The sequence below is a fragment of the Nocardia puris genome (genome assembly GCF_003315035.1).
Lineage (GTDB): Bacteria > Actinomycetota > Actinomycetes > Mycobacteriales > Mycobacteriaceae > Nocardia > Nocardia puris.
Map to the genome: position 1 here is coordinate 903,635 of NZ_QNRE01000001.1, position 55,266 is coordinate 958,900.

58 protein-coding genes, 2 tRNA genes and 2 pseudogenes (2 of these 62 only partly in view) are annotated in these 55,266 nt (G+C 70.0%); 25 read left to right on the forward strand and 37 right to left on the reverse strand.

Going from position 1 to position 55,266, the window contains the following annotated elements; all coding sequences use genetic code 11:
* The 6 genes and pseudogenes from DFR74_RS04115 to DFR74_RS04140 all read left to right on the forward strand — a co-directional run.
* A protein-coding gene (locus DFR74_RS04115; protein ID WP_067508953.1) for a pyridoxal phosphate-dependent aminotransferase crosses the window boundary here: on the forward strand, positions 1-405 show its final stretch. Its footprint begins 780 nt before the window's first position; the window shows 405 of its 1,185 coding nt (coding positions 781-1,185); its start codon lies beyond the left edge, outside the window; the stop codon is at positions 403-405.
* Positions 406-416: 11 nt separating this feature from the next.
* Positions 417-572: pseudogene (locus DFR74_RS37910) on the forward strand (LysE family translocator); the annotation flags it as partial.
* Between the two features lie 79 nt (positions 573-651).
* Entirely contained in the window at positions 652-981 is a 330-nt protein-coding gene (locus tag DFR74_RS37575) for a LysE family translocator (RefSeq protein WP_170160696.1), read from the forward strand.
* Positions 982-1,162: 181 nt separating this feature from the next.
* A complete protein-coding gene (locus DFR74_RS04130) occupies positions 1,163-2,641 on the forward strand; it encodes a tetratricopeptide repeat protein (RefSeq protein WP_067508951.1) in 1,479 nt (492 codons plus the stop codon).
* Positions 2,642-2,676: 35 nt separating this feature from the next.
* Positions 2,677-3,027, forward strand: a pseudogene (locus DFR74_RS04135) (ATP-binding cassette domain-containing protein); the annotation flags it as partial.
* 65 nt (positions 3,028-3,092) lie between these two features.
* Positions 3,093-3,362, forward strand: coding sequence for a hypothetical protein (locus tag DFR74_RS04140; protein WP_067508948.1), 270 nt, complete (start codon positions 3,093-3,095; stop codon positions 3,360-3,362).
* Between the two features lie 95 nt (positions 3,363-3,457).
* On the opposite strand, the gene DFR74_RS04145 is transcribed toward DFR74_RS04140, so the two are convergent.
* Positions 3,458-3,838 carry a hypothetical protein gene (locus DFR74_RS04145; RefSeq protein ID WP_232331739.1) on the reverse strand — a complete coding sequence of 127 codons (381 nt, stop codon included), beginning with the start codon at positions 3,836-3,838 and terminating at the stop codon, positions 3,458-3,460.
* Positions 3,839-3,955: 117 nt separating this feature from the next.
* On the opposite strand from DFR74_RS04145, the gene DFR74_RS04150 reads away from it, so the two are divergent.
* From DFR74_RS04150 to DFR74_RS04170, 5 genes are all read left to right on the forward strand, one after another.
* Positions 3,956-4,453 (forward strand): MarR family winged helix-turn-helix transcriptional regulator, encoded by a 498-nt coding sequence (locus tag DFR74_RS04150; protein WP_084537575.1) that lies wholly within the window; start codon positions 3,956-3,958, stop codon positions 4,451-4,453.
* Positions 4,450-4,965, forward strand: a complete 516-nt coding sequence (locus DFR74_RS04155) for a GNAT family N-acetyltransferase (protein WP_067508941.1) — start codon at positions 4,450-4,452, stop codon at positions 4,963-4,965. Before DFR74_RS04150 ends, DFR74_RS04155 begins: the two co-directional genes overlap by 4 nt.
* Positions 4,966-4,975: 10 nt before the next feature.
* Positions 4,976-5,764: an enoyl-CoA hydratase/isomerase family protein gene (locus tag DFR74_RS04160; protein ID WP_067509015.1), complete on the forward strand. Its 789-nt coding sequence runs from the start codon at positions 4,976-4,978 to the stop codon at positions 5,762-5,764.
* Positions 5,765-5,971: 207 nt separating this feature from the next.
* On the forward strand, positions 5,972-6,154 hold the full coding sequence (locus DFR74_RS37915) for a type II toxin-antitoxin system RelE/ParE family toxin (RefSeq protein ID WP_232331742.1): 183 nt from the start codon (positions 5,972-5,974) through the stop codon (positions 6,152-6,154).
* A gap of 82 nt (positions 6,155-6,236) precedes the next feature.
* Positions 6,237-6,566 carry a helix-turn-helix domain-containing protein gene (locus DFR74_RS04170; protein ID WP_067508939.1) on the forward strand — a complete coding sequence of 110 codons (330 nt, stop codon included), beginning with the start codon at positions 6,237-6,239 and terminating at the stop codon, positions 6,564-6,566.
* Between the two features lie 60 nt (positions 6,567-6,626).
* On the opposite strand, the gene DFR74_RS04175 is transcribed toward DFR74_RS04170, so the two are convergent.
* Genes DFR74_RS04175 through DFR74_RS04190 form a run of 4 tightly spaced genes read right to left on the reverse strand, consistent with a single transcriptional unit; the run spans position 6,627 to position 9,544 of the window.
* Complete coding sequence (locus DFR74_RS04175; RefSeq protein WP_067508937.1) at positions 6,627-7,505, reverse strand: alpha/beta fold hydrolase; 879 nt, start codon at positions 7,503-7,505, stop codon at positions 6,627-6,629.
* Positions 7,506-7,557: 52 nt separating this feature from the next.
* Positions 7,558-7,800, reverse strand: coding sequence for a hypothetical protein (locus tag DFR74_RS04180; RefSeq protein ID WP_067508935.1), 243 nt, complete (start codon positions 7,798-7,800; stop codon positions 7,558-7,560).
* Positions 7,801-7,853: 53 nt separating this feature from the next.
* Positions 7,854-8,537 carry a uracil-DNA glycosylase gene (locus DFR74_RS04185; RefSeq protein WP_067508933.1) on the reverse strand — a complete coding sequence of 228 codons (684 nt, stop codon included), beginning with the start codon at positions 8,535-8,537 and terminating at the stop codon, positions 7,854-7,856.
* Between the two features lie 11 nt (positions 8,538-8,548).
* Entirely contained in the window at positions 8,549-9,544 is a 996-nt protein-coding gene (locus DFR74_RS04190) for a thiamine-phosphate kinase (RefSeq protein WP_084537586.1), read from the reverse strand.
* 350 nt (positions 9,545-9,894) lie between these two features.
* Here DFR74_RS04190 and DFR74_RS04195 point away from each other — a divergent pair, with 350 nt between their 5' ends.
* Positions 9,895-10,506 carry a DUF3515 domain-containing protein gene (locus DFR74_RS04195; protein ID WP_113974969.1) on the forward strand — a complete coding sequence of 204 codons (612 nt, stop codon included), beginning with the start codon at positions 9,895-9,897 and terminating at the stop codon, positions 10,504-10,506.
* A 15-nt stretch (positions 10,507-10,521) separates the two neighbouring features.
* On the opposite strand, the gene DFR74_RS04200 is transcribed toward DFR74_RS04195, so the two are convergent.
* The 3 genes from DFR74_RS04200 to DFR74_RS04210 are packed head-to-tail and all read right to left on the reverse strand — an operon-like array spanning position 10,522 to position 13,015.
* Positions 10,522-10,830, reverse strand: coding sequence for a DUF6191 domain-containing protein (locus DFR74_RS04200; protein WP_067508929.1), 309 nt, complete (start codon positions 10,828-10,830; stop codon positions 10,522-10,524).
* 30 nt (positions 10,831-10,860) lie between these two features.
* Positions 10,861-11,952 carry a D-alanine--D-alanine ligase family protein gene (locus DFR74_RS04205; RefSeq protein ID WP_067508928.1) on the reverse strand — a complete coding sequence of 364 codons (1,092 nt, stop codon included), beginning with the start codon at positions 11,950-11,952 and terminating at the stop codon, positions 10,861-10,863.
* Positions 11,953-12,004: 52 nt separating this feature from the next.
* On the reverse strand, positions 12,005-13,015 hold the full coding sequence (locus DFR74_RS04210; protein ID WP_067508926.1) for an NAD(P)H-dependent glycerol-3-phosphate dehydrogenase: 1,011 nt from the start codon (positions 13,013-13,015) through the stop codon (positions 12,005-12,007).
* Positions 13,016-13,065: 50 nt separating this feature from the next.
* Between DFR74_RS04210 and cofC the strand changes: the two genes are divergently transcribed.
* The 3 genes from cofC (at position 13,066) to DFR74_RS04225 (ending at position 16,961) form a co-directional block, all read left to right on the forward strand.
* Positions 13,066-13,749 (forward strand): 2-phospho-L-lactate guanylyltransferase, encoded by a 684-nt coding sequence (cofC, locus tag DFR74_RS04215; RefSeq protein ID WP_084537573.1) that lies wholly within the window; start codon positions 13,066-13,068, stop codon positions 13,747-13,749.
* Between the two features lie 72 nt (positions 13,750-13,821).
* Positions 13,822-15,993, forward strand: a complete 2,172-nt coding sequence (locus DFR74_RS04220) for an RNA degradosome polyphosphate kinase (RefSeq protein WP_067508922.1) — start codon at positions 13,822-13,824, stop codon at positions 15,991-15,993.
* Between the two features lie 20 nt (positions 15,994-16,013).
* Positions 16,014-16,961, forward strand: coding sequence for an NUDIX hydrolase (locus DFR74_RS04225; RefSeq protein ID WP_067508919.1), 948 nt, complete (start codon positions 16,014-16,016; stop codon positions 16,959-16,961).
* 136 nt (positions 16,962-17,097) lie between these two features.
* On the opposite strand, the gene DFR74_RS04230 is transcribed toward DFR74_RS04225, so the two are convergent.
* The 3 genes from DFR74_RS04230 to leuC all read right to left on the reverse strand — a co-directional run bounded on the left by DFR74_RS04230 (position 17,098) and on the right by leuC (position 19,973).
* Entirely contained in the window at positions 17,098-17,745 is a 648-nt protein-coding gene (locus DFR74_RS04230) for an HU family DNA-binding protein (protein ID WP_067508917.1), read from the reverse strand.
* A gap of 157 nt (positions 17,746-17,902) precedes the next feature.
* Entirely contained in the window at positions 17,903-18,511 is a 609-nt protein-coding gene (gene leuD / locus DFR74_RS04235; protein WP_067508915.1) for a 3-isopropylmalate dehydratase small subunit, read from the reverse strand.
* 37 nt (positions 18,512-18,548) lie between these two features.
* Positions 18,549-19,973, reverse strand: coding sequence for a 3-isopropylmalate dehydratase large subunit (gene leuC, locus DFR74_RS04240; protein ID WP_067508914.1), 1,425 nt, complete (start codon positions 19,971-19,973; stop codon positions 18,549-18,551).
* Positions 19,974-20,151: 178 nt separating this feature from the next.
* Between leuC and DFR74_RS04245 the strand changes: the two genes are divergently transcribed.
* The 3 genes from DFR74_RS04245 (at position 20,152) to DFR74_RS04255 (ending at position 22,102) form a co-directional block, all read left to right on the forward strand.
* Entirely contained in the window at positions 20,152-20,853 is a 702-nt protein-coding gene (locus DFR74_RS04245) for an IclR family transcriptional regulator (RefSeq protein WP_067508912.1), read from the forward strand.
* A 32-nt stretch (positions 20,854-20,885) separates the two neighbouring features.
* Positions 20,886-21,386: a pyridoxamine 5'-phosphate oxidase family protein gene (locus tag DFR74_RS04250; RefSeq protein WP_067508910.1), complete on the forward strand. Its 501-nt coding sequence runs from the start codon at positions 20,886-20,888 to the stop codon at positions 21,384-21,386.
* Between the two features lie 530 nt (positions 21,387-21,916).
* Complete coding sequence (locus DFR74_RS04255; protein WP_067508908.1) at positions 21,917-22,102, forward strand: DUF5302 domain-containing protein; 186 nt, start codon at positions 21,917-21,919, stop codon at positions 22,100-22,102.
* Positions 22,103-22,661: 559 nt separating this feature from the next.
* Here DFR74_RS04255 and DFR74_RS04260 read toward each other — a convergent pair.
* The 4 genes from DFR74_RS04260 to DFR74_RS04275 all read right to left on the reverse strand — a co-directional run bounded on the left by DFR74_RS04260 (position 22,662) and on the right by DFR74_RS04275 (position 25,441).
* Positions 22,662-22,734 (reverse strand) — tRNA-Glu (locus DFR74_RS04260).
* Positions 22,735-22,888: 154 nt separating this feature from the next.
* Positions 22,889-22,960, reverse strand: a tRNA-Gln gene (locus DFR74_RS04265).
* A gap of 202 nt (positions 22,961-23,162) precedes the next feature.
* Positions 23,163-24,638 (reverse strand): glutamate--tRNA ligase, encoded by a 1,476-nt coding sequence (gene gltX / locus DFR74_RS04270; protein ID WP_067508906.1) that lies wholly within the window; start codon positions 24,636-24,638, stop codon positions 23,163-23,165.
* 14 nt (positions 24,639-24,652) lie between these two features.
* Entirely contained in the window at positions 24,653-25,441 is a 789-nt protein-coding gene (locus tag DFR74_RS04275; RefSeq protein WP_067508904.1) for a fumarylacetoacetate hydrolase family protein, read from the reverse strand.
* Positions 25,442-25,612: 171 nt separating this feature from the next.
* Here DFR74_RS04275 and DFR74_RS04280 point away from each other — a divergent pair, with 171 nt between their 5' ends.
* Entirely contained in the window at positions 25,613-26,791 is a 1,179-nt protein-coding gene (locus tag DFR74_RS04280) for an MFS transporter (protein WP_067508901.1), read from the forward strand.
* A gap of 381 nt (positions 26,792-27,172) precedes the next feature.
* Here the strand turns inward: DFR74_RS04280 and DFR74_RS04285 are convergent, their stop codons facing one another.
* The 4 genes from DFR74_RS04285 to DFR74_RS04300 form a co-directional block, all read right to left on the reverse strand.
* Positions 27,173-27,760 (reverse strand): Uma2 family endonuclease, encoded by a 588-nt coding sequence (locus DFR74_RS04285; RefSeq protein ID WP_067508899.1) that lies wholly within the window; start codon positions 27,758-27,760, stop codon positions 27,173-27,175.
* A 104-nt stretch (positions 27,761-27,864) separates the two neighbouring features.
* Complete coding sequence (locus DFR74_RS04290; RefSeq protein ID WP_067508897.1) at positions 27,865-28,872, reverse strand: 3-isopropylmalate dehydrogenase; 1,008 nt, start codon at positions 28,870-28,872, stop codon at positions 27,865-27,867.
* A gap of 269 nt (positions 28,873-29,141) precedes the next feature.
* The gene (gene serA, locus DFR74_RS04295; RefSeq protein ID WP_113974944.1) at positions 29,142-30,761 is read right to left on the reverse strand and encodes a phosphoglycerate dehydrogenase; all 1,620 of its coding nucleotides are present in this window, start codon (positions 30,759-30,761) and stop codon (positions 29,142-29,144) included.
* 1,270 nt (positions 30,762-32,031) lie between these two features.
* Positions 32,032-33,009, reverse strand: a complete 978-nt coding sequence (locus DFR74_RS04300) for a LysR family transcriptional regulator (protein ID WP_232331737.1) — start codon at positions 33,007-33,009, stop codon at positions 32,032-32,034.
* Between the two features lie 57 nt (positions 33,010-33,066).
* Between DFR74_RS04300 and DFR74_RS04305 the strand changes: the two genes are divergently transcribed.
* Together DFR74_RS04305 and DFR74_RS04310 are read left to right on the forward strand one after the other, a co-directional pair.
* Positions 33,067-34,287: an MFS transporter gene (locus DFR74_RS04305; protein WP_067508879.1), complete on the forward strand. Its 1,221-nt coding sequence runs from the start codon at positions 33,067-33,069 to the stop codon at positions 34,285-34,287.
* Positions 34,288-34,297: 10 nt separating this feature from the next.
* A complete protein-coding gene (locus DFR74_RS04310) occupies positions 34,298-35,110 on the forward strand; it encodes a nucleotidyltransferase domain-containing protein (protein WP_067508877.1) in 813 nt (270 codons plus the stop codon).
* On the opposite strand, the gene DFR74_RS04315 is transcribed toward DFR74_RS04310, so the two are convergent.
* The 10 genes from DFR74_RS04315 to DFR74_RS04360 all read right to left on the reverse strand — a co-directional run bounded on the left by DFR74_RS04315 (position 35,100) and on the right by DFR74_RS04360 (position 44,491).
* Positions 35,100-35,306 carry a cold-shock protein gene (locus DFR74_RS04315; protein WP_067508875.1) on the reverse strand — a complete coding sequence of 69 codons (207 nt, stop codon included), beginning with the start codon at positions 35,304-35,306 and terminating at the stop codon, positions 35,100-35,102. The genes DFR74_RS04310 and DFR74_RS04315 overlap by 11 nt on opposite strands.
* A gap of 149 nt (positions 35,307-35,455) precedes the next feature.
* The gene (locus DFR74_RS04320) at positions 35,456-35,662 is read right to left on the reverse strand and encodes a cold-shock protein (RefSeq protein WP_067508873.1); all 207 of its coding nucleotides are present in this window, start codon (positions 35,660-35,662) and stop codon (positions 35,456-35,458) included.
* Between the two features lie 478 nt (positions 35,663-36,140).
* Positions 36,141-38,000 (reverse strand): 3D-(3,5/4)-trihydroxycyclohexane-1,2-dione acylhydrolase (decyclizing), encoded by a 1,860-nt coding sequence (gene iolD / locus DFR74_RS04325; protein ID WP_067508871.1) that lies wholly within the window; start codon positions 37,998-38,000, stop codon positions 36,141-36,143.
* A complete protein-coding gene (iolB, locus tag DFR74_RS04330) occupies positions 37,997-38,887 on the reverse strand; it encodes a 5-deoxy-glucuronate isomerase (protein ID WP_067508869.1) in 891 nt (296 codons plus the stop codon). The genes iolD and iolB overlap by 4 nt, the downstream gene beginning before the upstream one ends.
* Positions 38,884-39,792, reverse strand: a complete 909-nt coding sequence (locus tag DFR74_RS04335) for a Cgl0159 family (beta/alpha)8-fold protein (protein WP_198161732.1) — start codon at positions 39,790-39,792, stop codon at positions 38,884-38,886. Before DFR74_RS04335 ends, iolB begins: the two co-directional genes overlap by 4 nt.
* Complete coding sequence (iolC, locus tag DFR74_RS04340; protein WP_067508867.1) at positions 39,789-40,727, reverse strand: 5-dehydro-2-deoxygluconokinase; 939 nt, start codon at positions 40,725-40,727, stop codon at positions 39,789-39,791. Before iolC ends, DFR74_RS04335 begins: the two co-directional genes overlap by 4 nt.
* Entirely contained in the window at positions 40,724-41,506 is a 783-nt protein-coding gene (locus DFR74_RS04345) for an ATP-binding cassette domain-containing protein (protein WP_067508865.1), read from the reverse strand. The genes iolC and DFR74_RS04345 overlap by 4 nt, the downstream gene beginning before the upstream one ends.
* Entirely contained in the window at positions 41,503-42,555 is a 1,053-nt protein-coding gene (locus DFR74_RS04350) for an ABC transporter permease (protein WP_067508862.1), read from the reverse strand. Before DFR74_RS04350 ends, DFR74_RS04345 begins: the two co-directional genes overlap by 4 nt.
* An 18-nt stretch (positions 42,556-42,573) precedes the next feature.
* Positions 42,574-43,527, reverse strand: a complete 954-nt coding sequence (locus DFR74_RS04355) for a sugar ABC transporter substrate-binding protein (protein ID WP_232331736.1) — start codon at positions 43,525-43,527, stop codon at positions 42,574-42,576.
* A gap of 61 nt (positions 43,528-43,588) precedes the next feature.
* The gene (locus DFR74_RS04360) at positions 43,589-44,491 is read right to left on the reverse strand and encodes a TIM barrel protein (RefSeq protein ID WP_067508859.1); all 903 of its coding nucleotides are present in this window, start codon (positions 44,489-44,491) and stop codon (positions 43,589-43,591) included.
* A 259-nt stretch (positions 44,492-44,750) separates the two neighbouring features.
* Between DFR74_RS04360 and DFR74_RS04365 the strand changes: the two genes are divergently transcribed.
* Positions 44,751-45,755: a LacI family DNA-binding transcriptional regulator gene (locus DFR74_RS04365; RefSeq protein WP_067508857.1), complete on the forward strand. Its 1,005-nt coding sequence runs from the start codon at positions 44,751-44,753 to the stop codon at positions 45,753-45,755.
* 25 nt (positions 45,756-45,780) lie between these two features.
* Positions 45,781-46,803 (forward strand): Gfo/Idh/MocA family protein, encoded by a 1,023-nt coding sequence (locus tag DFR74_RS04370; protein ID WP_198161730.1) that lies wholly within the window; start codon positions 45,781-45,783, stop codon positions 46,801-46,803.
* Positions 46,804-46,841: 38 nt separating this feature from the next.
* On the opposite strand, the gene DFR74_RS04375 is transcribed toward DFR74_RS04370, so the two are convergent.
* The 4 genes from DFR74_RS04375 to DFR74_RS04390 all read right to left on the reverse strand — a co-directional run bounded on the left by DFR74_RS04375 (position 46,842) and on the right by DFR74_RS04390 (position 51,908).
* Positions 46,842-47,606 (reverse strand): HNH endonuclease, encoded by a 765-nt coding sequence (locus DFR74_RS04375; RefSeq protein ID WP_113974945.1) that lies wholly within the window; start codon positions 47,604-47,606, stop codon positions 46,842-46,844.
* 84 nt (positions 47,607-47,690) lie between these two features.
* A complete protein-coding gene (locus DFR74_RS04380) occupies positions 47,691-49,106 on the reverse strand; it encodes a vWA domain-containing protein (protein WP_067508853.1) in 1,416 nt (471 codons plus the stop codon).
* On the reverse strand, positions 49,103-49,978 hold the full coding sequence (locus tag DFR74_RS04385; RefSeq protein ID WP_067508851.1) for an AAA family ATPase: 876 nt from the start codon (positions 49,976-49,978) through the stop codon (positions 49,103-49,105). The genes DFR74_RS04380 and DFR74_RS04385 overlap by 4 nt, the downstream gene beginning before the upstream one ends.
* 442 nt (positions 49,979-50,420) lie before the next feature.
* Entirely contained in the window at positions 50,421-51,908 is a 1,488-nt protein-coding gene (locus DFR74_RS04390) for a DUF2252 domain-containing protein (RefSeq protein ID WP_232331735.1), read from the reverse strand.
* A 300-nt stretch (positions 51,909-52,208) separates the two neighbouring features.
* Between DFR74_RS04390 and DFR74_RS04395 the strand changes: the two genes are divergently transcribed.
* Together DFR74_RS04395 and DFR74_RS04400 are read left to right on the forward strand one after the other, a co-directional pair.
* On the forward strand, positions 52,209-52,517 hold the full coding sequence (locus DFR74_RS04395; RefSeq protein WP_147265732.1) for a hypothetical protein: 309 nt from the start codon (positions 52,209-52,211) through the stop codon (positions 52,515-52,517).
* Between the two features lie 99 nt (positions 52,518-52,616).
* Complete coding sequence (locus DFR74_RS04400; protein WP_067508847.1) at positions 52,617-52,865, forward strand: hypothetical protein; 249 nt, start codon at positions 52,617-52,619, stop codon at positions 52,863-52,865.
* A gap of 57 nt (positions 52,866-52,922) precedes the next feature.
* Here DFR74_RS04400 and DFR74_RS04405 read toward each other — a convergent pair whose 3' ends face one another.
* The 4 genes from DFR74_RS04405 to ilvN all read right to left on the reverse strand — a co-directional run.
* The gene (locus DFR74_RS04405; RefSeq protein ID WP_067508845.1) at positions 52,923-53,519 is read right to left on the reverse strand and encodes a nucleotidyl transferase AbiEii/AbiGii toxin family protein; all 597 of its coding nucleotides are present in this window, start codon (positions 53,517-53,519) and stop codon (positions 52,923-52,925) included.
* On the reverse strand, positions 53,516-53,722 hold the full coding sequence (locus DFR74_RS35285; RefSeq protein WP_147265733.1) for a hypothetical protein: 207 nt from the start codon (positions 53,720-53,722) through the stop codon (positions 53,516-53,518). Before DFR74_RS35285 ends, DFR74_RS04405 begins: the two co-directional genes overlap by 4 nt.
* A 76-nt stretch (positions 53,723-53,798) precedes the next feature.
* Positions 53,799-54,800 carry a ketol-acid reductoisomerase gene (ilvC, locus tag DFR74_RS04410; protein ID WP_195126343.1) on the reverse strand — a complete coding sequence of 334 codons (1,002 nt, stop codon included), beginning with the start codon at positions 54,798-54,800 and terminating at the stop codon, positions 53,799-53,801.
* 130 nt (positions 54,801-54,930) lie between these two features.
* Positions 54,931-55,266: the 3' portion of an acetolactate synthase small subunit gene (gene ilvN / locus DFR74_RS04415; protein WP_067508841.1), read on the reverse strand. The gene runs 168 nt beyond the window's last position; only the last 336 of its 504 coding nucleotides appear in the window; the start codon falls outside the window, past its right edge; it ends in the stop codon at positions 54,931-54,933.

Here is a 55,266-nt window from a genome sequence, read left to right on the forward strand (position 1 = left end):
ACCGTTTGCGCGCCGACACCGCTGCAAGAAGTGGCGGTGGCCGCGCTGCGCCTGCCCTCCGGCTATTACGAGTCGATGCGCGCAGATCTGCGCCGCCGCAAGGACGTGGTGGCCGCCGCGTTCACCGCGCTCGGCCTGCGCCCGAACTCGCCCGTCGGCGCGTACTACCTGCTCGTCGACTGCACCGAGATGGGCGTGGCCACCGGCTGGGACGCCGCGGAGGTGCTGCTGAGCGACTACGGGCTGGCCACCATTCCCGGTGACGCGTTCCACGACCGCGCGCCGTTGCGCCCGTACGTACGGGCGTGCTTCGGTATCGATGACAGTGATGTTCGCGCGCTGACCGCGTTCGCGGAGGAGGTGCCGCGCTCTCCCAGCTACTCGGCTTCGTCGCCGTCTCGCTGATCATCATCGTGGTGCCGGGGCCCGACCTCACGCTCCTGCTGCGCAACGCGGCCTACGGCGGGCGGCCCGGCGCGGCGGCGACCGCGGCGGGGATCATGACCGGCAACGCGGTGCTGGCGGTGGGCCTGACCGCGATCCTCGCCGCATCCGAACCGGTGTACCTGGCCCTGCGGGTGGCGGGCGCGGCCTACCTGCTCTACCTGGGGATCGGCGCGCTGCGCGCTGTCCCGTCGCGGGCGGGAACCGGTGACGGCGGAACCGGCGCCGCGCCGCACCGCCACCCGCGCGGCGGGCTTCCGGCAGGGACTGTTCAGCAACCTGTTGAACCCGAAGGTCGCCGCCTTCCACCTCTCCTTGTTCCCCCAGTTCGATCTGCACCCGCTCACCGGGCTGGCCCAGCACGCGGTGCTGGCCGCCACCTTCCGGGTCCTCGCCCTGGCCTGGTACTGCGCGGTGGTCGCCCTGCTCGGGAAGGCAGAGGAGCTGTTGCGTCGCAACACCGTTCGCCGCCGCATCTCCGCGCTGTCGGGGGTGGCGCTGGTCGGACTCGGTGGCGCGCTGCTCGCCAAAGGCTGATCGCCCCGGGTTTTCACCCGGCGTTTCCCCCGACTTGCCCGTCCGGCGCTCGGCAATCGGCGGGCGGTGTGGTGTGGTGGTGTCGGCGCGTCCGGAACGGCTCTGACAGGCCGAAATCCCGGACGTTCGACCAAACCGGAGCCGTTTCACCCCGACCACCGCCTACCCTTCGGAGTTCGCCTTGACCTTCGATCCGCTCGGCGCCCACGACCGCGAGAACGGGCGCGACCCCGCAGTGACCGCCGCCGAACGGGCCGTCGCCCGGCAGCGGTCGCTCGCCGCCGACCCGGACGCCTTGGCGGAGGCGTTGACGAGCCTCGGCGCCGCACTCGGGCAGGCCGGCCGCACCGACGGCGCGATCACCGCCGTCGAGGAGGCACGCGGTCTCTACCGGCACCTGGCCGGCGACGATCCGGACCACCTCCCCGATCTGCTCGCCACACTCGGCACGCTGGCCGATCTCTACGACCTTGGGGAACGGTTCGACGACACCGTCACCGCCTACGAGGAGATGGTGGACATCTACCGCCACCTCTCCCCTACGGACCGGTCCTGCGTCACCGGCCTCGCGCAGGCCCTGCACGCGCTGGAACTCGCCCTCGCCCAGGTGGGCAGGCGCGACGAGGCCGAGGACGCGTGGCAGCGCGCCATCGCGCACCTGGACACCGAACCGTCGCAGTTCCTGCGACTGGCCCGCGCGCGCGGGAAACACCCGGGCAGCAGGCGCGCCCTGGAATGGCTGGCGCAATTGCAGTCCGAGGTGACCGACCGCGGACTGCTGGCGATTCTCCATCACGCGGTGCGCTGGCACCGCCGCAACGATCCGCTCACCTGGGACGCGTGGTGGGCCGAGCGCACCGGCACGCAACCCGCGCCGTGGATGACGGTCGACGCACGGCTGGTCGAGACGGCCATGCGATGGGTGGAGTGCGAGACCTTCGACCAGGAACGCGACGTCCTGCTCGACCATCCCGAACTGCTGCGACCGCACGCGGATGTCGCTGTGGCGGAAGCGTTTCTGATCGTCGACGAGTTCCACGCCGCCCGGCTCGCCGCGACCCGCGACCACGCCAAGGACCACGGTGTCGAGGACGCCTACGAACCCCTCCTGCGCCTGGGCGCGTGGCGGGACTTCCTGTCCGCTCCCGCCGCGACGCAGCGCGAGACCCTGCGCGGCGATCTCGGTGACCTCGCCGAGGAGGGCACCTTGGCCGCCATCATGGAGCAGGTCCGGGCCGATCCCGCCGACGTCCGGCTCCGGCGCGCCGCGGGCCTGGTCGCCCTCGCCGTCGAGGAGCGCGATCAGGACTTGCTGGACGAGGTCTTCGCGGCCGTCGAGAACCCCACCCGCTTCCCGCCCCTGCTCGACGCCACCATTCGCGACCTCCACCGCGCCCCGGCTCTCCAACTGCTGGTCGAGGTCGCCCTCACCACCGCCCGCGACCACGACGCCCTCGCCGTCATCGGCTTCTACGACGCCTGTTCGGCCGCGATCGACGAAAACCCCAACGCCGCCACCAGCTTGCGCCAAGCCCTCGCCCTGTCCCCGCACCGCCGCCCGGGGTGGGCGAAGGCACTCACCGAACTCGCCGAGCTGCACCCGGCTCTCGAGACGCTGATTCCCGTTGTCACAGAGGATGTTTCCCCGGGGACGAACTGAATGTCCGCCGCGGCCAGCACAACTACACTGAACTCCTCAGACAAGTAGAGAGGTTCGCCGATGTCCGCGCCCGCGCCCTGATCGACGACCCCGACGTGCTGCTGCTCGACGAACCCGCCACGGGTCTCGACCTGGCCGCCCGCGAACAGCTCCTCACCACCATCGACGACCTCGACCGCAGCCACCCCGGCGTGGCATCGGTGCTGGTCACCCACCATCTCGAGGAGTTGCCGAGCAGCACCACGCACGCGCTGCTCATCGCAGGCGGCCGGACGGTCGCCTCCGGCACCGCGACCGAGGTGATCACCACCGAGCACGTCTCGACGGCGTTCGAGCACCCGATCGAGGTGCGCTACGACGGCCGCTGGAGCGCTCGCGCACGCTGACCGGGGGCTCGTTCCCGCGGGCGTACGATCGCAGGCATTCATGTCAGCGTGGACGGGAGGATGTCGTGGGAATCGTGCACCGGATCATCGCCACCACCAGTGTCGCGGCGGGCTTGACGCTGGCCGTCGCGGGCGTCGCGAACGCCCAACCGCAGGAGCCCGAGGAGCGGCCGACCTGCCCGCTCGCCCAGTGGATCGAGACGTGGCCGCCCGCCCCCGAGGGCTGCGCCGCCGCGTGGGACCCCATCGAAGACGCGATCGAGGACTCGATCCCCGAGCCCGCCCAGCAGGCGTTCGACGCCTTCGACGACTGGTGCGAGGGCGACCAGGACTGACCGCGCGGCCCTCGCGCTTCGGCGCCCCCGCTCGGCGGCGGCACGGTGGCGAGGTTCGCCACACATGACCGGAAAGCGTTGTCCGCGTTTGCGTTCTACGCCGGCAGCGCGCGTGCGGCGAACTGAGGGTACAGCTGCCGGACCGCGATCGCCGTCAGCACCACGACGCAGAACAGGTCGAAGATAACGCTGAACAGCGCCAGATCACCGCGGATCGCGGCGTTCGGCAGAATCAATGCGAGGAACACCGTTTTCGTCGCGACCGCCCCCAGCGCCGCGGCCGGGCGGGCGGGCCGGAACCACGCCGCCCACACCAGAGCCGCGCCCAGCACGAATTGCAGCATGCCGCGATGTTGCAGCAGCGCGAGGGTCATCGCGTCGGGATTCGTCACGCCGTAGGTCCATTCCAGCGCGTACGGGTCGAGCAGGGCCAAAGCCGGCGTCGCGGTGACCACCCCCGTCGTCACCAGCAGCACTCGAACCGTTCGCTCACCACGTCCTGTGGTCATGTCGAATCTCCAATTCATCAGTAGCACTGATTATCAGGCTATATGACCATCACAGGTGTTGACAATGATCGGTAGGGTGAACACATGGGTCGCCTTCCCCCGGTGCAGCCGGAACTCGTCACGTCCTCGACCGGGTATCTCGTGGTGCGGCTCGGCGAGGTCATGCGGGAACGCACCGAATCACTGCTGACCCGGTGGCAGCTGACCGCCCGGGACGTGCGCGTGCTCGGATTCGCCGCCGCGCGGCCGCTCTCGCAGCGGGAACTGGCCGAGGTGGCAGGGCTGGATCGCACGACGATGGTCGGCGTGGTCGACAAGCTGGAATCCCTCGGCTACGCGCGCCGGGAGCGCGACGCGACCGACCGCAGGCGCTTCCTCGTCACCGTCACCGAGTCCGGGCAGCGGTCGCTCGGCGAGGCCCTGGCCCTGCTCGCCGCCGCCCAGGACGAATTCCTCGCGCCGCTCAGCGCGGACGAGCGCGGGTCGTTCCACGCCGCGCTAGAACGCCTCTTCCTCGCCCACGACCCCAGTTGCCGTCCGGCACAAGAGGATTCCCCGCCCGCGAACGGCGCCTCGGCGTGAGCGAGTGGCGGATCGAGGAGTTGGAGGCCCGGCACGTGCGGGGGCTGGCCGAGTGCCATATCGCCTGCTGGCGGGAGGCGTATCGGGGGATCGTGCCCGACCACGTGCTCGACGCGTTCGATGTGGAGCGGCGAGCGGAGCAATTGGAGCGGTTCCGGGTGGCGCACCCCCACGACACGGTGGTCGCCCTGCACGGGGACGAGGTCATCGGGTTCGCGAGGGCCGCGGTCGCCGAGGACGATGCCGCCGCCGAGCGCATCCTGTACGCGCTGTACGTGCGGGCCGCCTGGTACGGAAAAGGTGTGGCGCACGACCTGATGCGTGCCGTACTCGTCCCCGAAAAGTCCCACTACCTCTGGGTTTTCGAGGCGAACCCGCGCGCCCGGCGGTTCTATCGCAAGTACGGCTTCGAGCTCGACGGCGGGCGGCGGACCGAGGCGTTCACCGTCGCCCAGCAGCTGCGGATGGTACGGCCCCCGGGACCTGTCGAAGGCCGACCGAGCAAACGATAGGGTGCGGTTCATGACCTCCACCGAGCAGACCGAGTACGTCACCGCCACCGACGGCGTCCTCCAGATCACCATCGCCACCGCCGCCAACGGCACCTCGATGGACTTCGCCGGGATCAACGCGGGCACCGCCGCGCTGGCCGACCTCGGACCGGAGATCGGCGCGGTCGTGCTGACCGGCGCGGGCGCGAACTTCTGCGCGGGCGGCAACGTGCGCGATTTCGCGGCCGCCGAGGACCGCGCGGGCCGCCTGCACCAGCTCGCCACCGAACTGCACGATTTCGTGCGCGCCCTCGACGCCACTCGCGTCCCGGTGCTCGCCGCCGTGCACGGCTGGGCCGCGGGCGCGGGTATGAGCCTGGTGCTCGCCGCCGACATCGCCCTCGGCGGACCCTCCACCAAGCTGCGCCCCGCCTACCCCGGCATCGGGTTCAGCCCCGACGGCGGCATGTCGTGGACCCTGCCGCGTGTGGTCGGCGCGGGCCGCGCGCGCGAAATCCTGCTCGCCGACGCGATTCTCGACGGCGAGGAAGCCGTGCGGCTCGGCATCCTCAGCCGCCTGGTGGACGACGCCGACGTCCGCGCCGAAACCCTCGCCCTGGCAACGACTCTCGCCCGCGGCCCGCGTTCCACCTACGCGGCGATGAAATCCCTTCTCGCCCAGTCGGTCACGAACACCCTCGACGAGCAGCTCGACCGCGAGCGCGACTTCATCGCCGCGGCCGCCGCCAGTCCCACCGGCCGCGAAGGCGTCGACGCCTTCGTCGCCAAGCGCAAGCCCGACTACACCGCCCTCACCTGAACCTCCCGCGTGCCCGCCCCCGAGCAGGCACGCACACCCTTTGTTAATGACTGATCACCCCCAATTACCAGCTGATATACATAATTGTGTATATCAGTCAGCGTGAAGGAGGAAACTCGGAGAGACGCCGAGAGGAGCGAAACCGATGCCACGTGTCGGCAAGGGCGCGTGGAGATCTGTATAGCTGAAGACGACGGCTGGTTCCGCGTGTTCTACGTCGCCGATATCGGCGGGAAAGTATGCATCCTTCACGGCTTCCAGAAGAAGTCCAACCAGACTCCGAAGTCAGCCATTGATGTCGGTGCCAGGCGGTACCGGCAAGCTGTGGAAGAGTCCCAGCAACGAAGACAGGAACCGGGCTCGCACGGCCGCCAGGTCCGTGCGAGATGAACGGCACGACAAAGAGCTATACGGCGTGACCATCTCTCGCTCCCCAGCGCATAGTGGACGGTCCGGAACAAGAGGCAATCTCATGACCAGGCAGCAGGAGAACACTCAGCAGGAGTACGCATCGGTCTTCGATGCCTTGGCAGACACCCCTGCCGAGGCGGAAAACCTCGAGGTCAGGTCTCAGTTGATGCGCGCGATCCGCGATCGAATCGATGAGTTCGGCTGGTCGCAGCAGGTCGCGGCGGACAACCTCGGCGTGACGCAACCACGGATCTCGGAACTGAAGAACGGCAAACTGAGCCGGTTCTCGATCGATGTGCTCGTGAATCTCGCGACCAAGGTCGGGTTGGTGGTGGAAGTGCGTGTGGTCGAGGCGAATTCAGCACCGTCGACACGTCATGTCGATGCTTGAGACGTAGCAGAGGCCCGCCGGGTCGAGCCGACGCCTAGCCTCCGTTCGCACGAACATCTGTCAGTCCGCTACCGCCTCCACCACGAACTCGGCGACCGCGTCGGTGAAGGCGTCGTTGTCGTCGCCCGCGGCGGTGTGGGCGGCGCCGCCGATCTCGGCGAGCCGGGCGTGCGGGACCAGTGCCAGGAAGGCGGCCGCGCCCTCCTCGCTCACCACATCGGACTGGACGCCGCGGACCAGCAGGACCGGGATGGTGAGGGAGCGCGCGGCGGCCTCCATCGACTCGATCATCGCGGAGGGGTCCTCCACGCGGTCGCGGAGCATGTCCGGGTCCCAGTGCCAGTACCAGCGGCCGTCGCGCTCGCGCAGATTGCGGCGCAGGCCGTCAGTGTTCTTCGGGCGCGGGCGGTGCGGAAGGTACTCGGCGACGGCGTCGGCGGCCTGCTCGAGGGTGTCGAACCCGTCGCGGTGCTTGCCGAGGAAGTCGATGACGCGCTCCACGCCCGTGCGCTCGGGCCGGGTGACGATGTCCACCAGCACCAGCGCGCGGATGAGCGGCCCGGCCGGCGACCGCGTGGCGAGCAGGCTGGTCACACCGCCCATACTCGCGCCGACCACCACCGCGCCGTTCGCCGGCGTCGCGCCCAGTTGTTCGAGGATGAGGCCCAGGTCGGCGACCATCGTGGCGCGGGAGTAGTCGCGGTCGGGCGCCCACTGGCTGTCGCCGTGGCCGCGGGCGTCGACGGTGACGACCTGCAACCCGGAGGCGGCCAGCTTCGCGCCGGTCGCCTTCCACGAGTGCCTGGTCTGGCCACCACCGTGCAGAAAGACGACGAGCTGGCCGTCAACCGGTCCGAACCGGTCGGCGGCCAGCTCCAGCCCGCCCGAACCGCGCAGGGTGAGGCGGGTCGGTTCGAGCAGATAGTTCGCTTTACTCACGATCCGAGCATCGCACAAGCGCTCGCTCGGGTCTACGGGAGATGCGCCGGAATCAGCAGTCCAGCACCATGGCGCTGAAGGTGCGCTGGAACAGGCACGCGACCTTCGCGTTCACCGACGCGGAGATGGTGGAGGACCCGAACGAGGTGAACTCCTCGGCTACCTGCGTGTTCGCGACCGGCTCGGTGTAAGGCTCGAGCGGCAGCGGCGCCGCGCTCGCCGACGCCATGCCACCGGCCAGCGCGGCCGTGACGGCCAGGGTGGCGGTGACGCCGCGAACGGTGTTGTGCTGCATGGAATTGCTCCTCATCTGGGGTAACTCGGTGGTGCGGATATCGGGCGGAGAAGTCAGGGCAGGCGCCAGTCGACGGGTTCGGCGCCCAGCTCGTCGAGCAGTTCGTTCACGCGCGAGAACGGGCGCGAACCGAAGAACCCGCGCGAGGCGGACAGCGGCGAGGGGTGGGCCGACTCGATGTAGGGCACCTCGGCCTCGCTCAGCAGTGGCTCGAGGGTGGAGGCGTCGCGGCCCCACAGGATCGCGACCAGCGGCTCGTCGCGCGCGACCAGCGCGCGGATGGCCTGCTCGGTGACCGCCTCCCAGCCCTTGCCGCGATGCGAGGCGGGCTGGCCGGGCGAGACGGTGAGCACCCTGTTCAGCAGCAGCACACCCTGGTCGGACCACGGGCTCAGGTCGCCGCAGGACGGGGTGGGGTGGCCGAGGTCCTTGTGCAGCTCGGTGAAAATGTTGGCGAGACTGCGCGGCACCGGCGAAACATCCGGCGCGACAGAGAAACTCAGCCCCATCGCGTGGCCGGGCGTCGGGTACGGGTCCTGGCCGACGATGAGCACGCGGACCTTGTCGAAGGGGCGCTGGAAGGCGCGCAGCACGTTCTCACCGGCGGGTAGGTAGCCGCGGCCCGCGGCGTTCTCCGCGCGCAGGAACTCGCCCATCTCCCTGATGCGGTCCGCGACCGGTTCCAGCGCCTGCGCCCAGCCCGGGTCCATGATCTCCGACAGTGGTTTCGCGCCCATGACCGCACAACTTAGCGTGATCGGGGTCCGGATGCCGAGTCCACCCCACCGAAGGATTCCCAGCCGCCCGCGCCGGGCCTGCGCGTCCCGTCGACGGTGACGCCCTCACCTGCCGTGACGACGCCGATCGCGCGCCAACCGGGGGGCAGGTCCGCGTCACCGGGCCAGGTGCCCGCGAAAGCATGGTCCTCGCCGCCGGTCAGAATCCATTGCGCCGCATCGTCATCCAGGGCGCGTGCGAAGCGCTCGAGTTCCGGGTCGCGTAACGCACCGGCGGACAGGTCGATCGCGACACCGGACGCAGCGGCGATGTGGCCGAGGTCGGCGAGCAGGCCGTCGGAGACGTCGGTGAGGGATCGGCAGCCGCGCCACCCCTCCCCCAGCACCGCGTCGTAGGGGGGCTGCGGAACACGATGGGCGGCAAGGATTTCGGCGAATTCGTCGCCGGTGCGGTCCTGTCGCAGTGCGGCGAGTCCGGCCGCCGACCAGCCGAGGCGTCCCGCGACGGCGACCCGATCGCCGGGGCGCGCGCCCGAGCGCAGCACCGGCTCGCGGCCGCGCGGATCGCCGAACGCCGTCACCGAGATCACCAGCTCGGGGCTGCGCACCAGATCACCGCCCGCGATGGACGCGCCCGCGCGCCCGGCCTCGGCCCACATGCCGTCGGCGAGGGCGTCGATCACGTCGACGGGGGTATCGGCGGGGCAGCCGAGCGCCACCACGAACGCCGAGGGCGCCGCGCCCATCGCCACCACATCGGCGGCGTTCTGCGCGATCGCCTTCCGCCCGATATCGCGGGGGCCGGACCAGTCGCGGCGGAAGTGCCGGCCCTCCACCAGCATGTCGGTGGTGACGACGAACCGGCCGTCCGGCGCCGCGATCAGCGCCGCGTCGTCGCCGGGGCCGAGCAGCACGCCCGGCGCTTGCACCCGGTGTGCGTTGATGCGGTCGATCAGCGCGAACTCCCCCAGCTCGCGTACCGTCCGCCGCGCCGCGCTCTCGCCGATGACCCGTCCCTTCCCGAGGTGATGCCGCCTGGAATCGGCTCGACGGTACCCTGTGCTGGGCGATCGAAACCACCGGCCCGGTGGGCGTGAACAGGAAGGACCGCACAGCGATGGCGTCGGACCCGACGGACGGTGACGCGAAGGACGCGCAGACGCCGCGCACCGCCGGGGAGAGTGACGCGGTGGGCGCGGGCGGCCAGGACGCCGAGACCGGAACCGCCGATTCGGCGGGCGACGCGGGCTCCGGCGCGAAGTCCGAGCACGCCGAATCCGAGAGCGGATCGGCAGAGGACAGGGGATCGGAATCCCTGAGGGCCTCCGACGATTCCTCCGCCACCCCAGCGGTTTCCATGAGCAAAGGCGAGGGCGGCGGACCCGCCGAGGGCGCCGCGTCCGCCGAGGACACCGGGTCCGACGACAAGGCATCCCCCTCCTACCCACCCGCGCTGATCGCGACCGCCGTCGCCCTGCCGGTCGTGCTGATCGTCGGCATCCTGGTGGCCGCCGTGCTGGCCCGCAACATGCCGGTCGAACGCGAGCCGCTCGCCCTCGGCCCCGTGCCCGCACCCGCCGCCGAGAGCGAGACCTGCCTGGCTCTGCTGCCCGCGCTGCCCGCCGAACTCGGCGAGTACACCAAAGCGACCCTGGTGGAACCGGCCCCGCAGGCCACCCGCGCGTGGCAGCCGGAGGAGGGCGGCGACCCGATCGTGCTGCGCTGCGGCCTGGACCGCCCCCTGGAGTTCAACCGCGCCTCGCCGCTACAGATCGTGAACGGCGTCCAGTGGTTCCAGGTCCGCGACGACGTCGCCGCCACCGGCACCTGGTTCGCCGTCGACCGCGAAACCTACATCGCCCTCACCGTCCCCGACGCCTACGGCCCCACCCCCCTCCAGGTCGTCTCCGACACCATCGCCGCCACCCTCCCCGCCAAGGACATCGACCCGGGCCCCCTCCCCAACTGACCCGCAGAGCGGCTGTCAGTCGCGAACTTCAGCCGGGGCGATCGTCACCTTTCCCGAGCCCAGGTCCACCCGAACCGGTCCCGGCGCACCCGCGCTCTCGTCCTCGCGCAGGAGCGAGGTGGTGCGGCGCTGGTCGAGTTCCAGGTGGCGGGCGCTGTTGAAGACGGCGTCGAACTGTTCGAAGCCGACGGCCGAGACCGGGCGGCCGTCGCCGCGCATCCACGGCACCAGGGCACGGCCGGTCGCCCTGCGCCACATCACCTCCGCGAACGACAGCGCGATGAGCAGCAGCGCCAACCCCGGAATCGTGGCCGCGATCACCATGATTCGAGCGTACACGCCGCGAAGCGACCCTCAGCGCAACCCGGTCCCCCGCGCGACCGCCGTCTCCACCAGCGTCGACACCAGCGTCGCGTAGTCGACCCCGCTGGCCTCCCACATGCGCGGGTACAGCGAGATCGACGTGAAGCCGGGCATGGTGTTGATCTCGTTGATGATCGGACCCCGGTCGGTGACGAAGAAGTCGACGCGGGCCAGCCCCTGGCAGTCCAGGGCGCGGAAGGCGCGCACGGCGAGTTCGCGGATCTGCTCGGACACGTCGTCGTCGAGCTTGGCGGGCACGTCGAATTCGCAGACGTCGTCGAGGTACTTGGTCTCGAAGTCGTAGAACTCGGGGGCGTCGTCGTCGGGCATCCGGATCTCGGCGACCACGCTGGCCGCCACCCGGCCGTCCGGGAACTCCAGCACCCCGCACTCCACTTCGCGGCCGACGATGCCCGCCTCCACGATCACCTTCGGATCGTGCGCGCGCGCCACGGCGATCGCGGCGTCGAGCGCCGTCCAGTCGTCCACTTTGGTGATGCCGATCGAGGATCCGGCCCGCGCGGGCTTGACGAATACCGGCAGCCCGAGCAGGTCGCGCTCGTCCTCGGTCAGCGTCGCGACGCCCGGGCGCAGCACCACCTGGGTGCCCACCGGCAGCCCGTCGGCGGCGAGCAGCTTCTTCGTGAACTCCTTGTCCATGCCCGCCGCGCTGGCGAGCACGCCCGGCCCGACATAGGGCACGCCCGCGAGCTCGAGCATCCCTTGCAGGGTGCCGTCCTCGCCGAACGGGCCGTGCAGGATCGGGAACACCACGTCCACGGAACCGAGCGCGGCGGCGGGATCGTCCAGCGGCACCAGCGAGCCCGCGCGCTGCGGATCGGTGGTGAGTGTGAGCGCGGTGCCGGAGGCGTCCACCGACGGCAGCTCATCGCCGGTGCGGCGCAGCGCGGACGGGTCGGTGCTGCCCAGCACCCACGCGCCGCCGGTGGTGATGCCGATCGGCACCGGCTCGTACTTGTCCCGATCCAGGTGGGCGAGCACGCTACCGGCCGACAGACACGACACGGCGTGCTCGTTGCTGCGCCCACCGAACACCACAGCGACCCTGATCCGGTTCGTCATGCACCGAACCGTACCCGCACGGGCGCGCGGTGCCGTCCACCCCCGTGAGGGCTCACTCCGGTTTGATGCGCCTGCCGAGCAGGCTGCCCACCGCGTCGGCCACCGAGAGGCCCTCGTGACAGACCTGGTGCACGGCGTTGGTCAGCGGCATCTCGACGTCATTGGCCGCCGCCAGCGCGCGCACCGATGTGCAGGACTTCACACCCTCGGCCACCTGTCCATGGGTGGCCTCCTGCGCCGCCTCCATCGACCCGCCCGCGCCGAGCACGTGCCCGAACGACCGGTTGCGCGACAGGGGCGAGGTGCAGGTGGCGACCAGATCGCCCACCCCGGCCAGGCCGGCCAGCGTCACCGGATTCGCGCCGAGCGCCACCCCTAGGCGGATGATCTCGGCGAGCCCGCGGGTGATGAGGCTGGCGATCGAGTTGTCGCCCAGCCCCATTCCGGAGGCGATGCCGCACGCCAGCGCGATCACGTTCTTGCACGCGCCGCCGATCTCGCAGCCCACCACATCGGTGTTGGTGTAGGGCCGGAAGTACCCGGTGTAGCTGGCCCGCTGCACCGCCACCGCGCGGTCGGCGTCGGAACAGGCCACCACCGTGGCCGCGGGCTGCCCGGCCGCGATCTCCTTGGCCAGGTTCGGCCCCGAGAGCACCGCCACACGGCTCTCCTCGGCACCGGTGACCTCCGCGATCACCTGGCTCATGCGCAGCAGCGTGCCGGTCTCGATGCCCTTGGCCAGGCTCAGCAGCGTGGCGTCATTGCGCTCGATCGTGTTGCGCAGCGCGGGTTTCCACACCTCGAGATTCGCGCGCAAAGACTGGGACGGCACGGCGAGCACCACGATCTCGGCGCCCTCGAGCGCGCGCTCGTGGTCGTCGGTGGCCGCGACCGGAGGCAGCTGCACATCGGGCAGATACAACGGGTTGCGGTGCTCGGTGGCGAGCGCCTCGGCCACCTCGGCGCGGCGCGCCCAGATGGTCACGTCGGTACCCGCGTCGGCCAACACCTTCGCGAACGCCGTCCCCCACGATCCCGCACCAAGTACCGCAGCCCTCGTCATCAGCCCACTATGCCACGAGCGATATGCGGCGCCGTGGAAGGATTGGACCCATGCGTTCGCACGCCGTGCACGCCGTGATCGCGGTCAAGAGCCTCGATCTGGCCAAGAGCCGACTGTCCGACCGGCTGCGCCCGGAGCACCGGGCGCGGCTGGTGCTGGCCATGCTCGGCGACACCGTCACCGCCGCCTCGGCCACACCGCAGGTCCGGTCGGTCACGGTGGTCACCCCCGACCCGGCGGTCGCCGAGCTGGCGCGCGACCTCGGGGCGCAAGTGCACCCCGAACCGCGCATCGCCGATTCCGACGGGCTCAACACCGCGCTGTCCGACGCCGCCGCCGCGCTGCGCGAGCGCCACGGACCGGTCGAACTGCTCGCGCTGCAAGCGGATCTGCCCGCGCTGCGCCCCGCCGAACTCTCCGACATGATCGCCACCGCGCCCCCCGGCCACCGGTCGGTCGTGATCGACCACGCGGGCACCGGCACCGCCGCACTGCTGGTCCGCGATCCGCAGGCGCCACTGGATCCGCGCTTCGGCGCGGGCTCGGCGCGCAGGCACGTCGCGGCCGGCGCCGTCGCGCTGGCGGGCGCCTGGCCGGGCCTGCGGCTCGACGTCGACACCGCCGAGGATCTCGCCGCCGCGGCCGCACTCGGCACCGGTCCGGCCACCCGCGCCGCCCTCCTCGACATCGGCTGGTCCGATCGCGTTCACGCGCCGGTTCGCCGCGTGTGCTAGCGGATCGCCGCACCCGGTGTGATCCGCTCGCGAATCCCGGTGTCGGCCTGCACACGCGGCCGCTCGTAGGGGATGATCGTTGACGTGAGCGATACGGAAACCGTCAAGCAACAGCTGCTGCCCACACCGCCCCCCGCCGCGACACCACTGGAGGCCGAGACGGCCACACAGCAGTTGCCACGTGATCGCTACCTCAACCGCGAGCTGAGTTGGCTCGACTTCAACGCGCGCGTGCTCGCCCTCGCCGAGGACGAGTCGCTGCCGTTGCTCGAACGCGCCAAATTCCTGGCGATCTTCGCCTCGAACCTGGACGAGTTCTACATGGTGCGCGTGGCCGGGCTCAAACGCCGCGCGGAGACCGGTCTGTCGGTGCGCTCGGCCGACGGGCGTTCGCCCAGCGAACAACTGGAGTTGATCACCGCGCGCAGCCAGGAGATCGCCGTCCGGCACGCCGGGGTGTTCCTGGACTCGGTGCTGCCCGCACTCACCACCGAGGGCATCGCCATCATCGACTGGGCGCATCTGGACGACGAGGAGCGCACCCGCCTCTCGGCCTACTTCCAGGATCAGGTGTTCCCGGTCCTGACGCCGCTGGCCGTCGACCCGGCGCACCCCTTCCCCTACATCAGCGGCCTGAGTCTCAACCTCGCGGTGACGGTCAAGGATTCGGTCACCGGCGGCGAGCACTTCGCCAGGGTGAAGGTGCCCGACAATGTCGACCGGTTCGTGCGAGTGCGCCGCACCGCGTCCGGCTCGCCGGTGGCCGCCTTCCTGCCGATGGAAGAGCTCATCGCCGCGCACCTGGATCTGCTGTTCCCCGGGATGGAAGTGGTGGAGCACCACTCCTTCCGGATCACCCGCAACGCCGACTTCGAGGTCGACGAGGACCGCGACGAGGACTTGCTGCAAGCGCTGGAACGCGAACTGGCGCGCCGCCGTTTCGGTTCGCCGGTGCGGCTCGAGGTCTCCGATGACATGACCGAGCACATGCTCGATCTGCTGCTGCGCGAACTCGACGTGGACCCCGCCGACGTGGTGCAGGTGCCCGGCCTGCTCGACCTGTCCTGCCTGTGGCAGGTGTACGGGGTGGACCGGCCCAATCTCAAGGACGCGCCGTACGTTCCGGCCACCCCGCCCGCGTTCGGCGAGCGCGAGACGCCGCGCAACGTCTTCCAGGCGCTGCGCGAGGGCGACGTGCTGGTGCACCACCCCTACGACTCGTTCTCCACCAGCGTGCAGCGCTTCATCGAGCAGGCCGCGGCCGACCCGCAGGTGCTGGCGATCAAGCAGACGCTGTACCGCACCTCCGGCGATTCGCCGATCGTCAACGCGCTCATCGACGCCGCCGAGGCGGGCAAGCAGGTCGTCGCGCTGGTCGAGATCAAGGCGCGCTTCGACGAACAGGCGAACATCAAGTGGGCGCGCCAGCTCGAACAGGCCGGCGTGCACGTGGTGTACGGATTGATCGGCCTCAAGACGCACTGCAAGACCTGCCTGGTGGTGCGCCGTGAGGGCTCCACCATCCGCCGCTACTGCCACATCGGCACCGGCAACTACAACCCGAAGACCGCACGCCTCTACGAGGACGTCGGATTGCTCACGGCCGCACCGGAAATCGGCGCCGACCTGACCGACCTGTTCAACTCACTCACCGGATACTCGCGAAAAGCCAACTACCGCAACCTTCTCGTGGCGCCGCAGGGTGTGCGCGCGGGCATCATCGAACGCATCCAGCGGGAGATCGAACTCGCCGCCCAGGGCCACGACGCGCGAATCCGCTTGAAGGCCAACGCGATCGTCGACGAGCAGGTGATCGACGCGCTCTACCGCGCCTCGCAGGCGGGCGTGCCCGTGCAGATCGTGGTGCGCGGCATCTGCGGGCTGCGCCCGGGTGTTCCCGGCATGAGCGACAACATCGAGGTGCGCTCGATCCTCGGCCGCTTCCTCGAGCATTCGCGGGTGCTGCACTTCCAGGCGCAGGACGAGTACTGGATCGGCAGCGCCGACATGATGCACCGCAACCTCGACCGCCGGGTGGAGGTGATGGCACAGGTGAAGGACCCGAAGCTGGCCGAGCAGCTGGGGGGTGTCTTCGATTCGGCGCTCTATCCGACCACCCGGTGCTGGGTGCTGCAGGCCGACGGCAGTTGGCACGCCGCACCGGAACCGGGCGGCGCCGACGGTGAACGGGTCCGCGACCACCAAGAGTTCCTGATGCGATTGCGGCGGCCCGGACAGCAGTGAACGCGACAACCGGATACGCGATGGACGGCGCACCGATCTGGGATCCCCGAGTACGAGCCAACATCCACGCGGCGGGTGCGCTGCTGTGGCGGCGCGGGGCGAAGAAGCGCGGCGGCGTGGAGATCGCCGTCGTGCACCGGCCCAAGTACCAGGACTGGTCACTGCCGAAAGGCAAGCTGGACCCCGGTGAGACGCCCGTGCTTGCCGCCGTGCGCGAGGTGCGAGAGGAGACGGGCATCGACTCGCGGCTGGGCCGCTACCTCGGCCACGTCACATACCCGATCCCCGGGCACCGCAAACTGAAACGGGTGGACTACTGGGCGGCGCAGGCCACCGCGGGCGAGTTCGCCGCCAACTCGGAGGTGGACCTGCTGCGCTGGTATCCGCTGGACCGGGTGATGGACGAACTGTCCTATCCGATGGACCGCCAGGTGGTGCGCGCGTTCAGCAGGCTGCCCGCGGCCACCGACACCCTGCTGCTGGTCCGGCACGCGAAAGCCGGTCGCCGGGAACGGTTCGACGGCCCCGACGATCAGCGCCCGCTCGAACCCGCCGGGCGCGAGCAGGCCCGCGGGCTGGTGCCGAATCTGCTCGCTTTCGGTGCGGCCGAGGTGTATTCGGCCGATCCGCTGCGCTGCGTGCAGACGGTGGAGCCGCTGGCCGACAAGCTCGGCGCCGAGATCCACCGCGAGCCGCTGCTGTCCGAAACCGGTTACGCCGCAGCGCCGAAGAAGGCGCGCGAGCGGGCGCTGGAGCTGATCCCCGACGGCACCGTGCGGGTGGTGTGCAGCCAGGGCAAGGTGATTCCCGATCTGATGCGGTGGTGGGCCGAGCGCGACGGCGTCACCCTGCCGCCCGCGCGCAACCGCAAGGGCAGCGTCTGGGTGCTCTCGTTCCACCAGGGCGCGATGGTGGCCGCCGACCACCTGGACCGGTCGCTGTCGACCGGCGTCGTGAAGGCCGATTAGGGGGCGATTAGGGGATCGTGCGGGGATCCGGTCGGTGAAAACCGGACGCGCACAGCCGAAACGGCCCCGGGGCGAACCCCGGGGCCGTTTCCGGTCCGTATGACGTGTCCGTGCCGGCCGGGCCGCCGGCGCGAACTCAGCGAGCGCGGCGGGCGGGAGCCTTCTTCGCCGCGGTCTTCTTGGCGGGCGCCTTCTTGGCGGCCGTCGTCTTCTTGGCGGCGGTGGCCTTGGCGGCGGTGGTCTTCTTCGCCGCCGTGGTCTTCTTGGCCGCGGCCGTCGTCTTCTTGGCGGCGGTCGTGGTCTTCTTGGCCGCCGTCTTGCGCGCGGTGGTCTTGGCGGGAGCCTTGGCCGCCGCCTTGCGCGCCGTGGTCTTGGCGGGAGCCTTGGTGGCGGTCGCCTTCTTGGCGGCGGTCTTCTTGGCCGCCGTCTTCTTCGCGGCCGCCTTCTTCGCCGCCACAGGGGCATTCGCGCCCCGCTTGACCGCAGGACCGCTCGCGGCGAGCTTCTGCTTACCCGCGATGACGGCCTTGAACTGGGCGCCGGGACGGAACGCGGGCACCGAAGTCGGCTTCACCTTGACGGTTTCACCGGTGCGCGGGTTCCTGGCAACACGGGCGGCACGCTTACGCTGTTCGAACACACCGAATCCGGTGATCGTGACGCTCTGCCCCTTGTGCACCGCGCGCACGATCGTGTCCACAACATGCTCGACTGCCGCGGTAGCCGTGCGCCTGTCCGTACCCAACTTTTCGGTCAGAACGTCGATCAGTTCCGCCTTGTTCATTGAATCCTCCGCAGACTAATGGCCCGTCGTCGGACCGACTAGGTACCACGGTAAACCCACATTGAGCAAGAGTCTATGTGCCACGCCAAAATTCATCGTGGTTTAGCACACGTCTAGCTACCGACCGCCATGGCGTCCAGCTATCGCTCGGGAACGATTAGGCCTGTGAAATGCGCGCGGGCAGGGTCGTGGGCTTCCAAGCCGGCCTTGCCTTTTCGTAGTCCGCGATGACGTCGCTACGGCGCAGCGTCAAGCCGATGTCGTCCAAACCCTCCAACAGACGCCAGCGCGTGTAGTCATCAATATCGAACGGCAACACGACGGTTCCCGCCGTGACGGTGCGCTCGCGCAGGTCTACAACCAATTCGAGACCGGGCTGTTCCTCGATCATCTTCCAGAGCATTTCGACATCGTTCTGTGACATCTGGGCCGCCAGCAGGCCCCCCTTGCCCGCATTGCCACGGAAGATGTCGGCGAACCGGGACGAGATCACGACTCGAAAGCCGTAGTCGGACAGCGCCCAAACGGCATGCTCGCGTGAGGAACCGGTACCGAAATCCGGACCCGCAACCAGCACACTACCCCGGTCGTAGGGCCCGGTGTTCAAAATGAAGCCCGGGTCCGACCGCCAGCCCGCGAAGAGGCCGTCCTCGAATCCGGTTCGGGTGACGCGCTTCAGATAGACGGCGGGGATGATCTGGTCGGTGTCGACGTTGGAGCGGCGCAGCGGCACGCCGATCCCCTTGTGCACGGTGAACGGTTGCATCGGAATCTCCTGGGTGAGTGAGGCGTCGGGGGCCGGGTCAGTTCAGATCCGCGGGCGCGGACAGCGTGCCCCGCACGGCTGTCGCGGCCGCCACCAGCGGGGAAACCAGGTGGGTGCGGCCACCTTTGCCCTGCCTGCCCTCGAAGTTGCGGTTGGAGGTGGAGGCGCAGCGCTGGCCCGGGGAAAGCTGATCGGGGTTCATTCCCAGGCACATCGAGCAACCCGCCTGCCGCCATTCGGCGCCCGCGGCGGTGAAAATCTCGCCCAATCCTTCTTTTTCCGCCTGCGCCCGCACCCGCATCGAGCCCGGTACAACCAGCATTCGCACACCCTCGGCGACGCGGCGTCCCTTCAAAATCCCGGCCACCGCGCGCAAATCCTCGATGCGCCCGTTGGTGCACGATCCGACGAATACGGTGTCGATCGGGATCTGCCGAAGCGGAGTTCCCGGCTCCAAATCCATGTACCGCAGCGCTTTCTCCGCGGCCTGGCGCTCGTTCTCGTCGGCAATGGCGGCCGGATCGGGGACGGCCTCGCCCAGCGGCAGGCCCTGGCCCGGGTTGGTGCCCCAGGTGACGAACGGCGTCAGCGCGCTGCCGTCGATGTGCACCTCGGCGTCGAAAACCGCGCCCTCGTCGGTCTTCAGCGCCTCCCACGCCGCGACCGCCGCGTCCCAGTCCGCGCCCTGCGGCGCGTGCGGGCGGCCCTTCAGGAACTCGTAGGTGATCTCGTCGGGGGCCACCATGCCGGCGCGGGCGCCCGCCTCGATGGACATGTTGCACATCGTCATCCGCGCCTCCATCGACATGGCGCGCACGGCCTCGCCGCGGTACTCCAGCACGTAGCCCTGGCCGCCGCCGGTCCCGATCTTCGCGATCACCGCCAGGATCACGTCTTTGGACGTGACGCCCTCGGCCAGCGTGCCGTCGATATTGACGGCCATCGTCTTGAACGGGCGCAGCGACAGCGTCTGGGTGGCGAGCACGTGCTCGACCTCGCTGGTGCCGATGCCCATCGCCAGCGCGCCGAACGCGCCGTGCGTGGAGGTGTGGCTGTCGCCGCACACCACGGTCATCCCGGGCTGGGTCAGGCCGAGCTGCGGGCCGACCACGTGCACGATGCCCTGATCCAGATCACCCATGGGGTGCAGGCGGACACCGAATTCCTCACAATTGCGGCGCAGCGTCTCGACCTGGGTCCGCGAGACGGGATCGGCGATGGGCTTATCGATATCGATGGTGGGGACGTTGTGGTCCTCGGTGGCGATGGTGAGGTCAAGGCGGCGCACCGGACGCCCGGCGGCGCGCAGGCCGTCGAACGCCTGGGGGCTGGTGACCTCGTGCACGAGGTGCAGATCGATGTAGATCAGATCGGGCTCGCGCGCGGCGCCCTCTCCCTCGCCGCGGACGACGACATGCTCTTCCCACACCTTCTCGGCCAGGGTGCGTGGGCGGTCGGCCATTCTCGGATCACCTTTCGGACGAGCAGCGGGGGGTTCGCGATCCGGGCTGGGCGCGCCGCTCCCGCTGCACAACGTTGTGGTCGCGTCGGCGGATACCTCGACCACCGGCGCCGCCGGGCTGCGGCGACATGCCAGACAGAGTTGACTATCTCAATATCCGAGACGCTAATATCGTTCTATGAGACAGCATAGCGGCATCGGCGTTCTCGACAAAGCAGTGGCGGTCCTGTACGCCGTCGCGGAGCATCCCTGCGGTCTCAACGAGCTGTGCACGCGCACCGGCCTGCCCCGCGCCACCGCGCACCGGCTGGCCGTGGGGCTGGAGGTGCACCGGTTGCTGGCCCGCGACAACAGCGGGACCTGGCGGCCCGGCCCCGCGCTGGCGGAGCTGGCGACGGGCGCGAGCGATCCGTTGCAGGAGGCGGCCTCGCTCATTCTGCCCCGCCTGCGCGAGATCACCGGCGAGAGCGTCCAGTTGTACCTGCGCGACGGCAACGCGCGCGTCTGCGTGGCCGCGATGGAACCGCCCTCCGGGTTGCGCGACACCGTACCGATCGGGGCGCGGCTACCGCTCACCGCGGGGTCGGCGGCGAAGGTGTTGGTCGCGTGGGCCGACGCCGAGGTGCAGCGCACCGTGCTGTCGGACGCCGTGTTCGGTGAGCGGGCGCTGGCCGAAGTGCGCAAGCGCGGGTGGGCGCAGAGCGCGGCCGAGCGCGCGGCGGGGGTGGCGAGCGTCTCGGCCCCGGTGCGCGATACGGCGGGCAATGTGGTGGCGGCGGTGTCGGTGTCGGGGCCGATCGACCGGATGGGCCGCAGGCCGGGGGCGCGGTGGGCAGCGGATCTGGTGGCCGCGGCCGACGCATTGCACAAGCGCCTGTAACAGGTTTCAGATTCGTTCTCTAGAGTTGGCTCATGGGAGTCAATCAACGGGCGCAGATCGTGATGTCCGAGGCCGAGGTGGCGGATTTCTTGGCGCGCAGCCGCATCGCGACGCTGGCCACCCTCGGCCCGCAGGGCACGCCGCACCTGACCGCGATGTGGTACGCGCTCATCGACGGTGAGATCTGGTTCGAGACCAAGGCCAAATCGCAGAAGGCGGTGAACCTGCGCCGCGACCCGCGCGTCACCTGCATGGTCGAGGCGGGCCAGACCTACGACCAGCTGCGCGGCGTCGCCCTCGAGGGCCGCGCCGAGATCGTCGACGACCCCGACCGCCTGTTCGCCGTCGGCGTGAGCGTCTGGGAGCGCTACACGGGCCCCTACTCCGAGGAGGTGCGCCCGCTGGTCGAGAACATGCTCCACAAGCGCGTCGCCGTCCGCGTGATCCCCACCCGCGTCCGCAGCTGGGACCACCGCAAACTGGGTTTGCCCGAACTGCCGCTCGGCGGCACGACGGCGGGGGCGCTGGACTGACGGCGGGGCGACCCACCTTTCGATCCGAGCGCGGTGCGATCGGCGTCGGTTCGAGAGCACCGCTCGAGGCCCGCACCCGCACCGCCATCACCAGCGCGGGTCGAGTCGGCGACGGTGCGCACGATCCCTCCGGGTGGTGACGCCTCCTCGCCCCGACGTCGCAGGTGGCATCGCCGCGCACCTTCGCACTTGCCGCCCTGAGCTCCGGTCCGGCATCGAACGCGCCGAGTGCCACACAGAGCGACCACCGCTCGTGCGCGATGCCGGCCTCCCCTGCCGGCCGCGACCGAGCACAGTGGGCCCACCAGCCGCGGCCGAATGCGACGCCCACGCACTCGTCGACCCGACGACACCCACGCACACGCAACCACCACTACCGAACGCGACGCCCACAGGGCGAGCCCGCGTGCCGGGGGAAATTGGGCTGACACGGTCGGCCGGGCGGACTAGCGTCGTGAGCGTTCGACACGATTCGGCTGGGCAGCGCCGCCCGTTAGCGGCGCGCGGCCGCGACGACAGGAGCAGCAGCCATGACGGAATCGGGTAATTCACACGGCAATGCCGACGAGGTGAAGCGCAAGTTCCGCGAGGCACTGGAACGCAAGAACGCCCATCACGCCCAGTCGGGAGGCGCCCACCTGGACGGCCACTCGAAGGCCAACGGCCCTCACAACGCCGCCAGCCACAAGCGCGAGTTCCGCCGCAAGAGCGGATAGAACCCGCCCCACCGCAACGGCCCGCCGCCAGCCCTTCCGGCAAGCGGCGGGCCGTTCCGCGTCAACGGCCGTCAGCCCGCAGCATCACACCCCGGCCGGCCACCCGAAGACCACGCACAAAGCCGCACTCCACCGAGCGCACCCACCACCACGCGGCGAAGCCCGCGAATCCCACCGGCAGATCAGCGAACGCAACCACCGACACCCAGCGACCGCCCCACAACTCCCCCAACCCTCGCCCACCACGCGGCGAAGCCCGCGAACACCGTCCACGCGAGACAACCACCAACAAACCCGCCGACATCCACCCAACGCACCACCAAGACGCGGCGAAGCCCGCGAACACCGTCCCCAAAGACGACCAACGACGCCCCCACCGATTCCCCACCAACGGAACCACCCCACCCCCGCAGCCACCCCACCCAACGCACCCACCACGACAAGGGGGGTCCGGGGGGCAACGCCCCGCCGGGCGGGGCCGCGGGGGCTGCGCCCCCGCAAAAGCATTGCGAAGCAAAAACGGCCCATGCTCTCCATGAGCATGGGCCGCCGATTTGCGTAGCCCCGACGGGATTCGAACCCGCGCTACCGCCTTGAGAGGGCGGCGTCCTAGGCCGCTAGACGACGGGGCCAGGACTGAATCATCCGATTTCTCGGTGATCCTCCGGTGTGGATCTTTCGATCCGGTGGAAGCTCGGTTAGCTTAGCGCACCGAAGCTCGGCGACCAAATCGCCGGATGCTGAACAACTTTCGGCCGCGAACCGAGAGCGATGCAACATTCTCCGCTGGGGTACCAGGACTCGAACCTAGAATGGCTGAACCAGAATCAGCTGTGTTGCCAATTACACCATACCCCAATGACCAGGCTCTTCGACCCCGCTACCTGGCTGGCTTCGGGGCCTCGTTCCGGCCGAGAAAGAGACTACCAAACCTCTGCCGGTAAACTACAAATCGCCTGGTCAAACCCACCTTTTCGAGCGCTCGGGCGGCCGTGTGCCGACCGGGTGGCGATCCCGGCCGGCACACGGGGCGGACGAAGGCCCCGCGACGTTCGGCCCGTCAGGCGCTCTGCGCCGACCACTCCCGCGCGGAGCGCAACCGCGCGAGGGTGGTGTCGCGGCCGAGCAGTTCGAGCGATTCGTACAGTGGCGGGCTGATGTGCGACCCGGTCACCCCGACCCGCACCGGCGCGAACGCCTTGCGCGGTTTGAGCCCCAGATCGTCGATGAGAGCGGTTTTCAGCGCCTCTTCGAGGGCCGGGGTGGTCCACTCGGCCACCGGCTCCAGCGCGGCGATCGCGGCGTCCAATACCGGGGTGGCGTCGGCGCCGAGATTCTTGGCGGCCGCGGCCTCGTCGACGGTGAACTCGTCCTCGGGCACGAACAGGAAACGCAGCAGCCCCCAGGCGTCGCCCAGGACGACGATCCTGGTCTGCACCAATTCGGCCGCCGCGGCGAACACCTTGTCGTCCACTTCGGCCCCGATGTGGCCCTGTGCGGTGAGGAACTCGCGCAGCCTGCGGGTGAAATCGCCGGGCTCCAGCAACCGAATGTGTTCGGCGTTGAGCGCGTCGGCCTTCTTCTGGTCGAATCGGGCCGGATTCGAATTCACTTTCGATATGTCGAAGGCCTCGACCATCTCCGCCATGGAGAACACGTCGTGGTCGTCGGCGATGCTCCAACCGAGTAGCGCGAGGTAATTCAGCAAACCCTCGGGGATGAATCCGCGGTCGCGGTGCGCGAACAGATTGGACTCCGGATCACGCTTGGACAACTTCTTGTTGCCCTGGCCCATCACGAACGGCAGGTGACCGAACTCGGGCGTGAACTCGGCGACCCCGATGCGCCGCAGCGCCGCGTACAGCGCGAGCTGGCGGGGCGTCGAGGAGAGCAGGTCTTCGCCGCGCAACACGTGGGTGATCCGCATGAGCGCGTCGTCGACGGGATTGACCAGCGTGTAGAGCGGGTCGCCGTTGCCGCGGGTGAGCGCGAAGTCGGGCACGGTGCCCGCCTTGAAGGTGGTCTCGCCGCGCACCAGATCGTTCCAGGTGAGATCTTCGTCGGGCATCCGCAACCGGATGACGGCGGGCCGTCCGGCGTCGCGGTACGCCTCGATCGCCTCGAGGGTGAGGTCGCGGTCGTAGTTGTCGTAGCCGAGCTTCGGATCGCGGCCCGCGGCCCGGTGGCGCGCCTCGACTTCCTCGGGGGTGGAGAAGGATTCGTACGCTTCGCCCGCTTCGAGCAACTTGCGCACCACATCCAGGTGGAGGTCGCGCCGCTGGGACTGACGGTAGGGGCCGTAGGGGCCGCCGACCTCGGGGCCTTCGTCCCAGGTGAGCCCGAGCCAGCGCAGCGCGTCGAGCAGCGACTGGTAGGACTCCTCGGAATCGCGTGCCGCGTCGGTGTCCTCGATGCGGAAGACGAACGTGCCGCCGGTGTGGCGCGCGTACGCCCAGTTGAACAGCGCCGTGCGGATCAGGCCGACGTGCGGCGTTCCGGTCGGCGACGGGCAGAATCGGACCCGTACTTGTGTCATGGCTCTCTTTCGATTCAGCGTTTGGCGGCAACGGGATTGGTGAGCGTGCCCAGGCCCGAGACGGTGACCGACACCTGTTGCCCGTGCACCATCGGGCCCACGCCTTCCGGTGTGCCGGTGAGGATCACGTCGCCGGGCAGCAGGGTCATGACCGCGCTCACCCATTCGACCAGGGCCGGAATATCGTGCAGCAGAAGCGAAGTGCGGCTGCGCTGGCGGACCTCGCCGTCGAGCTCGGTGACGATCTCGAGATCGGCCGGATCGAGGTCGGTCTCGATCCAGGGCCCGAGCGGGCAGAACGTGTCGTACCCCTTGGCGCGGGTCCACTGACCGTCCTGGCGCTGCTGGTCGCGGGCGGTGACGTCGTTCGCCACGGTGTAGCCGAGGATCACGTCCTTGGCGCGCGCGGCGGGCACGTCCTTGCACGGGCGGCCGATGACGACGGCGAGCTCGCCCTCGTAGTCGACCTGAGACGAGCTGGGCGGCAGGATGATCGGCGCGTTCGGGCCGACGATGGCGGTGCTCGGCTTCATGAAGATGACGGGCGTTTCCGGGGCGGGGCCGCCCATTTCGGCGGCGTGGGCGGCGTAGTTCTTGCCGACGCAGATCACCTTGCTCGCCAGGATGGGAGCGAGCAGGCGCACGTCGGCCAACGGCCAGGTGCGCCCGGTGAAGGTCGGCGTACCGAACGGGTGTTCGGCGATCTCCTTGGCGACGGCGGAACCGCCCGCGCCGCCGCCCCCCTCCCCCTCGATGCTGACGAACGCGACCCCATCGGGACTGGCAACTCGACCTAGACGCATGGCCGGAAGTCTATCGACCTGCCCGAACGCGCCCGACCGCGCGGTCGGATACCCCAGGCAGGCGGCACGCGCGCCATCCGGCGCGACAGCGGTGTCCGCGCGGGTGTAGCGTGAGCCCTGCGTTCATCTTATGGGAATAGAGTCCCAATATTTGAGATTGAGGTGAAGCCGATGGCTACCGTGACCGAGATCCGCGACTCCCGGATGTGGTCCATGCTCGGCCTCGGCGTGTTCGCGCAGGCGGCCAGCGCGATGTTCGTCCACGGCACTCCGTTCCTGCTGCCCGCGCTCACGTCGGGCGGGATGTCGCTGCCCGCCGCAGGGTTGCTGGTAGCCATGCCGACCGTCGGACTGGTGTGCACGCTCATCGCCTGGGGCTATGTGGTGGATCGCATAGGCGAGCGAAAGGTGTTGGTGGGCGGGCCTTTGGTGATGTTCGTCGCAGGATGCGCGGCCGCGACAGTGACGAACGAAATCGCCTTGGGCGCACTGCTGTTCCTCGGCGGCATCGGCGCGGCCAGCACGAACGGCGCGAGCGGCCGCGTGATCGTGGGCTGGTTCCCGCCGCACCGGCGCGGTCTGGCGATGGGTATCCGCCAGAGCGCGCAACCGCTCGGCGTCGGGCTGGGCGCGCTGGCGATCCCCGCCGTCGCTGGGGCGCACGGGGTTTCGGCCGCACTGCTGGTACCGGCCGTGATGGCCGGGGTGGCGGCGGGCGCCTGCTTCCTCGGCATCATCGATCCGCCGCGTCCGAAAGGCACCGCCGCCGACCGTGCCAATCCGTATCGCGGTGACGCGACACTCTGGCGCATTCACGCTGTGTCGATCCTGCTGTGCATCCCGCAGGGCACGCTGTGGACGTTCGCGCTGCTGTGGCTGCACCTGGACGCCGGCTGGTCGATCCCGGCCGCGAGCGCGCTGGTGGTGGTGACGCAGGTGCTGGGCGCGTTCGGCCGGATCGGCGCGGGCGCGTGGTCGGACCGCGTGGGCAGCAGGCTCGGCCCGCTGCGCACGGTGGCCGTGGCGGCCGTGATCTCCACGGGCGCCCTGGCTTTCGCGGCGTGGACGCACTGGTGGTGGGCGGCGATCCCCCTGCTGGTCGCGGCGTCGGTGATCACGGTCTCCGACAACGGTTTGGCGTTCACCGCCGTCGCCGAGCACGCCGGGCCGCACTGGAGCGGGCGGGGCCTGGGCATTCAGAACACCGGCCAGAACCTCGCGATCGCCGCCATCCCACCGGTTTTCGGCGCACTGATCACCGTCACCGGCTTCGAGGCCGCCTACCTGGCCGCCGCGCTGTGCGCGACGGCGGCGATCCCGCTCGTGCCGACCGAGCGCCGTTCTCGGTGACCCGCCGGTTTCCCCGGCAGACGGCGACCGACTCCGCGTGCGTGACGCCCGGCGGCGGCGGAAAAGCCGCCGAGGAACGCGAGTCCCGCGCCCGTATCAGGTGCCTCCGATCACGCACAGCACCGAACCTGCGCTCGCCGCAGCAGCTTCGCGGCCGAAACCCGGCGTCGCAACCGTCGACCGCTCGCCGCCCAGGCCGAGCCGAGCTCGGACGTTCGCAACGCTGCCGGAGGGGACGACCTCGCTGAAGCGACCGAGCGGTCGCCAGGAAAGCAGCGGTCGGTGACGCGACGGCGTAGAGGTGCGGAGCGTGGCGGCGACGAGCTGGGCGGCCCGATGCGTGACGAGACCCGCTGCGACAGAACCACGTTGGTGGAACACTCACACCTCGAGCAGCGCGGCCGGGTGCACGGTGACCCGAAAGTGGTTGTCCCGCCCGATTTTCGTGTCCAGGGTGGCGCCGGCGCCGACGGAGGGCGCGGACCGGTACATCTCCCCGTCGAGCACGAACGGGTGGATGCGGACGTCGGGGTGGTGCTCGACGATCCAGTAGTGCTGGATGCCGACCGCGGCGTACTCGCGCACCTTGCGCACGCGGTCGGTGCGTTCGCTGCCGGTGCCCGGCGCGATCACCTCGACGGCCAGGTGCACGGCCTCGCCCGGGATGACGCGGGGCGGCCCGGCGACGACGGCGGCGCGCACCACATCGCGCGGCACCACCACGATGTCGGGTCTGCGCACACCGCCGGGCGTGGTGATCGCCCAGCCGCCGCCCACGCACACGTGCACCGCGTGGTCGGCGCCCACGTCGAGGAAGCGCGCGAGCCGCTGCGTCACGTGATTGTGCCGGGCGCCGCGCACCAGTTCGACGAGCCAGCCGTCCTCGAGTTCGTAGCTCTTCCCGTCCTCGGGGAGGGTGTGCAGGTCCCGGACCGTGTACGGCCCGCATCCGCGTTTCGTTGTTCGCACCCGCCTCCCCTCTCATCCGGTCGCGCGTGTGGAACCACCGATGCTAGTGGCATACCCGCAAAAACGGCCCCGCACCGGCGGATGCGGGGCCGCTTACGACGAGGTCAGACCGAGGTGGCGATGCGATCGCCGATCTCCACGGTGGAGGCCGGGCCACCGCGCGAGGCCAGATCCTTGGCCACGGCCGCCTCGATGCGGGCGGCGTTCTCGGCATCGCCGAGGTGGTTGAGCAGCAGCGACACCGAGAGGATCGCGGCTGTCGGGTCGGCCTTCGACTGGCCGGCGATATCGGGCGCGCTGCCGTGCACCGGCTCGAACATGCTGGGGTTGGTGCCCGAGGCGTCGATATTGCCGCTGGCCGCCAGGCCGATGCCGCCGCTCACTGCCGCGGCGAGGTCGGTGATGATGTCGCCGAACAGGTTGTCGGTGACGATCACGTCGAAGCGGCCCGGATCGTTGACCATGTGGATGGTCGCCGCGTCGATGTGCTGGTAGGCGGTGGTGACGTCGGGGAACTCGGTGGCGACCTCGTCGACGGTGCGCTGCCACAGCGAGCCGGCGAAGGTGAGCACATTGTTCTTGTGCACCAGGGTCAGGTGCTTGCGACGGGCCTGGGCGGCGGCGAAGGCGTAGCGCACCACGCGCTCGATGCCGAAGCGGGTGTTGGTGCTGACCTCGGTGGCGACCTCGTGCGGGGTCTCGACGCGGATCGCGCCGCCGGTGCCGGTGTAGGGGCCCTCGGTGCCTTCGCGCACCACCACGAAGTCGATGTCGGGGGTGCCCGCGAGCGGGCTGGTGACGCCCGGGTACAGCTTGGAGGGGCGCAGATTCACGTGGTGGTCCAGCGCGAAGCGGGTGCGCAGCAGCAGGCCGCGCTCGAGCACCCCGCTGGGCACCGACGGGTCGCCGATCGCGCCGAGCAGGATGGCGTCGTGCTGCTTCAGCTCCGGCAGCACCGAGTCGGGCAGGATCTCGCCGGTCGCGTGGTAGCGCTTGACGCCCAGGTCGTAGTGGGTCTTCTCGACGCCGGGGACCACCACGTCGAGCACCTTGAGCGCCTCGGCGATGACCTCGGGACCGATCCCGTCGCCGGGGATGACAGCAAGCTTCATGACAACTCCGTTTCGTTATCGCCGTGACGCGCGGCGGGTGACCGGCGATGGTGCGCGTGCGGGCGGGACGAGGTACGTCCCGGGCGGCCCGCCCCGGTGCGGATCCGGGCGAGCGCCGAGCACCCGTCACGGTACTAGGTCGGCGGCCATTCGTGTCCATCCGGTAGGACCCGGTGACCACCATGCGGGATCGCCGGTCCGCCCGAGACGCGGCGCGCGCCGCCACCTTTCCGGTGACGGCGCGCGACTCGTGCGTGCGGGAACAGCCCTCAGGACAGGTCGACCAGCGCGATCTTGGCGGCGCCGACCGCTTCGGCGATGGCGGACTGCACGTCGGCGGGCACCTCCTTGTTCACGCGCAGGACGACGGTGGCGCCGTCCTTGTCGATGTCCTGGCTCAGCTGCGCGGCCAGGATGTCCACCTCGGCCTCGCCCAGCTTGGTGCCGATCTTGCCGAGCGCGCCAGGACGGTCGTCGTAGTTGAGGACGGCCAGGTTCAGGCCCTCGGCGCGCATGTCGTAGTTGCGGCCGTTGATATTGACGATCTTCTGCACCTGCTGCGGCTCGGTCAGGGTGCCCGCCACGTTCAGGGTGCGGCCGTCGCCGAACACGGCGCGCAGGTCGACGACGCTGCGGTGGCTGGGGCTCTCCGAAGCGGTGGTGACCTGGGCGGTGATGCCGCGGTCCTTGGCCAGCGCGGGGGCGTTGACGAAGGTGACCGCCGGGCTCTGCCCGTTTGCGCCCGCCTCGACCAGCGCGGAGAAGATGCCGCGCAGGGCCGCGAGTTCGAGCACGGCCACGTCCTCGGACGCCAGCTCGCCGCGCACCTGCACCTCGACGCTCACCGGCAGCTCGTCGGACAGCGCACCGACCAGGGCGCCCTGCTTGCGCACGATCTCGAGCCACGGAGCGACCTCTTCGCCGACCGTGCCGCCGGTCACGTTCACCGCGCCGGGCACGAACTCGCCGGCCAGGGCCAGCAGCACCGACTTGGCGACGTCGGTGCCCGCGCGGTCCTGCGCCTCGGAGGTGGAGGCGCCCAGGTGCGGGGTGACCACGACCTGCGGCAGGTCGAACAGCGGGCTGTCGGTGCAGGGCTCGGTCTCGAACACGTCGAGGCCGGCGGCGCGCACGTGGCCGGACTTGATGGCATCGGCGAGGGCGTGCTCGTCGATGAGACCGCCGCGCGCGGCGTTGACGATCACGACGCCCGGCTTGGTCAGCGCCAGCTTCTCCTTGCTGAGCAGGCCCTTGGTCTCGGGGGTCTTGGGCAGGTGCACCGAGATCAGGTCGGCGCGCTGCAGCAGCTCGTCCAGGGTGACCAGTTCGATGCCGAGCTGGGCGGCGCGGGCCGGGGAGACGTAGGGGTCGTAGGCGATGACCTTGGTCTCGAAGGCGGCCAGGCGGGCGGCGAACAGCTGGCCGATGCGGCCGAGGCCGACGACGCCGACGGTCTTGCCGAAGATCTCGACACCGTTGAACTTGCTGCGCTGCCAGGTGCGCTCGCGCAGGGTGGCGTCGGCGGCGGGGATCTGGCGGGCCGCGCTGAGCAGCAGCGTGACGGCGTGCTCGGCGGCGGTGTGGATATTGGAGGTGGGCGCGTTGACCACCATGACGCCGCGCTCGGTGGCCGCGGGCACGTCGACGTTGTCGAGGCCGACGCCGGCGCGGGCGACGATCTTGAGGTTCTTGCCCGCCTCGAGCACCTCGGCGTCAACGGTGGTGGCCGAGCGCACGAGCAGCGCGTCGGCCTCGGGGACCGCGGCGAGCAGGGCCGGGCGGTCGGGGCCGTCGACCCAGCGAACCTCGACGCCGTCACCGAGCGCGTCGACGGTCGACTGGGCGAGCTTGTCGGCGATCAGAACAACAGGACGGCCTGCTTGGCTCACTGTGGGGTACTCCTGGAGGAAAGGGTCGGCATTTACCGCCGATCAGCTTAATGGGCGGCGTTTCGAGAACGGGTACCACCCGGTCGGGCGGGCGGACGGTTCGGGTGGCCGCGGCCGTCCGATACACCGGTCGCGGCGGGCGCCCCCGAACGAATGCCGTTCTGCCGCAACCCGGCTGCGCGGGGCAGAGGGCGGACCGCCCGCTGGAGCCGCGTTCGGGCGCATGGCGATCGCGTCCAGTGGCGTTCTCATACCGCGCGGCGCTCCGACGTGGTCCGCAACAGCCCCGGCAGCGGTCAGCGACGGGGCATGAACAGCCGTCTGCGACAGCCCTACACCTGGGGACACCGGTCCACGCCCCGGCGCAAGCGCCCGAACACTGCTCGCGCTCGGCACGGCGGACCCGGCGCGGCCGCGCTCCGGCTCGGCCGCGTGCTTGCTGCGGCGCGGTGGGCAGCGGGCGGTGCGATCCGCGAACAGCTCCGGTGACGAGCGGCGGCGCTCAGCCCGGGGCACCACGGACGACCCCGGCCCCGCGCACGACAGAGGCCCCGCACCGAGGGGGTGCGGGGCCTCGTCAGCGTGCCGGTCCCGGCGCACGCGGGGCGATCGACAACCTCGATCGCGACGTCTGATCAGCGGCCGCCGAACGATCCCGTCCACAGGGTGTTCAGCACACCGTGCAGCGCGGCACCGAGAGTGTTGAACAGGCCGTCGATGGCAGCACTACCGGTGTCGATGATAACGGGGATCATAATTAATTCCTCTTTCGTCGAATTCATCCAGACGAGCTGGCTGACACACGGCACATCGGCGGCCGAGCGGACTCGGTTACGAAATTCTCCAGGATTGTGACGCAGACAACATTTTTCGATTCGGAGTGATCCAGTCGACACCGCACACGCCGATCTCGCCCTGGAAAACGGGGTCTCACCTGGGATTTCATAGCCTCCCAAACCTGGTCGCACGTCCAGTGCGCACGCGCGCGAATGATCCTCGCTTTTCTGTGAGAACTCTGAGAAACGTGCTGAGAATCCATGAGAATCCCGCGTGGAAATCTACGAGAATGACACTTCAAAATCAGCTGCGGCAGCATCGCGCGTGCCCCGAGTAACAGGGGCGGGAGCCATTGGGGGAATTCCCAGGGAATGGTCGACAGCGAATACATGGCAACACGATCGAAAGCGCCCGGCGACTGCGTGAACGCCCGGACTCACCCCGCGCGATCACGGCCGCGCACCCACCCCCGGCAAACATCCGGGAGAAGCCCTCAACCGACCCGCACCGCCGCCTCCACGTCCACCTCCGACGCCGCGTCGAGACTCTCCCTCGCGGCGACCACCGCGCGCGCGAACGCCCGCACCCGCGCGTCCTCCGCGCCCCGCCGCCACACCACCCCGAGCCGCGAATCCGGCAGCCCCGTCACGGGTACGAACACGACCGGAGGTCGCTCGTGATAAGACGCCGTCGGCCGGCACAGCAGTAACGCGCCGCGCCCGGTCGCCACCACCGCCAGCCCCTCCTCCAGCGTGCCCACCTCGGGGCCGGCGGGGATCGCGCACCCGCCCGGCGTCACGTCGAGCGCCTGCGCGCGCCGCCAGTAGTCGGGGGCGGGCCCGCGCATCCCGATCAACGAGCACTCCGCCAGTTCCTCCGCCGACACCGCCGCCCGCCCGGCGAATGGGTGCCCGGCGGCCACGGCCACCATCATCGGCTGCTCGGAGAACGACGGCCCGAGCACCAGATCGTCCTCCGCCATCGGCAACAACACCGCCGCCACGTCGGCGTCGCCGCGCCGCACCGGGCCGAACGGGTCCGCCAGCGGGATCTCGACCAGATCCACGGCGCAGTCCGGATGCCGCTCCTCGAACACGCCGACCGCCGCCATGATGTGGGCGTTGATCGCGCCCTGAAATCCGACGCGCAACCGGCCCGACACGTCGCGGGCGGCGGCGCGGGCCGCGTCCACCGACGCGTGCAACGCCGCGTACGCGGGGCGCACCCGCTCGAGGAAGTCCGCGCCGAGCGGGGTGAGCCGCACCCGGCGACTGCTCCGGTCGAACAGCCGCGCACCCACCCGCCGCTCCAGCGCCCGCAGCAGCTGGCTCACCCGACTCTGCGACACGTACAGCCGTTCGGCGGCGCGCCCGAAGTGCAGTTCCTCGGCCAGGGCGAGAAACGCCTCGACTTCGCGCAGCTCCACACCGCTCATCCGCACCTCCGCCGTCGATCCATGAGTCCGGCTCATGCAACGATGAGACCTTCGCCGTTGTTTCCGGCCCGGTCGCGCTCTTGGCTGGATGACATGACCGTGACGACCCCGTGCCTCGAAAACCCTCCCGCCCAGCACCTTTCGCCGCGCCGCGCCTGGCTCGGCGTCACCGCGCTCGGCGGCGCCACGTTCACCGTGGTCACCTCCGAGATGCTGCCGGTCGGACTGCTCACCCCCATGGGCGCGAGCCTCGGCGTGAGCGAGGGCGCGGCCGGCTTCGCGCTCACCGTGACCGGCCTGATGGCCGCGGTGTCCGCCGCGCCGCTCACCGCCTGGCTGGGCCGGTTCGACCGCCGCACCCTGTTGTGCGTCCTGCTCGCGGTGGTGGCGGTGGGCAATCTGGCCGCCGCCTGCGCGCCCGGCTACGCGATGCTCATGGCGGGTCGCGTGCTGGTCGGCGCCGGCATGGGCGGGGTGTGGGCGCTGGCGGCGAGCGTGACCGTGCGCCTGGCGCCTGCGCGGTCGATGGCGCGGGCGCTGTCGGTGGTGTTCAGTGGCGTGGCTGTGGCCTCGGTGCTCGGCGTGCCCGCCGGGACGGTGCTGGGGTCGGTCGCGGGGTGGCGCGCGGCGTATGTGGCCGTCGCGGGGCTGTCGGTCGCGGTGTTGCTCGCGCTGGCGCTCACCCTGCCGCGGCTGCCCGCCGAGGGCGCCGTCTCGGTGCGCGGCGCGCTGCGCCGGGCCATCGATCCGCGCGTGCGGGTCGGACTGATCGTCGTGGCGCTGCTGGTGACCGGTCACTTCGCCGCCTACACCTACGTGCGGCCGGTGCTGGAACAGGTCGCGGGCGTCGGCGCGGCGCAGCTGGGCCTGCTGTTGCTGATCTACGGAATCGTTGGCGTGGCGGGCAATTTCGTGTCCGGATCGGTGGCGGCGGTCCGGCCGCGAGCCCTGATGCTGGTCCTCGGTGCGACGATCGCGGTGAGCGTCGCGCTCCTGCCCGTGCTCGGCACGTCGGCGCTGTCGGCCGGCATGCTGCTCGCCGTGTGGGGGCTGGCCTACGGCGGCGTGTCGGTCGGCACCCAGACCTGGGTGCTCACCGCCGCGCCGGACGCGCGGGAGAGCGTCTCGGCCGTCTACGTGTCGGTGTTCAACGCCGCCATCGGCTGCGGCGCCCTGGTGGGCGGGTTCACGGCGGACGGGTTCGGCAGCACGGCGGCGATGGCGCTGGGCGCGGGTCTCGCGCTCGCCGCGGTGGTCGCCGTGGTCGTGGGTCCCGCCGAAAAGGAGATGAAGTCGGCCGCGCCGCGCCTTTAGCATCGAGCGCATGTCTTTGCGCGCTGTGCCCGATTCGATGGACCCGACCGTGGTCGGGTCCATCGACGCCGAGCTGGATCGGGTGGCGCGCGAGCATCGCGTGAACGTGCGGCTGGCGGTCGAAAGCGGCAGCCGCGCTTGGGGTTTCCCGTCGCCGGACTCCGACTACGACTGCCGTTTCGTCTACGTCGCGCACCTGGATACCTACCTGTCGCCGTGGACCTCGCGCGACGTGATCGAGACGCCGCTGGTGGGTCTGCTGGACGTGAACGGCTGGGATCTGACCAAGGCGCTGCGCCTGCTGGTGGCGGGCAACGCCGTGCTCATCGAGTGGCTGATGTCGCCGATCGTGTACCGGGGCGACGCCGAATTCCGCACGGAGCTACGGGAACTCGCCGCGCGGGTGACCGACCGCGACCGCGTGGCCCGCCACTACCTGCACCTCGGCGGCAAGCAGTGGGCGCTGCACCACCGCAACGGTTCGCTGAAGAAGGTGTTCTACTCGCTGCGCCCGGCGATGGCGCTGCGCTGGTTGCGAGAGCATCCCGACGCGGCGGTCGCGCCGATGCACCTGCCCACGCTGCTGGCCGAATGCGAGCTGCCCGTCGATCTGGTCGCGGCGATCGCCGAGCTCACCGAGCTCGAGTCGCGGACCAGGGAGATGGGCGACGGTGCGGTGCCCGCGCCGATCGTGGCCTTCCTCGAGGGTGAGTTCGACCGCGCGGCAATGGAATTCCCGTCCTCGTCGGGAGGGGACCGGTCGCGGGCGCGGGAGCTCACGGCGGAGTTCTTCCGCGCGCAGGCGCTGGCCGTCAGCCGATGACGCGCACGCCGACGGCTTCCGGCCCGGACTTGCTGTGGCGCAGCTCGAACTGCACCCGCTGCCCCTCGGCGAGGGACCGGAAGCCGGAACCCTCGAGTTCGAGGTAGTCCACGAACACGTCGGAGCCGCCGCCGTCCTGGGCGATGAACCCGAAACCCTTTTCACTGTCGAACCACATCACTGTGCCCTGAGCCATACGCCGCACCTTCTCCGAACGCGCAGAACCGGGGAAGGGTACTACGGCGGGCGCCATCCGGTCCACGGGCCCGCCGGTCACGACGTGCCCGGACATAGCGAAAGGCCCCGCACCGTTGCCGGTGCGGGGCCTCGCAAAGTCACGTCGAATCAGGCGACGACGCGGACGTCCTGGGCCTGCGGGCCCTTCTGACCCTGGCCGATCTCGAACTCCACGCGCTGTCCCTCATCCAGGGAGCGGAACCCGGCGCCACTGACCGCCGAGTAGTGCACGAAGACGTCGGGGCCTCCGCCGTCCTGAGCGATGAAGCCGAAGCCCTTCTCGCTGTTGAACCACTTCACAATGCCTTGAGCCATTTCATACTTTCTTGTTGACGAGCCGGGCGCTAGCGTTATGCCCCGGTCTCGTAGATCTACAATGCCATCATCCGACGATTTATTCCACTTTTCGGCGCGAGCACTGTGAGCTATTCAACGTCGGGACCCCCACGTGTCGTGCGGCGCGACAACGCCGGGCAGCGAACACCGACGGCTACCGGGCGGTATTTCCACCCGGCAGCACCACCCACTTCCCCCGCTCACGGGCCGCCAGGGCCCGGCTCATCCGGCCCGCCCCGCCCCCCACCACACCTCCTTCGTAAGACGTTGCAGCGCAACGATTTACCATAGTCAACCGACATCGATCCGCCGCGCGGTCACGCCGCTGGAGCCATTCCGCCCGAACGGCCGCGGACCGGAACCCGCGGGTACTGCCGCGTACCGTCATCGCGGAAATCAGCCGTACCTGTGACCGCAAATGTCAGGCAAACCTCACCTTCCGAGCGCCGAGTTCGGGTCAACTCCGTTTCTCTTTGCCCGGCGCGAGATACCGGAGCTGATCCGCTTTCGCGGATTCGTAGGAGGAACGTCCGGACAGGTGTTCGGGCACACCGACCTCCCACCAGGCGCCCGCCTCCGTCCACGACGACGGCTGCGTGCGGACCACCACCACCGCCGGGCGCGACTCCGCGACCGCGACCGCGCGCGCGTCCCGATAGGCCGCCGCGAACCCGGCCGCATCATTCGCCGGGAACACCGCGCACCCCAGCGATCGGGCGTGGGCGGCGAAATCCACGCGTGGCGGCTCGGCGTGGGTCGTCCGGCAGTCGGCGTAGAAATTGTTGAAGGGCGCGCCGCCCTGGCCCTCTTGCAGCCGGGCGATGACGGCGTAGCCGTCGTTGTCGCACACCACCGCGACGAACGGGTGCCCGGCGAACGCGGCGGAGAACAGCTCGGAGTTCAGCATCAGATACGAGCCGTCGCCGAGCAGGGTGGTCACCAGCCCCTCGGCGTGGGCCATGGCCGCGCCCCACGCGCCGGCGATCTCGTAGCCCATGCAGGAGAAGCCGTACTCGACGTCCATCGTCGGCGCGCCGCCGCTCGCCCGCCAGCCGCCGACCAGCTCGCCGGGCAGGCCGCCCGACGCGGTCAGCACATAGTCACGCGGCCCGGACAGCTCGTTGACGATGCCGACCACCTGCGCGTAGCTGGGCACACCCGACCCGGGGGCGCGCAGCTTGTCGATATGGGCGTCCCATTCCCCGCGCACCGCGGCCGCTCGGGCCGACCAGTCCTCGTCGGCTCGCCAGGTGTCCAGGAGCGGGCCGAGTTCGGCGAGCGTCGCCCCGGCGTCACCCACCACCGCCAGCGCGCCGTGCTTCACGGCGTCGAAGCGCGCGGTGTTCACCGTGACGAATCGCGCGGACGCGTCGAACACGGTCCAGGAGGCGGTGGTGAAGTCCTGGAGCCGCGTGCCGACAGCCAGCACCAGATCCGCCTCGGCGGCAAGGGAGTTCGCCGACGCCGAGCCGGTGATGCCCAGCGGACCGGCGTAGAGCGGATGATCGTGGGGCACCAGGGTTCGCCCGGCCGTGGTCTCGGCGATCGGAATCCCGTGCCGCTCAGCCAGTTTCCGCGCCCGCTCCCCGGCACCCGAATAGCGCACGCCACCGCCGAGCACCAGCAGCGGCCGCCGGGCCGCGCGAACTGCCGTGGCGGCCGTGGCGAGAGCGTCGATGTCGGGGCGCGGACGTGGAATCCGGTGCAGCACAGGCTCGAACAGCGCATCGGGGAAGTCGAAGGTCTCGGCTTGGACGTCCTGCGGTAGCGCGAGCGTCACCGGTCCCGCGTCGGCCGGATCCGTGAGCACCCGGGCGATCTGCGGCAGTGTCGAGATCAGCTGTTCGGGCCGGGTCAAGCGGTCGAAGTACCGGCTGACCGCGCGGAACGCGTCGTTGACGGTGGCGGTCGGGTCGTCGAAGTGCTCCACCTGTTGCAGCACCGGGTCGGGCGCGCGGCTGACGAAGGTGTCACCGGGGAGCAGCAACAGCGGCAGCCGGTTCGCGTGCGCCACCCCGGCGGCCGTCACCATGTTCAGCGCGCCGGGACCGATCGAGGACGTGGCCACGCCGACCTGTCGCCGGTGCGTCGTCTTGGCGAGACCCACCGCGGCCAGCGCCATGCCCTCCTCGGTATGTCCGCGCCACACGGGGATCTCGTCGCGGCGCTCGGCCAGTGCCGTCCCGAGCCCGAGCACGTTGCCGTGGCCGAAGATCGCGAAAACGGCGGGGAACAACGGGACTTCGCGGCCGTCCAGCGTCTGCGACCGCTGCGCGATCAGCCATGCCACCAGGGCCTGGGCCGTCGTCAGTTTCATCGAACCCGTCCTTCGTGCGTCGTGACCGGACAGCGCGGATCGGCCGTCTCGCCCTCCCAGTGCGCGCGGACCCAGCTGTGCGCGGGATCGTCGCAGAACGCCATCGAGCGCTGCGGCGCGGGCCCCGCCAGTACGTTGAGGTAGTACATGGGGTAGCCGGGCGCGGCCACGCACGGGCCGTGGTAGCCGCGCGGGATCAGGAATACGTCACCGTCGCGCACGGCGACGTTCTCGTCCAGCTCACCGTCGGCGGTGTAGGTGCGGTGCAGGCCGAATCCCTCTGGCCCCGGCGTGATCTCGTCGCGCCCGGCGATGCGGAAGTAGTAGATCTCCTCGTTGATCACCTCGCATTCGGAGGCTTCGTCGTGCTTGTGCGGCGGGTACGACGACCAGTTGCCGTCGGGGGTGATCAGCTCGCACGCGTTGAGTTTGTCGGCATGCTCCCAGACGCCCGGGGTACCGAAGTTGTTGACCTGCCTGGTGGCTCGGCCCGCGCCGCGTACCTCGACCGGAACCCCTTCGGCGGGGCCGTATTCCGCCGTCAGCCGCCGATCACATCTCGCCATGGGCAGGGCGATCTCGGCGTCACGCTCGGCGATCAGCTCCACCTCGGCGTCGCGCGGCACGTAGGCGAAGTCGGTCACCCTGGTGAACACCGAATCCCTTCCGGTGAGGGTGAACTCGCGTCCGTCCACGCGCACCGCGCAGCCACCCGAGAGCGGCAGCACGAAGGCCTCGAACTCGCCGGTGTGGACGGTGCGGGGCACCCCGGCGGACAGGTGGAGGACGCGCAATCCCGCGTAAGTCCAGCCCGCGTCGGCGGGGCGGAGCAGGACCGGATCGTCACCGTCGCACAGGGTTCCGGCCGGGCGGTGCAATGCCGTCATGACCGCGCCTCCAGCAGTCGCGCCGCCGCGGCCACCGCGCCCGCGACGTCACCGTCGGGCGGATACAACAGCGTGCGCCCGACCACCAATCCGCGCACCACGTCGTGCCGCAGCGCCCCGCCCCACGACGCGAGGTCGGTCGCCGGATTGCCCGACGGCACGCCGCCGAGCACCAGCACTGGCAGCGTCGTGGCGTCCAGCACCGAAAGATCTTCGGGCGCGGGGATCTTCAGCCACGTGCGCGCGGAGGTGACGCCCAGACCAGCCGCGACCGTGATGGCGCGTTGTAGATCCGGTGCGTCCTTCTGCATCACCAGCGCGCCGTTCTCGTCACGCCGGTACGGCAGCGGTTCCACCATCGCCATCAACCCGTGTTCGGCCAGCTGGGTCACCGCCCGCGCGCACGCGTGCAGGGTCGGCGCCGTGCCGGGATCGGAATCCACCAGGCGCAGCAGCATTTTCCCGCCGTCGAGGCGGCAGCGCACCAGCGATTCGGCGTCGTAGCCGGTGAACCGGTCGTCGATCTCCCAGTCCGCGCCGGCCAGCCCGCCCCGGTTCATGGACCCGATGACGACCTTGTCGTCCAGCGCGCCGAGCAGCAGCAGCTCCTCCACGATGTCGGGCGAACCGAGCACGCCGTCCACAGCCGGGTTGTCCAGCGCGATGAGCAAGCGCTCCAGCAGCGTGCGCCGGTCGGCCATCGCGGTGCGGTCCGGCCCGACGCCGAGCGCGCCCCGCGCGGGGTGGTCGGCGGCGACCAGGAACAGGGTTCCCCGCTCGGACAACAGGTTCGGGCGCCGGCGGCGGCCCGCGTAGGCCTGGTGCACGGCGCCCGGATCGGTGCCGCGCACGCGCAGCAGTTCGCGCCAGCGTTCGTCGGACAGGGTGCGGGTTCCATCGGTCAGGAACACAGCATCTCCTCGATCTCCGCCGCGGTGGGCATGGCGTCGGCGCAGGCCAGGCGCGAGGCGACCAGCGCACCGGCGGCGTTGGCGTAGGCGGCGATCCGCTGCGGTGGCCAGCCCGCGAGCAGTCCGTGCACCAGCGCGCCGCCGAATCCGTCACCGGCCCCTAGTCCGCAGACCACCTCGACGGGGCACGGCGGCACCGTCCAGCGGTCCTCGGCGGTCGCCACCAGTACGCCCTCCGCGCCGCGTTTCACCACCGCGAGCCGCACTCCGCGCGCGAGCAGGCGATCGGCGGCGGCATCGGGGTCGGCGGTGCCGACGGCCACCTCCACTTCGGCGCGGTTGCCGACGACCACGTCGACATGGTCGAGCATCCAACCGATTTCGGCGCTCGCCACCTCCGGATCCGGCCAGAACATCGGCCGGTAGTCGAGGTCCAGCACGGTGTGCCCGCGCCGGGCCCGCCGGATCAGGATCGCGCGCTGGGTGCCACGCGCGGGCTCCGCCGACACCCCGGTGCCGGTAACCCACAGCACCGGAACGGATTCCACGACATCCCAGGGCACGTCGTCCTCGGTGAGCGTGAGATCGGGCGCGATCGGCGCCCGATAGAACAGCAGCGGCGGGTCGGCGGGCGGGTCGAGTGCGCAGAACACCACGGGCGTCTGGAGATTCGCGGCGGTGCCCACATGGGCGGGCGACACCCCGAACCCGGTCAGCGCCTCGCGCACGAAATCGCCGAACCCGTCGGGCCCCACTTTGGTGAGCACCGCCGAGCGCCTGCCGAGCCGAGCCGCCGCGACCGCCACATTGGTGGCCGTGCCGCCCAGGAACTTGCCGAACGTCTCGACCCTGGCCAGCGGGACATCGCTCTGCAACGGATACAGATCCACGCCGACGCGTCCCACGGTGAGCAGTTGGAGCGCGCTCACGGCGAGACCACCCGCTCCAATTCGTGCTGGAGCGCATCGAGTTCGGCGCCACCGGCCATCTGCCGGGTGAGCTCGGGCAGGTCGATCTCGGACTTCTCGTAGGAGCCGAGCATGGTGCCGCGCTTGAGCAGCAGGAACCGGTCGCCGACCGGGTAGGCGTGGTGCGGGTTGTGCGTGATGAGGATGACGCCGAGGCCGCGATCGCGCGCCTGCACGACGTACCGCAGCACCACACCGGCCTGCTTCACACCCAGCGCCGCCGTGGGTTCGTCCAGGATCAGGACCTTCGCGCCGTAATGTACGGCGCGCGCGATGGCGATGCACTGGCGCTGCCCGCCCGAGAGCGTGCCGACCGGCTGCTCCAAGTCGCGGATGTCGATGCCCATGTCAGCCAGGGCGTTTCGCGCGATCTCCTGTCCTTTGCGGCGGTCCAGCAGGCGAATCGGACCCCAGCCGTAGGTGGGTTCGGAACCGAGTACGAAGTTGCGCCACACGCTCATCAGCGGCACCACCGCCAAATCCTGGTAGACGGTGGCGATCCCGCGATCGAGCGCTTCGCGCGGCGAGGCGAGCCGCACCGGCGCGCCGTCGATCCGCAGTTCACCGGCGTCGTGCTGATGCACCCCGGCGAGAATCTTGATGAGCGTGGACTTGCCCGCGCCGTTGTCGCCGAGCACGCACGTGACCTCCCCCGCGTTCACCACGGTGGACACATCGCGCAGGGCGACCACCCCGCCGTAGCGCTTACCGATCCCCTCGGTCTCGATCAGAGCGGTCATCGTCGCACCCTTTCCGCGCGCTTCTTGAAGGCGTTGTTCACCAGCACCGCCGAAAGCAGCAGGATGCCGAGGAACAACATGAACCAGTCGCTGTCCCAGCGGGCGAACACGATGCCCTGGCGCGCCATACCGAAGATGAGCGCGCCGATCGCGGCCCCGATCACCGAGCCGAAGCCGCCGGTGAGCAGGCAACCGCCGACCACCGCGGCGATGATGTACTGGAACTCCAGTCCCACACCCTGATTCGCCTGCACGCTCGCGAATCGCATGATATTGCAGGAGCCGACGACCCAGCCCGCGAACGCCGTGGTCATGAACAGCAGGATCTTGGTGCGCACCGCGGGCACGCCGACGGCCCGCGCGCTGACCAGCGAACCGCCCACCGCGAAGATCCAGTTGCCGAACCGCGTGCGCACCAGCACCAGCGCGGCGATCGCGGTGAGCACGATCCACCACACCACCGACGCCTGGATGCGGGCGTCACCGATATTGGTGGTGGCCGCGAAAACCCAACCGGCCGAGTCGTATCCGTCGGCCGAGCGGATCCCCGAGACCTGCACGGTGCCGGTGACCAGCCGCGTCACACCCAGGTTGAGCCCTTGCAGGGCAAGGAAAGTGCCCAGCGTGACGATGAAACTCGGTAGGCCGGTGCGCATCACGACCCACCCGTTGAGCGCGCCCACCGTGAGCGCGAACGCCAGCGAGACCAGCAGTGCGAACCACACGTTCCAGCCGGCGTGCACCGCCAGCATCGCCGTGATCAGCGCCGTGGACGCGGTCATCACCCCGGCGGAGAGGTCGAATTCGCCGCCGATCATCAGCAGCGCCACCGCGACCGCCATGATGCCGAGCGTCGAGGCGTCGTCCAGCCAGGTCGCGACACCGAGCGGGCTCAGGAACCGATCGGTGATCACCGAGAAGAACACGAACACCACGGCCGCGCCGAGCGCGGCGCCGAGCTCGGGCCGCACGATCAGCCGGTTCAGCAGGGACGGGCCCGCGTCGGGCAGGTTCCCCGGTGCGGAGGATGTCTTTGTGGCAACAGTCATTTCATCACTCCTGGGGTGTCACCGGGTGCCCTGGCCGACCAGCGGGGCGATGGCGTCGACGTTGCCGTCGTCGACGAACGCCGGCCCCGTCTGCACCGGCAGGCCGCCGCCGACCGAGTTCAGGTTCGTCCGGTACAGCTGGAGCATCACGATCGGCAGGTAGCCCTGTTCGTACTGCTGCTGGTCCACGGCGAACAGCAGCCGCCCCGACCGGATCGCCTCCACCACATCGGTATTCAGATCGAATGTCGCCACCGCCGCCTGCGAGGAGGACTCCGAGACCGCGTCCACCGCGCGGGCGGCGATCTGGGAGTTCAGCGTGAGGACCGCGTCGATCGACCGGTCGGCCTCCAGCGCGCCCTTGATCCTGGCCTGCGCGTCGGTCGGATTGTTGATGTCGACCTGCAAGGTGGTGGCGTTGCCACCGAATCCGTTGGTCGCGCCGCCGCAGCGCTCGTTGGCGCCGATATTGCCCGCCTCGTGGATCACGCACAGCAGCTTGGTCTTTCCCGCCTCCGCCAGCCGCCGTCCGGCCGATTCACCGGCCAGGCGCTCGCTCTGCCCGACGTGGCCGATCGCGCCGAACCGCGCCGAGTCGGCCTCGCCGGAGTTGATCGTCACCACCGGGATGCCCGAGGCGATCGCCCGTTCGACCGAGGGCCGCAGCGCTTCCGGGTTCGCCATCGACACCACCAGGCCGTCGACGCCCTGGGCGATCGCGTTGTCGATGAGCTTCGACTGCCCGCCGGGATCACCGTCGGAGGTGTAGTCCACTCGCACGCCCAGCCGCTCCCCGGCCGCCTCCGCGCCGTTCTTCACCACGTTCCAGAACGCGTCGCCCGCGGTGCCGTGGGTCACCACCGCGACCGATTCGAGAGTGCCCGCCGCGACCGGGGTCTGGGTGGTGCCCGCGGTGTCGGCGCCCGGCCCGCTGCACGCCGCGAGCACCGCGCCCGCGGCCAGCCAGGGCATCGCACGCCACCGGCGCCGTCGAAGTGATCCAGACATCGTTGTCCTCACTTGCTCGTTCCGATCAGATTCCGGCACAGGCGGTTTCGATGCCGAGGCCCGCCAGGTACCGCAGGCTGCGACGGGTGTCGCGTGTCGGTCCGGCCGCCGCGCCGGAGGGGTCGAGGGCCGTATCCTGTTCCAGCACATACCATCCGCGGTATCCCGCGTCGTGTACGTGGCGGATGAGTGCGGCGATGTCCACGTCACCGTCGCCGAGCGGGACGTAGAGGCCGTCGCGCACCGCGGCGCTGTATTCCGCGCGGCCGGCGCGTACCTCCTCGGCCAACGCCGCGCGCACGTCCTTGAGGTGGACGTGGCCGATCCGGTCCGGGTGACGCGCGGCGAGCGTGACCGGATCGGTGCCGCCGATCAGCAGGTGGCCGGTGTCCAGGCACAGGTCGAGGTCGGAGTCGGCGAGGAACCGTTCGACCTCGTTGTCGCGCTCCACGCAGGTACCGACATGCGGGTGCAGGACCGTGCGCACCTCGTGCTCGGCGGCGATGTCGCGAATGGTGGCGGCGGTGTCGATCAAGGTGCGCCACTCGTGGGTGGTGAGCACCGGCCTGCTGTCGTATCCGGATTCGCCGGTGGCGGCGGCCAGCACCAGCACTTCGGCGCCCGCGGCGGCGAGCAGGCGAGCAGTGTCGCGCGCGGCGGTGAGCGCGGCGCCGGTCTCCCGGTGCAACGGCACCGCCAAGAAACCGCCGACCACGCCGATGCCGTACTCGTCCAACAGGACGCGCAGGTTGGCCGGTTCCGTGGGGAGGTAGCCCGGCGGACCGAGTTCGGCGGCGGTGATCCCGAGCCCGGCCATCTCCGCGAGCACGGTGCGCGCGTCCAGCACGTGGCCCCAGCCGGGCACTTCGCAGACGCCCCAGGAGATCGGCGCGGCGGCCAGGCGCAGGGGGTGTGTCGAATCGGTCATCAGGACTACTCCGGCCTGTCGATGATCGGTCACGGGGGGCGCTCGTGGAAATCGTTAGAGCGCTCCAACTATGTAACCTGCGTCATAGTGTGTCAAGAGGTACGCACGAGGCTGTTTTCGTCATCTACCTCGCGGTACTTGTTTACCGGCGGGTAGCTCGCGGGTTGTCGGGGAGGTATTGGAGCGCTCTATTGCCCGGGGCGCGCCGACCCAGTACCGTGCCTCACATCCCCACTCGCCGCTCCCCTCGGAGGCTCCCGTGACCCGACCCACGATGGAGGACGTCGCCGCCCGCGCCGGCGTCTCCCGCGCGCTGGTCTCCCTGGTCATGCGCGGGTCGCCCAAGGTGAGCGAGCACCGTCGCCGGGCCGTCCTGGCCGCCGCGCAGGACCTCGGCTATCAACCGCACATGCTGGCCAGGTCGCTGGCCAGCCGCACCTCGAACATGGTGGGCGTCATGGTGTCCGACCTGCGCAACGCCTATTTCGGAGATGTGGTCGAGGGCATGGACGCGGCGGCGCAGGACGCCGGGCTGGAACTGATCCTCAACACCGGCAGGCGCAGCGCCACCCGCGAACGCACGGCGCTCGAAACGCTGCTGTCGTTCCGGCCGGGCGGGATCGTGCTGCTCTCTCCCGTGCTGCCCGCCGCCGCGATCCGCGAGGCGGCCCGGCAGTGCCCGATCGTGCTGGTGTCGCGCAATTCGTCCATCGCCGCCGTCGACACGGTCAACGACGACGGCGAGGCCGGTGCGGCGCTGGCCGTCGACCACCTGGCCGGGCTCGGCCACCGCCGCATCGTGCACTTCGACGGCGGGTCGGCCTTCACCGCAGCGCCCCGCCGCCGCGGCTACGTGGCCGCCATGGAGCGGCACGGGCTCGAACCCCTCGTCATCCCCAGCGAGCACACCGACGACGCGGGCATCGCCGCCGTCGGCAAGATCCTGAAACTCTTCTCCCGCAACGCCTTTCCCACGGCACTGGTGTGCGGCAACGACTTCAACGCCGTGGGCGCCATGTCGGCGCTGGAAGAAGCGGGACTGCGTGTGCCGCAGGATGTCTCGATCGTCGGCTACGACAACAGCTCACTGGCCGCGCTGCGGCACGTGTCGCTCACCACCGTCGACCAGCCCCGCACCAAGATCGGCCGGCTCGCCGTGGTGGCGCTGGCCGAACGGCTCCGCGACGGGCGGACCACCCCGGTCCGGCTGCGCCTCGAGCCCACCCTCGTGGTCCGCGCGACGACCGCCGTGCCGCCGCGCTGACCCCCGAATCCGAACGGAGACAATCGTGTCCGAGCTCGTCACCCCTCGCGTCATCGGCCTCGCCGGCACCGGCCGCATCGGCGTGGCGCACGCCGAAACCCTCGCCGCTTTCGAGGAAGTCGACACCGTCGTGGTCGCCGACGCCGACCCCGATCGCGCCCGCGGCGCCGCCGACAAACTCGGCCTGCGCTTCGCTGCCGATATCGAGACCCTGCTCGGCTCCGGGATCGACGGCCTGGTCATCACCACAGCGACCGATTCCCACCCGGAGCTGATCACCGCCGCCGTCGACCGCGGCATCCCCGTGTTCTGCGAGAAGCCGGTCGCCGCCGACATCGACGGCACCCTCGCCGTCCTCGAGCACATCGCCGACTCGACCGTCCCGGTCCAGATCGGCTTCCAACGCCGCTTCGACGCCGGCTACCGCGCCGCCCGAAACGCCGTCGCCACAGGCGAACTCGGCCGCCTCCACACGGTGCGCGCCACCACCCTCGACCCCGCCCCGCCCCCGGCCGAATACATCCCCCGCTCCGGCGGCCTCTTCCGCGACTGCGGCGTCCACGATTTCGACATCATCCGCTGGGTCACCGGCCGCGACATCGTCGAGGTCTACGCCACCGGCGCCAACCGCGGCGACCAATTCTTCACCGCCGCGGGCGATGTCGACACCGCCGCCGTCCTCCTGCGCCTCGACGACGACACCCTCGCCACCGTCTCCCTCACCCGCTACAACGGCGCCGGCTACGACGTCCGCCTCGAAGTGCTGGGCTCCACCACCAACACCATCGTCGGCCTCGACCCCCGCTCCCCCCTCCACTCCGCCGAACCCGGAGCCACCCCCTCCCCCCACCCCCCATACCCCAACTTCATGGACCGCTTCCGCGAGGCCTACACCACCGAACTCCAAACCTTCCTCTCAGTGGTCGCGGGAAGCCTCGAAAGTCCCTGCACCCCAGCGGATGCGCTGGAAGCATTTTATGTTGCGGAGGCTTGTGAGCTGTCGCGCCGGGAGCGGCGGCCGGTGCCACTGACCGAAGTCCGCCGCTGAACACCGGTCCTCGTTGCCGATGCCGGGGCGACGCTGCCTCACACAGTCGCGGGAGCGGCCCGGCTCGGCACCGTTGCGAGCATCGCACGCAATTCGTCAGGTTCCAGCCAGCGCGGACCGCGGTGAATCATCCGATGGCAGTTCGAGCACAACAGAATCAGGTCGGAAAGCCGTGTCTTGGTCTCGCCGGACACGGACAACGGCACGATGTGGTGGCACTCGATGAAGCCCGCGCCTCGCGGCCCGTACACCTCTTCGAAATCGAACCCGCATACTTCGCACCGCACCCGCTGATTGGTCCGGCAGAACTCCTCGATCTTGTCAGCGCGCAGCTTCGGGTCACGTTCTCGGCGAAAGTGCTGCGCGGCGAGCAGGCGCCCTTCGCGAACCTCCGTTCCGGCGAACTCCACGTCCGCATGGACGAATGAAATGTCTGCGACAACCCGGTTGCCCGAACCGACCCTGGCGAATCCGTTCCGAATGGCCGCGGCAGCATCACTCATCGCCTCGGGCGCATGCAGGAAGTCGGCCAGCACCACACGGTCCAACTTCGACCCACTTGTCGGGCTGCCGTCGTGCTCGGGAAGAGCAGTGACAATGTTGGCAGACTTGCGTGAGACGCTTCCTACGCTACGAAACTTCGGCGACCGCGTCTCGGGTGGATGGATCGGCAATTCTCGCAGTAGCGCTGACAACTCGGCGGCTCGCGGATCCGTCTCGCGGATCTGCAGCCAATCGTTCTTCCGCATCTCATCGCAGACCAGGATCAGCTCGTCCCTCGTCCACCGCGGATCTTGCACCATACTGTCGAGCGTAGCCGGACAGGCCGACACTTTTGCAGTCGCGAATTGCGCGACTTCCGTCCGATCGCCGCCGCATAGCCGCCCTTATGCAGGCAGCAAGCGGGTGATTACCGTCGTCAGTTGGTGGATGTTGCGGCATTCGTGCATGGAAACCAGGTCCGCGTAGACCGGGGCCGCCGAGTCGCCCGTGGTCCAGGAGCGGGCGGGTTCGGGGTTGAGCCAGTGGGCGTGGCGGGCTCGGGCGAGCATGGGGGTGAGGTGGGGGAGGCCGGGGTCGGTGCGGTTGGTGCGGGCGTCGCCGAGGATGAGCAGGGAGGTGCGGGGGCCGAGGGCGTCGAGGTGGTGGTCGGCGAAGGTGCGGAAGGCTTCGCCGTAGTTGCTGCTGCCGAAGCGGGAGACGGTGGCCTCGCGGATGATTCGAGCGGAGAGGCCGGGTTCGGGAAGTTCGCCGGGGGTGAAGAAGGCGGTGATCTCGTCGCAGGTGTCGACGAAGCCGAAGCTGCGGACCTTGCTGAACTGGTCTTGCAGGGCTTGGACGAGGTGCAGGGTGAATTCGGCGAATCCGGTGACGGAGCCGGAGAGGTCGGCGAGCACCACCAGGTCGGGGCGGCCGTGTTTGCGGGCGCGCAGCACCGGGTCGACGGGGACGCCGCCGGTCGCCATCGAGCGGCGCAGGGTGCGGCGCATGTCGATCTGCCCGCGCACGGCCTTCTTGCGGCGGGCCGCGAGGCGCGTGGCGAGCTTGCGCGCCAACGGATTCACTAGGCGGCGCATCTCGGCGAGGTCGCGTTCGCGTGCGCCTAGGAAGTCGACGCGGTCGACGGCGGATTCGACGCCGCGGCGGGCGATGTAGTCGGTGCCGCGCAGTTGGGCCGACCGCAGGCGGGCCTCGTTCTGCACGGAGGTGCGGAACGCTTCCACGCGGCGGCGGGCTTCGATCGAATGCACGGCGGTGTCGAGTTCGCCTGCTCCCGCCATGCCCGCGACGACGCGTTCGGTAAGTTCCTCCGGCCGAAGGGCTTTCATCGTCTGGTAGGAGGACCATCCCGCCCCGGAGGCGGTGGTCAGCGGGCGGGAACTCTGGCCGGCCGCTTGGACGCCGCCGTAGCCGCCGAGTTCGGTGAGGGTGGTGCGGGCGAGTTCGGTTAGAGCGCTCTGATCGTCGGCCACCAGCGCCGCGGTGAGGCGTTCACGCAGATCGTCGACGGTTTCGGCGGCGCCGGCGGGGACCGGGAGCTCGGCGGTCAGGAAGTACAGGTCGAAGAGCTGGTCGAACACCGCCCGCTGCCCACCGCGCCGCAGCAAGCACGCGGCCAACCCGGAGCGCAGCCGGGCCGGGTCCGCGGTGCCGAGTGCGAGCATGGCCGCTGCCGCGTCGAGGGTTTCGCTCGGCCCCGCGTTGATGCCGTACTCGCGCAGGAGTCCGACGAAGTCCACGAGACGATCGGTGGGCGTCGGAGGCCGTTCGGACGAGCGCTGCGCCGCGTGCTTACCGCTCATCGCGAATCGTCCTGCCCCAGACCGAGTTTCTCGATCGCGACGCGATGATCGGACTGGTGCTTCAACAACACCCCGAGTGTCGAGCGGACCACCGTTCCGGTCAATGTCCGGGTGCCGAGCGCGACGAGAGTCCTTGCCCAGTCCACGGTTTCGGCCACCGACGGTGATTTGCGCAGCGGCAGGGCCCGCAGTGCGCCCACCGTGCGGACGACGGGTTCGCCGAGTGCGGCGTCGAGTTCGGGGACCTTCGCGCGGACGATCGCGCGTTCGAGATCTGCTGTCGGATAGTCGATGTGGAGGTACAGGCAGCGGCGTTTGAGCGCTTCGGACAGATCGCGGTCGGCGTTGGAGGTGACGACGACGAACGGCTTGCGGACCGCGGTGACGGTGCCGAGTTCGGGGATGCTCACCTGATAGTCGCCGAGCACCTCGAGCAGCATGCCCTCGAGCTCCACCTCGGCCTTGTCGAGTTCGTCGATGAGCAGCACGGTGCGGCCCGTGTTGCGCAGCGCCGCCAGCAGCGGGCGGTCGAGCAGGAACTCCTCGGTGAAGACGTGGTCGCGGGTGCGGTCCCAGTCACGCTCGTCGGTGGCGGTGATGCGCAGCAGCTGTTTGGCGTGGTTCCACTCGTAGAGGGCGCGCGCCTCGTCGATGCCCTCGTAGCACTGCAACCGAATCAGCTCGGCGTCGGCGCAGGTGGCGATCGCCTTGGCCAGCTCGGTCTTGCCGACGCCCGCGGGGCCCTCGATGAGCAGCGGTTTGCCGAGGTGGTCGGCGAGGAACACGGCGGTCGCGATGTCGAGCGAGGGCAGGTAGCCCGCCGCGGTGAGCCGCTCGGTCACCGCGTCCACCGAATCGAAGAACTTACTCATCGGTAGCCAGTGTAGGCAGGGCGGTGGAGAGGGAGCGCAGCACCGGCTGGACTCCACGCGCCCAAGCGCCAACCCGAGCCGGCTACAGGGTGGCCTCCACCAACCGGTGCCCACGGCCGACTGTCCCCGCACGCCCGACGCCGACCCAGCACGCCGGGAGGACACGCGCCCTCGAGCCCACGGCTCAGGCCACCAACACCCGCCCAGCACGCGGGAGGACTCATGCCCCCTCGAGCCCCAGCCTCAGCCACCGGCACCCGAGAGGACACGTGCGCCTCGAGCCCCGGCCTCAGCCACCTGCACCCGCCCCAGCACGCAAGGACACACGCCTCCCGAACCCCCGGCCCAGCCACCAACACCCGCCCCAGCACGCGGGAAGACACGTACCCCTCGAGCCGCAGCCACCAACACCCGCCCAGCACGCGGGAGGGCTCATACCACCTCACACCCCAGCCTCGGCCGCCTGCACCCGCCCCGACTCGATCGCCTCCACCAACGCTGCCCGATCCACCACCGTCTGCTCGGCGTACGCGAGCGCGAACTCCTCCATCGCGCGATCGAACGCTTCCCCGCTCCCCAGATACGCCGCGATCGCCACCCGATCCCCGGACCGCGCGTGCGCCCGCGCCAGCACGCGACCGCACAACTCCGCGTAGCGCGTCAGCGTCCCGGCCGACATGTCCCCCACCTCCGCCGACCCCTTCATATCGCGCAGCTGCCGCCAGTAGAAGAACCGGCCTTCGGGCCCGGTGGCCCAGCCGAGGAAGATGTCGCCGGCGGCCTGCATCACACGCTGACCGTGCACCACCCGATGCCCCTGGTGCCGGAACCGGCTCGGCGCCAGATGTGGTGCCAGCACCGAGGTTTCCGCCTGTTTGACCTGCAAGAACAGCGGCGCGCCGGAATCGCGGTCGGCGAGCAAGGCGATGAAGCAGCGGGTGCCGACGCTGCCGACGCCGACCACTTTGCGGGCGGTCTCCAGGAAGCGATACCGGTCCAGCAGCACGCGCCGCTCCTCCGGCAGGCTGTCGCGGAATTCGGCGAACACGTCCGCGACCGCGCGCTCGTCGAACTCCGCCACCGGCACCAGCAGCGGTGGCCGGTGTTTGATGCGCGGCACACCGTCGGGGCCGGGTTCGGTCAATTTCGTCAGCGCCTGCAAGCTGGTGCGGTTGCGCGCGGCGTCGAGGCGTTTCGCCACGCGATCGCGTTGCCGCGGCTTGCGCACCAGCGCGGCGGCCTCCTCGGCGTCGATGCGCTCGTACCAGACGGTCAGGCTGTCGAGGGCGGCCAGCCGCGCCATCGACTCGCGGTACCCGCACGCGGCGGCCCGCGCGGCGCGTGCGGCCGACTCGTCGTCGAACCCGTTGTCCCTCGCCGCTACGGCGCAACTCGCCACGAGCCGTTTGACGTCCCATTCGAACGGGCCGGGCAGCGTCTCGTCGAAATCGTTGAGGTCGAACACCAGGGCGCGCTCCGGGGAGGCGAACACGCCGAAGTTCGACAGGTGCGCGTCGCCACAGAGTTGCACGCACAGCCCGGTGCCGGGGGAAGCCGCCAGGTCGCCGGCCATGATGGCCGGCGCTCCGCGCAGGAAGGGGAACGGCGCGGCGGCCATCCGGGAGTAACGGATGGGGACCAGGTCCGGCAGACGGGTCGCGGCCTGGCGCTCCAGGATGGTAACTGGATCGGTGCGGTGGGTTCCCGGCCGCCACGAGCCGAGGGAGGATCTGGGTACTTGCTTGCGGATGGCGCGACCTGTTGCGAGGGCCGTGCGGTCGGCGTGGATGACGGTCGGGTTCGCCATCATCCCAGTCTGATCCGGTCGGTGGGCGGGAGCAAGCACCACCGCGCCGCGGCCGGCGCCACGTCGGCGGGAGGACGAGGCGCGCGGAAGAACTAATGTTGCCCTGAATTCGCCACTGCTCACCACCGGATTCGGCGACCCGCACCTACCCGCGCGCGACACCCGATCCCGCTGGGCGACAACGGAAATCGCCGCTTCTCAGGGTGATCCCCTAGGACACCCGAGGGGCCTCCCTTCCACCGTGTCCTCCGAAGGACTGAAATTCTTCTCGAATCCGGTCCGACTTGCTGACCTTTCGCAGCGAGTGCGCAACAGTGGGGTTGTGCGGTCGTCGCGCCGAGTCGGGTCGGGCAGCGCAGGTGACCAGCCACCATTCCGACCTTCCGCCCAGCCCAGGTGGCAGGTCCATCGAAAGGATTCATGATGTCGACGAAGACCTCGGCACAACGCACCGTGGCCCGCATCGCCATGGCGAGCGTCGTCGCCGCGATCCCCTTCACCCTCGCCGCCGCACCCGCCTCGGCCGAACCGGCGTCGCCGTCGGTCACCGAGGTCCGCCACGACAAGTGGGACAAGCACGACCGCGACAAGTGGGACAGGCGCGATTGCGGCCCGTGGGGCTGGCACAACAGCTGGGATCCGTGGAACAAGTGCGATCGCTGGCCCGGCCACAACCCGTGGGGCCCGCCCTTCTGGCGTCCGTTCCCCTCCGGCTCCTTCGGCAGCAGCTAGCCCCAGCACCTTCCCCGCCGACGGCCTCGGGCCGATCGGGCGATGAAACGCGCCCGCGGGTCGGCCCGTGCCCTCCCTCACGGTCACGACAGGACTCACATGACACCCCAGCGTCGCCTGCTCGCCCGCCTCACCGTGGCGGCTGCGCTCGCCGCCGCACCCCTGACCGCGCTGGCCCTCCCGGCCGCGGCGCACGCCGGCCCACCCTGCGCCCACCACGGCACCGCCGCGTGCGACCGCACCTCCGACTACGAACTGCCGAGCATGGCCGATCCCAACAACCCGATCAGCCCCATGAACCCCATGAACCCGGTCAACCCCGCCAACCCCCTCTACCTCTACCCCTGAGCCCGGACACGATGGTGGCCCGCTCCCCGAAAGGGAGCGGGCCGCCTTTGTAAGTACCTATGTGCCAGTCGGTTTCGAGATGAGGGAATCGAGGCTCGCCTCGAGGTCGCGATCGCGATGAAATCCTCGTTCCGTGATCAGGCGGACCGCCGTTCGTGCGCTTCGGACATCGTCATCGGTCGCCACGGCGAGTAATTCACGCAGGTCCGCCAAGTCCTGGGGTCTGGCGGAATCGTCTCGCGACAGTATCTTCAGCGCGATGAGGTGCCCGGTTGTCGCGACCGGGAGCGTGAATTCGGGCACGATTGCCAACTCCTCCGCGGCATCGACGATCTCCGGCTCGATTCCAGAGCTCGCGAAGAGAAGGTCCACAAGAACCGGGACACCGCCGAAGGCTCGACGCAAACGGATCGTTGCGAGTCGGCCGTTGTCGTGCTCGACGGACGCGTACATGACGTATCCCGCGTCGAACATGCTGCGTACCAAGGCTTCCGCGGCGCCGTCATCGGCTACCGCGACGGCCAGGTCGATGTCCTGGGTGAACCGGGGGATCGAACGAGCGGACACCGCGAACCCACCGACGAGCGCCCAGCGATAGCCGAGTCTGTCGATATCGGCGGCCGAACGACGCAGCGCCGCTTCGAGCGGGTTCACGCGAATCTGGTGGACGGACGACCGGTGGCATCGCCGGCAGGCGCGCCCGGACGGGACAGCAGCCAGGCGTGCACCTTGGACTCGATCTCCTCCGTCGATGCGGCCGGAAAGATGCGCCGCATGCGAGTTCGGTACATCTGCACGCCGAACTCCGACATCTGCAGCGCGAGCCGGAGCCGCTGAGCTGGTGTTCCTTCCGTCACTCCTCGAGGTTACCCAACAGACACCGAGGGGCCTGCTCACACGCGGTGAGCAGGCCCCTCGGTCGAACTGCGAAACTCAGGCGGTTTCGGTGATGGGGCGGTCGACCCAGCTCATCAGGCCGCGGAGCTTGGCGCCGGTGACCTCGATGGGGTGCTCGGCGTTCTGCTTGCGCAGAGCCTCGAGCTCCTTGTTGCCGCCCTCGACGTTGGCGACGAGGCGCTTGACGAAGGTGCCGTCCTGGATGTCCTTCAGGATCGCCTTCATGCGCTCCTTGGTGTCGGCGTCGATGACGCGCGGACCGGACAGGTAGCCGCCGAACTCGGCGGTGTCGGACACCGAGTAGTTCATGCGCGCGATGCCGCCCTCGTACATGAGGTCGACGATCAGCTTCAGCTCGTGCAGCACCTCGAAGTAGGCCATCTCCGGCGCGTAGCCGGCCTCGACCATGACCTCGAAACCGGTCTTGACCAGTTCCTCGGTGCCACCGCAGAGCACGGCCTGCTCACCGAACAGGTCGGTCTCGGTCTCTTCCTTGAAGGTGGTCTTGATGACACCCGCGCGGGCGCCACCGATGGCGGCCGCGTAGGACAGCGCCAGCGCCTGGCCCTCGCCCTTGGGGTCCTGATCGACGGCGATGAGCGCCGGAACGCCCTTGCCGTCGACGAACTGACGGCGCACCAGGTGGCCGGGGCCCTTCGGCGCCACCATCGCGACGGTGACGTTGGCGGGCGCCTTGATCAGGCCGAAGTGGATGTTGAGGCCGTGGCCGAAGAACAGCGCGTCGCCGTCCTTCAGGTTGGGCTCGATGTCGTTGGTGAAGATCGAGGCCTGCGCGGTGTCGGGCGCGAGCACCATGATCACGTCGGCCCACTCCGAGACCTCGGCGGGGGTGCCGACGGTCAGGCCGGCCTCCTCGGCCTTCGGCCGCGACTTCGAGCCCTCGGCGAGACCGACGCGCACGTCGACGCCGGAGTCGCGCAGGCTCAGCGAGTGCGCGTGGCCCTGGCTGCCGTAGCCGATGACAGCGACCTTGCGGCCCTGGATGATCGACAGGTCGGCGTCGTCGTCGTAGAACATCTCGACTGCCACAGTGGTTGTCCCTTCTCCTCACGTGTGTGAGGAACTTTGCCCAGCGTTCTCGCATCGTGTGCCCCGCGTGCGCGGGGCACACGAGAACCAGGGGCGACTATGAAAATCTGTCGGTCGGTCAGCGCGTCGCGGTGATGGACTTCGGACCGCGGCCCACCGCCACCACACCGGACTGCACGATCTCGCGGATGCCGTACGGCTCCAGCATGCGCAGCAGCGCGTCGAGCTTGGACCGGGTCCCGGTGGCCTCGACGGTGAGCGCGTCCGGCGAGACGTCGATGACCTTCGCGCGGAACAGGTTGACCGCCTCGATCACCTGGGTCCGCACGCTGGCGTCGGCGCGGACCTTCACCAGGATCAGCTCGCGGGCCACCGAGGCGTCGGCGTCCTGTTCGACGATCTTGATGACGTTCACCAGCTTGTTCAGCTGCTTGGTGACCTGCTCGAGCGGCAG

Bases quoted from the DNA above. Each gene is read 5' to 3' on its own strand.
- DFR74_RS04150 (WP_084537575.1), top strand. From the start codon at position 3,956: ATGGGTCGCCTTCCCCCGGTGCAGCCGGAACTCGTCACGTCCTCGACC.
- DFR74_RS04160 (WP_067509015.1), top strand. From the start codon at position 4,976: ATGACCTCCACCGAGCAGACCGAGTACGTCACCGCCACCGACGGCGTC.
- DFR74_RS04170 (WP_067508939.1), top strand. From the start codon at position 6,237: ATGACCAGGCAGCAGGAGAACACTCAGCAGGAGTACGCATCGGTCTTC.
- DFR74_RS04180 (WP_067508935.1), bottom strand. From the start codon at position 7,800: ATGCAGCACAACACCGTTCGCGGCGTCACCGCCACCCTGGCCGTCACG.
- DFR74_RS04185 (WP_067508933.1), bottom strand. From the start codon at position 8,537: ATGGGCGCGAAACCACTGTCGGAGATCATGGACCCGGGCTGGGCGCAG.
- DFR74_RS04195 (WP_113974969.1), top strand. From the start codon at position 9,895: ATGAGCAAAGGCGAGGGCGGCGGACCCGCCGAGGGCGCCGCGTCCGCC.
- DFR74_RS04200 (WP_067508929.1), bottom strand. From the start codon at position 10,830: ATGGTGATCGCGGCCACGATTCCGGGGTTGGCGCTGCTGCTCATCGCG.
- DFR74_RS04205 (WP_067508928.1), bottom strand. From the start codon at position 11,952: ATGACGAACCGGATCAGGGTCGCTGTGGTGTTCGGTGGGCGCAGCAAC.
- DFR74_RS04210 (WP_067508926.1), bottom strand. From the start codon at position 13,015: ATGACGAGGGCTGCGGTACTTGGTGCGGGATCGTGGGGGACGGCGTTC.
- cofC (WP_084537573.1), top strand. From the start codon at position 13,066: ATGCGTTCGCACGCCGTGCACGCCGTGATCGCGGTCAAGAGCCTCGAT.
- DFR74_RS04220 (WP_067508922.1), top strand. From the start codon at position 13,822: ATGATCGTTGACGTGAGCGATACGGAAACCGTCAAGCAACAGCTGCTG.
- DFR74_RS04225 (WP_067508919.1), top strand. From the start codon at position 16,014: ATGGACGGCGCACCGATCTGGGATCCCCGAGTACGAGCCAACATCCAC.
- DFR74_RS04230 (WP_067508917.1), bottom strand. From the start codon at position 17,745: ATGAACAAGGCGGAACTGATCGACGTTCTGACCGAAAAGTTGGGTACG.
- leuD (WP_067508915.1), bottom strand. From the start codon at position 18,511: ATGCAACCGTTCACCGTGCACAAGGGGATCGGCGTGCCGCTGCGCCGC.
- leuC (WP_067508914.1), bottom strand. From the start codon at position 19,973: ATGGCCGACCGCCCACGCACCCTGGCCGAGAAGGTGTGGGAAGAGCAT.
- DFR74_RS04245 (WP_067508912.1), top strand. From the start codon at position 20,152: ATGAGACAGCATAGCGGCATCGGCGTTCTCGACAAAGCAGTGGCGGTC.
- DFR74_RS04250 (WP_067508910.1), top strand. From the start codon at position 20,886: ATGGGAGTCAATCAACGGGCGCAGATCGTGATGTCCGAGGCCGAGGTG.
- DFR74_RS04255 (WP_067508908.1), top strand. From the start codon at position 21,917: ATGACGGAATCGGGTAATTCACACGGCAATGCCGACGAGGTGAAGCGC.
- gltX (WP_067508906.1), bottom strand. From the start codon at position 24,638: ATGACACAAGTACGGGTCCGATTCTGCCCGTCGCCGACCGGAACGCCG.
- DFR74_RS04275 (WP_067508904.1), bottom strand. From the start codon at position 25,441: ATGCGTCTAGGTCGAGTTGCCAGTCCCGATGGGGTCGCGTTCGTCAGC.
- DFR74_RS04280 (WP_067508901.1), top strand. From the start codon at position 25,613: ATGGCTACCGTGACCGAGATCCGCGACTCCCGGATGTGGTCCATGCTC.
- DFR74_RS04290 (WP_067508897.1), bottom strand. From the start codon at position 28,872: ATGAAGCTTGCTGTCATCCCCGGCGACGGGATCGGTCCCGAGGTCATC.
- DFR74_RS04300 (WP_232331737.1), bottom strand. From the start codon at position 33,009: ATGAGCCGGACTCATGGATCGACGGCGGAGGTGCGGATGAGCGGTGTG.
- DFR74_RS04305 (WP_067508879.1), top strand. From the start codon at position 33,067: ATGACCGTGACGACCCCGTGCCTCGAAAACCCTCCCGCCCAGCACCTT.
- DFR74_RS04310 (WP_067508877.1), top strand. From the start codon at position 34,298: ATGTCTTTGCGCGCTGTGCCCGATTCGATGGACCCGACCGTGGTCGGG.
- DFR74_RS04315 (WP_067508875.1), bottom strand. From the start codon at position 35,306: ATGGCTCAGGGCACAGTGATGTGGTTCGACAGTGAAAAGGGTTTCGGG.
- DFR74_RS04320 (WP_067508873.1), bottom strand. From the start codon at position 35,662: ATGGCTCAAGGCATTGTGAAGTGGTTCAACAGCGAGAAGGGCTTCGGC.
- iolD (WP_067508871.1), bottom strand. From the start codon at position 38,000: ATGAAACTGACGACGGCCCAGGCCCTGGTGGCATGGCTGATCGCGCAG.
- iolB (WP_067508869.1), bottom strand. From the start codon at position 38,887: ATGACGGCATTGCACCGCCCGGCCGGAACCCTGTGCGACGGTGACGAT.
- DFR74_RS04345 (WP_067508865.1), bottom strand. From the start codon at position 41,506: ATGACCGCTCTGATCGAGACCGAGGGGATCGGTAAGCGCTACGGCGGG.
- DFR74_RS04350 (WP_067508862.1), bottom strand. From the start codon at position 42,555: ATGACTGTTGCCACAAAGACATCCTCCGCACCGGGGAACCTGCCCGAC.
- DFR74_RS04355 (WP_232331736.1), bottom strand. From the start codon at position 43,527: ATGCCCTGGCTGGCCGCGGGCGCGGTGCTCGCGGCGTGCAGCGGGCCG.
- DFR74_RS04360 (WP_067508859.1), bottom strand. From the start codon at position 44,491: ATGACCGATTCGACACACCCCCTGCGCCTGGCCGCCGCGCCGATCTCC.
- DFR74_RS04375 (WP_113974945.1), bottom strand. From the start codon at position 47,606: ATGGTGCAAGATCCGCGGTGGACGAGGGACGAGCTGATCCTGGTCTGC.
- DFR74_RS04380 (WP_067508853.1), bottom strand. From the start codon at position 49,106: ATGAGCGGTAAGCACGCGGCGCAGCGCTCGTCCGAACGGCCTCCGACG.
- DFR74_RS04385 (WP_067508851.1), bottom strand. From the start codon at position 49,978: ATGAGTAAGTTCTTCGATTCGGTGGACGCGGTGACCGAGCGGCTCACC.
- DFR74_RS04395 (WP_147265732.1), top strand. From the start codon at position 52,209: ATGTCGACGAAGACCTCGGCACAACGCACCGTGGCCCGCATCGCCATG.
- DFR74_RS04400 (WP_067508847.1), top strand. From the start codon at position 52,617: ATGACACCCCAGCGTCGCCTGCTCGCCCGCCTCACCGTGGCGGCTGCG.
- ilvC (WP_195126343.1), bottom strand. From the start codon at position 54,800: ATGTTCTACGACGACGACGCCGACCTGTCGATCATCCAGGGCCGCAAG.